Below are 45,374 nucleotides of genomic sequence, written 5' to 3' on the forward strand. Positions count from 1 at the left end.
GATCAGTACCAGGAACGCAAGGGCGAGCATCTTGACCGTCGGATGTCGATTCACGAAGGCGAAGATGTACTTCGAGCTGATCAGCATCACACCGAAGGAGAGCACTACGGCTCCGATGATGATCACCAGATTGTCGACCATGCCCACGGCCGTGATCACGGAGTCGAATGAGAACACAATATCCAACAGCAGGATCTGGACGATCACAGCCCGGAACGACACCGCCTTACCCGTTGCTGCAGCACTCTCGCTTTTGCCCTCGAGTTTGTCGTGAATCTCGCGGACAGCTTTGTAGACCAGGAAGAGTCCACCGAAGATCAAGATGAGGTCTCGACCGGAGAACCCCTTGCCGAAAACGCTGAACAGATCCGTGGTCAGGGTGATGATCCAGGACGCCCCAAATAGCAAGGCGATCCGGGCAAACATTGCCAGGGTGAGACCGAGTATCCGGGCCTTTCCCTGCTGCTCAGGGGGGAGCTTTCCCGCGAGGATCGAGATGAAGATGACGTTATCGACGCCGAGAACGATCTCGAGGACGAACAAGGTCAGGAACGCAATGATCAGATCCGGTGTGAAAGCGAACGAGAGTTCCACCTTGAAGTCTTATCTCCTGTCGGTTTAGGGCGACCGCTGGCGCGGCGGTAGGTGTGAGTAACCTAGCGGTTATGGTTCAGCTTTCCCTGTATAAAGCAGGGTCTGTATCATTGTCCCGTCGGCAGTAGGCCCTCACGCGTTCCCGGATGGCGCCGCGGACTGACACCTCACCCACCAGGACTAGACAGGAGACGGAATGCGACTGAACTCGCGCTCCGCTCCTCGACCCCCCGCGACGGCCACGACCAAGCTGCTTGTGGTGTTCCTTGCACTGCTCGCGGTGATCGCCGGACTGCTCTCGTTGCATGCTCTCGACACGACGATCAGTCATTCGGGGCAGCCGACAGCCGCAATCGCTGACGTGCTGCTGGACAGCACTGACCATGTCGACTCCATCACCACCTCCGCCTCGTCCGACGACATCGCATTGGCGGGCGGTCTCCTCGGCTGTGCTGCCGCGGGAATGCTCTGCGCGCTCGGCGTCATTGCTCTCATGAGGCGGGCGACTGGTACACGGCCGCCCTCCGGGACAACAGCCACAGCGCCGCGTGAGGTGGCTCCCCAAGCGGCCACTCGATCCATCCTCCGTGCTGCCCCCTCGCTATTTGCCCTCACAGTACTTCGCACCTAGACCGACGTCAGACGCACCCGTGCGTCCCCAACGTGACCGACTAGATCCGCAGCCAGTGGCTTCGTGATGAGGTCCCGCCACCTGTGACCCCAATAGGGCGCAGAGACCGCAGGCAACCTCGAATCATGGCCACAGGCGCAGCACGAAAGCGAAATCTGTGACCCAGAGACCCGATCAGGGCGCTGGTCTGCCCACCCGCCGAGCCCTCCGAGAGCAAGAGCGGGCGCACCAGCAAGCAGTACCTGTCCCCACGAGGCGTGGACGCCACGCACTCGACCCCGCAGCACTCCCGGTGCTCACCCGTCGGGAGATCCGTCAACTCGAGCGCGCACAACACGAAAGCACAGCTGATTCCAGCCGACTACAACCGCAGTCTGACATCGCCTCCCCGCATAAGGAGTCCGTCGTCGACGGTGACCAGTCAGAACCAGCGCCGATCCTGCTGAGCCCACCGACCGACGCTCCGCTTGTTCCGTCCTGGCAGGCCACTGTGATGCCCGCCGACGTCACTGGGTCACACTCGAGTACACCGCGACTTCGAGTCTCTCGGCCGCTGACCGCGTCAGCCCGGGCCACCGGGCCAGCCACCGGCCGGTCCGCCCGGCGCGCGCCGCGACTTCGCGCGGTCATCGCACTGTCCTTCTCCGCCCTCCTCGTCGCCGGAACCTCACTCTCTGCCACGAACCCCTCGCTGTCGTTCGCATCGACCCCGCCGGTGGCGGAACTCGAACCCCAAGAACTCCTCACGGCGGCCGCCACCCCGGGCCAGCCGATCAGTCGCGACGGGTACTCGGTCACTGCAGCGGAAGTCATCGCGGAGAAAAAGGCCGCGGCCGCCGGGTACAGGACCGCCAATACCTTCACCAACAACCCCACCAGCGCCATCCAGTGGCCCTTCCCGGTCGGCGTTCCCATCAGCGACGGATTCGGCCCTCGAGAATCTCCGGGCGGCATCGGAAGCACCAACCATAAAGGTGTCGACTTCACCCCCGGGCAGGGAACCCCCGTGAACGCTGTTGCCGCCGGCGTCGTCCGGTTGGTCCAAGAGACCGACCAGGGCGGGCTCGGCGTCTACGTCGTCATCGACCATGTCATCGACGGGGTGAACGTCAGCAGCTGGTACGGCCACATGCTGACCGGATCGCCCGTCGTCACCGAAGGCCAAGTAGTCGTGCCAGGCCAGCAGCTCGGCAACGTCGGCAACACCGGCGTCTCCACCGGCGCCCACACCCACCTTGAAATCCACGTCGAGAACACACCGGTCGATCCCTACGCCTGGATCTCTGCTCGAAACTGACCGAACGGACCTCCCCCATGTCGAACAAAAAGAACCCCTCCACGTCCAGCCCATCAGCACGAACGGCGGCCGCTCGCGCGACCGCCGAACGAATGTCTGCCGCTCGAAAACCCAAGAGCAAGTTGGTCATCGTCATCCTCGTCGCGGTGTTCGTCGTGATCGTTGCCGCGATCGCGATCATTGCCGTCAGCGTCACGCAGAGCATCGACCGCACCAGCTCGGCCGCAGAAGGCGCCTCCGTCGTGCGTGAGAACAGCCATGTTCTCGACGAAGCCCCTGACGGGAAAGTCACCCTCGTCGAGTTCCTGGACTTCGAATGCGAAGCCTGCGGAGCGTTCTACCCCAATGTCGAACAGTTCCGGGAAGACTACGCGGGGCAAATCACCTTCGTCACCCGCTACTTCCCGATCCCGTCGCACCAGAACTCCCGGACCGCCGCCGTCGCCGTGGAAGCAGCGTCACAACAGGACAAGTTCGAAGAGATGTACAAAATGATGTTCGAGACCCAAAGTGCGTGGGGAGAGAACCAGACCTCGCAAGCACCCCTGTTCCGCACCTACGCGGAACAGATCGGACTCGATCTGGAGGCCTACGACCAAGCGGTCGCAGACCCCGCAACCCTTGAGCGAGTGTTGCAGGACTACGACGAAGGCATCGCGCTCGGCGTCGACAGCACCCCGACGTTCTTCCTCAACGGGGAGAAGATGACCATCGACAGCCTCGAGGGATTCCGAGCCCAACTCGATGCCGCGCTGGCCGAATAGCCGGATGGCAGCGGCGGCGGGCGCCGCTGCCATCCTTCTCCTCACCCTCACTGGCTGCACCAGCGAGACAACAGACCTCAGCGATGCGGGTCTGGACACGGGATACGTTGCCGGCGACGGTTCGGTCCTTGAGATCGCAGAAAGCGAACGAGGGGCTCCGATCAGCTTCGCCGGCACCGGCGAAAACGGCGAACAGATCTCCTCGACGAGCTACGAGGGAAAAGTCTTGGTGGTGAACTTCTGGTACGCCGCGTGTGCGCCGTGCCGGCTGGAGGCACCTGATCTCGAATCGACCTATCAGACCTACCTGCCCGAAGAGGTGAGCTTTCTCGGCGTGAATGTGCGTGATCAGGCGGCGACCGCACAGGAATTCGCCACCACCTTCGGTGTCACCTACCCGTCGATCATCGACACGGACGCCGGCGTGCAGCTCAGCTTCGCTGGGCAGGTCGCCCCGAATGCCGTGCCGACCACCCTGGTCCTGGACCGGGAGGGCCGGGTCGCGGCCCGCATCCTGGGTCGCGTCACAGAGGTGTCGATTCTTGAATCGCTCATCGACCGCGTCCTTCAGGAGGCAGCGTGATCCCCGAGCTTGTCTTCAGCGGACAGCTCGCCGCCGCGATCCCTTTCGCAGCACTCGCCGGGCTCGTGTCATTCGCTTCTCCGTGCGTGCTGCCGCTGGTTCCCGGATACCTCGCCTACGTCGGCGGCTCGGCCGACTCAACCCGGTCCCGGGGGCGGGTCCTCCTCGGAGCATCCCTGTTTGTCCTTGGGTTCGCGATCGTGTTCATCGCCTACGGGGTGCTGTTCGGAGCGCTCGGTACCTGGCTGGTGCAGTGGCAGGACATCATCACGCGAATCCTCGGTCTTGCCGTGATCGTGATGGGCGTCGTTTTCCTCGGCTTCCTGCCTGGTCTCCAGCGCACGGCCCGACTCTCCCTCAAACCCGCGGTCGGACTCGGTGGGGCTCCCCTGCTCGGGATCGTCTTCGGTCTTGGCTGGACTCCGTGCTTCGGGCCGACACTCGTTGCTATCTCCGCGCTCAGCTTGGAAAGCGGCTCCGCGGCCCGAGGTGCACTCCTCGGCTTTGCCTACTGCGTCGGGCTGGGTGTCCCGTTCCTGCTGCTGGCCTGGGGGTTCAGCTTCGCGCTTCGCGCCACGGCCTGGCTGCGCCGCTTCATCCGCCCCCTCAACATCGCTGGAGGGGTGCTTCTGATCGTTCTGGGAAGCCTCATGGTCACCGGCCTCTGGACGGCCATCATCTATCAGTTGCAGGGCCTGATCGGCGGGTTCGTCACACCCATCTGAGCGAATCAGGTATGGACGGCGTCCTCGTGCTCGGAGTGACTCTTGGGCTCGAGCTGGAATGTCGAGTGTTCGATGGACACCGAGAAATGGCTTGCCACACAACTCTGCAGATCGTCGAGGATCTTCGGGGCGCTTCCATCGCGGAAGCACTCGTCCGCGATCACGACATGGGCGCTGATGACGGGAAGATCCGACGAGACCCGGCTGGCGTGCAGGTCGTGGACTTCGAGCACGTTGGGGAGTCCCAGCATGTGGGTGCGGACCTCGTCGAGATCCAGCCCCGCCGGTGTGGTCTCCAGCAGCACGCTGATCGTTTCTTTCAGCAGCTTCAACGTGCGCGGGATGATCAGCACACCGATCAGCATGGCCCCGATCGCGTCCGCCTGGTAGAAGCCGGTCAGTCCGATGATGATGGCGCTGACAATCACCGCGACCGAACCGAGGGCGTCGTTCACGACCTCCAAGAAGGCGGCACGCAGGTTGAAGTTCGCAGCGCGGTCTCCGGCCAAGATGATGATCGAAGCGACGTTTCCGAGGAGACCGATCACACCGAAGATGATGAGTTCGCCCGACGCGATCTCCGGGGGCGCGAACAACCGCTGAATGCCCTCGACGAACACAAACACGCCGACCGCCAGAAGCACGACCGCTTGACCCAGCGCCGCCAAAACCTCGGCTCGTGCAAACCCCCACGTGCGCTTCGCCGACGTCGGCCGGGCCATCAATCGGGCGGCCACCAGCGCGACGCTGAGTCCCACGACGTCGGTCAGCATGTGGGTGGCGTCGATCAGAAGCGCCAAGCTGCCGGTGAGAATGGACCCGAACACCTCGGCGACGAAGATTGTCGCCGTAATCGACAAAGCCAGGGCGAGGCGCTTGCTGTGGCTTCTCGCCGTCGAGGCAGGCGCGTGCGAATGATCGAGTCCCATACCGAGAATGGTACACATTTAGATGAACTGTCTGGAGGACTTTTATTTGTTGATAACGGATATCATTCCGGTATGGAGACTTTGACCGCCGTTGACGCACTTGCTCGCTTCGGTCACGCGCTCTCAGACCCGCTCCGGTCGCGCATCCTGGTGGAGCTGTCCTCCGGCCCGGCCTATCCGGCCGAACTGTCGGAGTTGCTTGATGTGACCCGTCAGAGGATGTCGAACCACCTTGCCTGCCTCCGCGGCTGCGGCCTGGTCGTGGTCGTGCCCGAGGGTCGCCGGGTGCGCTACGAACTGGCCGACAAGCGCCTTGCCCACGCACTGAGCGATCTGCTCGGTGTGGTTCTCGTCACCGACCCCGAACACGAGATGGGCGCCGAAACCGCCTGAGTTGGGTTGCGGCCGCGCCCGCAAGGACCAAAAGTGGGCCGAGACTAAGCACCATGGCCACCGCGCTTCCGTATCGCACAGCTGGCGTGACGGTGTCGAAGGTCTGCACGTTTTCGACCATTACCCCGGGGGCGAACGGCTCCAGCTGAGCGACCGTCGCGCCATCGGGTGTGATGATGGCGCTTGTCCCGACGGTGGAAATGTTGACGACGGTCCGTCCCAATTCGATTGCGCGAAGTCGCGCGATCGCCAACTGCTGCACGCTTTCGTCGGTTCGCCCGAAGTCGGCGTTGTTCGACTGGGCCAGGACGATCTCGGCGCCGTCGACAATCAGCGAACGCATCACCCGATCGTCGGTGATATCGAAGCAGATGGCCGATCCAGCGGCGATCGGCCCAAGAGGGAGAATCCCGTCTCGCTGTCCCGGGACGTACTCGCGCTGGATCAATCCGATCAGATCCGGTGCCAACGTCTCCCAGAAAGCGCGATCGGGGACGTACTCACCGAACGGGACGGGGTGTTTCTTGTCGTAGACATCTACGACCCCTCTGACGGGATCGACCGCCAGGGTCGAGTTGAAGAAGAGCCCCCCGCGCTGGGTGATGGTGCCCAGAGTGAGTGGAGCGCCGAACGAAGCGGCAATCGCGGTGAGTCGCGCCATCTCGGCCGGGGATTCAAGTGGGTCGAACTCACTCGCATTCTCGGGCCACACCACCGCATCAACTCGCTCCCCAGCCAGTAAAGCGCTCGCATCGATCTGAGCCGCGACGAGATCTCCCGGCGCGCGTTCGGAGAAATAGCCGGCCGGCCCATTGCCCTGAACCGCTCCGACGCGGAACGTTCCGATGGACTCCCCTGGATACACCGGAACGATCATCAGAACAGTCGCCGCCGTCACGACGGTAATGGACACCGGCTCAAGACGAACCCCCTCCTCGAGCACCGATACCGTCACGGCGACAAGAGTCACCAGCACGAAGGACAGCAGCGCCATCCCGCCCCAGGACACCACCTCCGCGAATGGCCCCATCGACTGCGACATCGCAACGCGCCCCCAGGAGAACCCACCATACGGCCACGCTCCCGAGAACTCTTCGCGGCCAACCCACAGACCCGCGAGCACGACCGGCAACACGAGAAGCCGACCCCATCGACCCGGCCACGCTTGCGGGATCAGCCGGTAACCGAGCGCCGCGAACGCTCCGAACCCCGCCCAGAAAAGCGACTCCGTGACCGTCAACGCCCACCACGGAACGGGCCCCAGATATTCACCGGCCCAGGAGATCTGGACCAGGTAGAACGACACTCCCGTAACGAAACCGAGCAGCAGACCGCGCGGGACGCTTTGCCGGCGAATCGCGACGAGAACCATGGCCACCCCGACCAAGGTCAACGGCCACCAATTCTGACTCGGAAAGCCGGCATCCATCATTGGCCCCGCCAGGACCGCGACAAGCAAAGCCACCCACAACGGCAACGGTCGGCGCGGTTCGGGAGTCACGAAATGTGACCATAAGGGCCCTTTCCGTGAAATCGCCGCGCCAAGCACCCCCGCAGCGGGTTGATACCCTGGGTGCACCGACACACCGATCCGGATCGAGAGCCGCACGCCCGTGAACAGCACCCGCACTGACCCGCGACGGGTCCGCTGGGCGACGATTGCTGGGCTCGCGGTTCTCGCCGCCGTCGCCGCGTTGCTGTTCGGACACCTGATGGACTCAACCGTCACCGACGGGCCGGCAGCGGTGTCCGCGGTCAACATCGACCAGGTCAACGTCGTTCCAGATGAGCCGGCCGGGTCCACCGACGGTGCTGTCGCTCTGCTGGTTGCTGGGTGTGCCGCGCTCTGCCTCACGTTGGGGGTCGGCTGTTTACTCGCCGTTCTCGCCCTTCTTCGGGTTGGGGTGATGCGGCTGCTCCCGGCACCAGGACCACCCCGGCTGGTAGCCGCCGTGCAGTGGAGCCTGCACCCTCACGCCCCGGCTCTGACCCAGTTGGGCGTCTCCCGCATCTGATCCGACCGGTGGCTCTCAGCGACGCTGTCGCACCCACCCGTCAATGACTTCCGCCTGCACGCTATGGGGGAGTCCGTCCGTATCAGGAGCGCCCTCATGGGCATGGACAATTTTTGGTTCAACGCCATCTACTCGCTCGCACCCACGGTGCTGGTCGGGGCGATCTTCTTCGTGATCATGCGCTCGATCATCAAGGCGGACTCGCACGAGCGCAAAGCGCGAGCAAAGGTCGAGGTCGAAGAACGGGCGCGGCTCGCCAAGCGTCTCGCGGCCGAGGACGGCAAGAAGAGTTCGTCATGACGGCCGTTGCAGAAAAGATCGCCAGTCGTGACTCGCGACGTGTGCTGACAATCATCGCCCCCGCGACCCTGCTGGCCAGCACTCTGGCGGTGGGAAGCGTGTTGGCCGTCATCGCCTGGCTACAACAACCGACATTGCTGATCGACGCCGGGCCGGTGGTCGATATCGGCCTTCCCGTCCTCAAAAGTACCGTCAACCTCAGCTCCGGGTTGGTGCTCGGAGCCCTCGTGCTGGCCACCTTTACCCTGCCGGTAGGCAAACCCGCCTACAACATGGCCATGGATATCGCCGCCGGGGGAGCCTGCGCCTGGGCGGTGCTGTCCTTCATCACGTCGATCCTGGCGTACTTCTCCCTCGCCGGGCCCGTCTCCTTGGAGATATTCCCCGCCAGCTTCGGTCAGTTCCTCACGGAAGTAAGCATCGGCCAGGCCTGGCTGACGACAACCCTCGCGGCCGCGGTCCTTGCCGTGCTGTGCTTCGCCGTCCGCGCACCCGCCCTGGTCGCGACCGCCCTGGTCATCGCATTCGCGACTCTCATCCCAATCGCCCTGCAGGGACACGCGGCCGGCGCCGGAAGCCACTCCGCCGCATCCTCGGCGCTCTGGCTGCACGCCGCGGCCGCCGCAACCTGGATTGGGGGCCTCGCCGTCACCGCCCTTCTGGTCGCGCGCAGCTCGCACAACGAGGCACAGGCGATGCTTCGCCGGTACTCGACCATCGCCCTGATCAGCTTCGTGATCGTCGCCGCCTCGGGTCTCGTCTCCGCGGTGATCCGATTCGATCAGCCCAGCCAGCTGTGGACCACCGGCTACGGGCAGATCCTGCTCATCAAGATCGGGGCGCTCCTCGCGCTCGGCGTCGCTGGGGCGATGCACCGCCGGTTCCTTATTCGCCGGTTCGCGGAATCCTCCCGAACGCGCCGGATTCTCGCCTGGTTGGTCGCGTCCGAGATGCTGCTGATGGGCCTCGCCTCTGGAGCGGCCGTCGTGCTTGCGCGAACCCCACCGCCAGTCGGAGAAGACCTCGCCGTCACCCCTGCGGAGATCTTGACAGGTGAACCCTTGCCCGCCGTGCTGTCTCCAGAACGCTACTTCGACAGCTGGACGATCGATCCGATCTGGGCGATCGGTGCCGGGTTCGGCATCGTTTTGTACCTCGCCGCGGTACGTCGGCTCAGCCGGCGCGGAGACGGCTGGCCGCTGCTTCGGACAGTGTCCTGGATCATCGGCCTGGCTCTGCTCGTCTATGTCACCAACGGAGCTCCCGCGGTTTACGGGACATACCTCTTCAGCCAACACATGCTCGAGCACATGACCCTCGGCATGATGGTCCCGATCTTCCTCGTCCTCGGCGCACCGGTCACTCTCGCGCTCCGCTCCATCCGGCCCCGCAAGGACGGAAGCCGCGGCCCCCGGGAATGGCTCATGGCCCTCAGCCACTCCCGGATCACGGCCGTCATCACTCACCCGCTGGTCGTCGCGATCCTCTTCGTCGCATCGACGTTGCTGTTCTACTATTCGCCGCTGTTCGGGTGGTCACTGTCCGACCCGCTCGGGCACCAATGGATGATCGCCCACTTCCTGATCGTGGGCTATCTCTTCGCACTGTCGATGATCGGAACAGACCCCCTCCCGTACCGATTCCCCTACCCGCTGCGGTTGGTGACCCTCCTCGTCGTGATGGCATTCCACGCCTTCTTCGGACTCAGCATCATCACCTCCACGGAACTTCTGCTCCCCGACTGGTACGGCGTCATCACAGAGGGATGGGCCATCGACCCTCTGTCCGACCAGCAAGCTGCCGGTGGCGTGGCCTGGAGCGTGGGCGAGATCCCGACACTGGTTCTGGCGATCACCATGGTGACCTTGTGGTCGCGCTCCGATGCTCGAGAGACTAAAAGAATCGATCGGAACGCCGAGCGCACCGGTGATCGTGACCTCAACGACTACAACGCCATGCTCCGCTCCCTCCACGACCGGAAGCCACCGCAATGACCGGCGATCCCCTCGGCCCGGTCTGGGTGCCAGCACAACCCCCGGACCTCACCCAATTCCTCGCCCCCAACCTGCAGCCGATCCCGCTGATCCCTGCCATCGGCGTGATCCTTTTCGTCGCCTACGCCGTGGGCGCAGTTCGGCTGTGGACGACCGGGCGCCGCTGGTCGGTGACTCGCACGATCTGCTTCCTCGTCGGATGCGTCATCCTCATCGTCACGATGGGCGCCGGCCTCGAAGGCTACGGGTATCGCATGTTTTCCGTGTTCATGTTCCAGCAGCTCACCCTCATGATGGCCGTTCCGCCCCTGCTCATCCTCGGGTCCCCAGGCACTCTGCTGCTGAAAGCCGTCCCTCACCGCGGCCTCGGCACGTACGTGCAGCGCGCCGCCCTGGCCGGGCTCCGGTCCCGTGCCGCACGCATCGCTCTCCACCCGGCCGTCATGATCCCGCTCTTCCTGTTCACGTTCTACGGCCTCTATCTCAGCGGCATCGCAAGCGCGCTGCTCGGAACCTGGACGGGGCACATTGGCCTTGAGCTGCTGTTCCTCGTCAGCGGGATTCTGTTCACCATCCCGCTGATCTCCGCCGATCCGCTCCCGGCCCGACAGACCCATCTCGGTCGCCTCCTCGACGTCTTCGCCGAGATGCCGCTGCACGCCTTCTTCGGCGTCATCATCATGCTCGCGTCACTGCCCTTGGTGACCTACTTCGCCACACCACCGCCCTCCTGGGGGATCGACCCGCTCCAGGACCAGCTCGTCGCCGGCGCCCTTGCCTGGTCGTACGGCGAACTTCCCACCCTGATCATCGTGCTCGTGCTGCTCTCCCGCTGGCACCGCGATGACACCACCCGAGCCAAAGCCGCCGATCGCCGCCACGACGTCCACGGAGACGCTGACCTCGACGCCTACAACGATTACCTCCAACGCCTTAGCAGCCACAACACCGACGCCCGCAACCCGAAAGAAGCACCATGACACGCCGTACCCGCCGCCGGATCTCCGCGGCCGCCACTGCCTTCCTTGCCGCAGCAGCAATCGTCTTCGGAGCAGCCCCGATGGCAACCGCGCACGACGCCCTCGCCGGCTCCACCCCTGGAGTCGACGAGACCGTCGTTACCCCGATCGCACAGGTGCAGCTCACTTTCAACGAAGCGCCTCTCGCCGGCTTCGACACCGGCATCGCGATCGCGGTCCTTGACCCGGCGGGCACGGACGTCTCCACCGGCGAAATCACCATCGACAACACCACCCTCACTAAAGCCGTGAGCCCCACAACGGCGGGTGCCTATCAGGTGCTCTGGCAAACCGTCTCCGCCGATGGGCACCCGATCTCCGGCCAATACGGCTTCACCTACGCAGTCGAACCGATGCCCACTGTCACCACCACGCCCACCGCCACCGAGACGCCAGAACCCACCACGGCCCCCGCGGAGACAAGCACCGACGCACCAGCGGAGACGCCGTCCGAAACGGCGGCTGCCGACACCGATGTGTACTCGACGTTGTTCCCGATCGCGCTCGTTGGCGGCATCGTCGTCGTGCTCGCCATCGTCGCAGTCGCGATCGTCGTCTCGATCCGCAGCAAACGACGCAACGCCGAGCAGGACCCCCGCTGATGGCCAAGCGGGAAAATCGAAGCCGGATCATCCGACCCGGCATGCTCCCCGCCGTGCTGGGAGCGATCGTGCTTCTGGCCAGCATCGGTCTGATCGGAACCGACTTCTACCTGTACGTCCGATACGGGGTCAGCATCCTGGCGTTGATCTTCGCCGTCATCGCCATCCAGTACCGGAAGTGGTGGTGGGGTCTGCCGATGCTGCCTCTCGCCGTGCTGTGGAACCCGGCCTGGCCGTTCGAGTTCACAAGCGAGGTCTGGCAGGTTCTGATCCTGCTCGGATCGGCATTCTTCATCGCCGTCGGGGTTCTTTTCCGCACCGTGGATACCAGCGGTCCGGTGCCGACCCGAAGCACCCGCTGAATGTCAGCGGTTCTGGTGGCGTTCCTTCAGACGCAGGCGTCTGGTCTGGAAACCGGACAGGCCACCCAACACGAGACAACTGACCGCGAGAGGGACGGCGATCTCCCACCAGGAGTTCCCGGTCAGCAGGTTCGCGAAGAGGATCAACAGGCACAACCCGTTCAGTCCCAACGCCAAATAAGCGAACTGGGCAGAGGTCCAGCGTCGCCGTCGGGGAGGAGTGGGGCCAGAAGAAGACACGACATTCCATTCGCGGTTGCGGGCAAATCCCTCCGAGAGTACAGGATCTCGTTTACAATCGCTGTGACAGGGATCCCCGCAAGCGGAAGGCAGTGACATCCATGCGTCTTATGCCGCGTGCGCTTCCTCGCCTTCTGCACACTGTGCTGCTCGCCCTACTGATCTGCGTCGCCGCGGCGACAGCGACGGTTCTTCACGCCGCCTCAACCAATCACGACGCCGACGTAGCCGCGTCCGTGATCGTCCTCGACGCCACCCCGGCAGCTCACGCTCCTGTCGGCGACAGCGGGGGAGTGGCGGACTGTCTCGGCGCGGTCATCATCTGTGTCGCGGCAATCGGTCTACTCGTCCTCGTCACGGCGCAGGCGCGCCGCTCCGCCCGCGCAGAACCCTTACCGGCCGCCGGAAGCGCACCACCGCGCCCGCGGCTGTTGTCGTTCCAGCCGGTCGCCACGCTACAAACCACGGGCCTGCTCCGCATCTAGATTTCGCGATCCCTTGCACGCGCTTTCGCGCGCCCTCGTTCTCTTGCATCGGAAAGCAGACACCTCATGGTTCCCTCGACCCCGAGGGCCAGTCGTCGCACGTCGCGGCGCCGGTCCCGAATCATCCTCTCGGTCGCACTCAGCTTTGCCATCACGGCAGGTCTTGCAGCCACGCCGTTTTCGGCCGCAGCCGAGGAATACCCGACCTGGTCGGAGGTGGAAGCCGCCCGCGCGGACGAGTCCACCAAACAAGCTCAGATCAGCGAGCTCACCGCACTTATCGGCCAGATCGAAGCGGATCTCGCCCAGGCGCAGCAGCTCGCCCTCGATCTCACCAACGAGTGGGATCTCGCGCAGGATGCACTTGACCGAGCCGGGGAGAAAGCTAGCGAGCTTGAAGCCCAAGCAGCCGTCGCCGAACAGGCCGCCGGCGCAGCGCGAGACACCGTCGGCCGCCTCGTCGGCTCGATGGCCAGAACCGGGGGCAGCGATCAGCTCAGCGCGCAGCTTCTTCTCGCCGGCGCTGATGCCGACAACTTCCTCGTTCGTCTCGCCACCACCTCGAGGCTGTCGGAGAACATCGACCAGCTGTACGTCAAGGCGGAGACTGCCAGCAACACCGCCCAAGCGCTCACCGATCAGGCCGACGTTGCCCAAGCCGAGCGAGCCCGTCTCGCCGGCGAAGCTCAAGTCGCCATGGACGCCGCCATCGTGGCATCTCAAGAGGTGGAGTATCAGCTCGGCCTGCAACTGCAGAACTCCGAGACCCTCAAAGCACAGCTCGCCGTTCTGACAGAGAACCGTCAGGCCACCGAAGCGGACTACGCTCGCGGCGAAGAGATCCGTCGCGCAGCTGCAGCTGCAGCGGCGGCTGCCGCGGCCGCTGCTGCAGCCGCCTCGAACGGTTCCCCGCAGCTGGATTCCGGGCAGCTTTCCGACCAGGGGTGGACACGCCCCGTCGGCGGCAGGATCTCCGACGGATTCGGGCCACGCGTCGCACCGACCGCCGGTGCGAGCTCCTATCACCGCGGTGTCGACCTCGGTGCCGGGTGCGGAACGCCTGTCTATGCGGCATCCGCCGGCACCGTGAATTACGCGGGTTGGTTCGGAGGCCTCGGCAACTGGGTACAGCTCAGCCACGGTGCGGGCGTGCAGACCAGCTACGCCCACAACAGCCAGCTCGTCGTCAGCCCCGGCGAATCCGTCGCCGCCGGACAACTCATCTCCCTGGCCGGCACCACGGGGGTCTCAACCGGATGTCACCTCCACTACGAAGTCACTGTGGACGGCACACGCATCGACCCCGAAGCCTTCATGGCCGCCCGCGGCGCGCCCCTCGGATGAGCGCGCCCACCCAGTCGGACGTCTCGGACACCGACCCCCGCCGTCCCGAAGACCATGTCGACTCCGAACTCCCGCGAACCTCAGCCGCGGCAGGATGGGGGCGATGGGCATGGCGGCAACTCACCAGCATGCGCACCGCGCTGTTCCTCCTTCTCCTGCTCGCCCTGGCATCGATCCCCGGATCATTGCTTCCCCAACGCAGCTCTGATCCCAACGGTGTCGTGCAATACCTCGACAACAACCCCGGAATCGCACCGCTTCTCGAAGCCGTTCAGGCCTTCGACGCCTACAGCTCCTTCTGGTACTCGAGCATCTACATTCTTCTGTTCGTCTCCCTGATCGGCTGCGTCATCCCGCGCGCCAAACACCATCTGGACGCGCTGCGCGCCAAACCGCCTCGCACCCCCGCCCGGTTGAGCCGGCTACCCGCCTACAGCCGGGACGAGTACGCCGCCGGCGTGACAACCGACGAGGCGCTCGAAAGCGCGAACGCCATCTTGCGAAAGGCGAGATACCGGGTCGCACGCTTCACAAGCGGGTCGACGACCTCACTCTCGGCCGAACGTGGATACCTGCGCGAGACCGGCAACCTCGTCTTCCACATCTCGCTCGTCGGACTGTTACTCGCGGTCGCTCTCGGAGGACTCTTCGGGTACGCCGGGCAACGAGTCGTCGTCGAAGGCGAAGGGTTCGCCAACGTGCAGAGCTCCTACGACACCTTCAATCCGGGACGACTGTTCACCCCTGGGGTTCTCAGCCCGTACCGGATCACCCTCGACGAGTTCACGGTCACCTACGAAGATGCCGACCGGGGGGCGCTCGGTCAGCCACTGGACTACACCGCCTCCGTCTCGATCACGGAGCCGGGAACCGACACCGTCCGGAACGACACCATCAAGGTCAACAAGCCGCTCGAACTCGCCGGCGCCGACATCTTCCTCCTCGGAAACGGGTACGCCCCCCACATCACCATTCGCAATCCCGACGGCGACACGGTGTACTCCGGGGCGATCCCGTTCCTCCCTCAGGACTCCAATCTCACCTCGCTCGGCGTCATCAAAGTGCCCGACGGACTCAGCGAGCAGATCGGAATGCTGTCCTTCCTCTACCCCACAGAGGAGACCAGCTCGTCCGGAGCGAAGTACTCGTCCTACCCGGACCTGATCTACCCCACGATGACGCTGAACGTCTTCGAGGGCGATCTCGGCCTCGATGGCGGCGTTCCCACCTCCGTGTACTCGCTAGACACCAGCACTCTCACCCAACTGACCGGCGGGGACACCGGGGTCGACTCAGTTCAACTACGGCCCGGCGAGACCGCGGAACTCCCGAACCAGTTGGGAACAATCACGCTGGATGAGATCAGCCGATTCGCCTCCTTCGACCTCAGCTACGACCCCGCCCAAGATGTCGTGCTGATTTTTGCCCTTCTCGCCACTGCAGGACTACTGACGTCCCTGTTCATCTCCAGACGACGCATGTGGGTGAAGATCACCACCGGTCCTGACGGAAGCTCGGTCATCGAGTACGCCGGCCTTGCCCGAGGCGACGACCCCCGCCTAGACGATGCGGTTCGAGCCTTCCAGGACCAGCACCGCAGCAGTCTCAGGACGCAACGCCCTGACGACGGGACCGAAGCATGACGACAACGATCCAGACGAGCACGCCACCGACCGCGAAGACATCGGCGAGGTTGAAGATCGCGAACCACGACACTGCGAGATAGTCCACGACCTCACCCGTCAGAGGTGCGTCAGCGGGTGCTCGGAAAACCCTGTCCACAACGTTCCCCAGACCACCGGCCAGAACCACCGAAAGGAGAAGCACATCAACAAGCTGCCGCCCGCGCCATACCTTGACCGCTATCCATCCCGTCAACCCGATCAGCACCCCGATGAGAACTACCGCCACGATCGGACCCAGGCCCGCGCCAAGTCCAAACGCCGCTCCCGGGTTAAAAACCAGCCGCAGGTCGAAGGTCGGAACGACCTCGATGATCCGCCCATTCGCGAGGTCTACCAAAGCCCATTGCTTCACGAGCTGGTCGAGGAATACGCCCACCGCCACCACGGAGACGACGATGAGTGCGCCGACGAGACGGCGCTGAGGGAGACCAGATCGAACGTCAGCCACCCGACGACTATACAGAAAATCCTGAACTATTGTGCATACCCTGCCCCTATGACGACTAAGTGGAACGCGCCGGCCCTGACCGCTCGCCTGCGTTTGATCCGCACTCTCACCACCGTTCCGAACAGCAGCCTCGCGGCATCGACCAAGCTCTGTCTGGTCAACATCGCGAACGACGTCGACCGCGGCGCCCTGTCACCCGAACAGGCCGAACGGCTCCTGGCTGATCTATCGAACCGTATAGAGGCACGAGAGGACCGCGAATGACGACGCTCTACCGCGAACGACTCCATCCAGCGACTTCCATGTACTTCTACGTCGCCCTCGTCATCCCTGCCAGCATCATCGTCTTCCTGCCGATCGCCCCACAGGGAGGCGTCTCCGGCCTGGCCATCGGAATCACCACGGGACTGGTGCTGTACACCGGTGTCATCGCCCTGTTCGTGGTCACGGCCCCTCTCATCGAAGTCACCGCCGACACCCTCCGAGTCGGACGGGCCAGAATCCCTCGCTCGCTCGTGGGCCAGGTGCAGGGATATGACGGCGAGGACGCCACCCAGCAACGCGGTCCGAGCCTCGACGCCCGTGCATTCCTGTGCATCCGCGGCTGGGTCAAGCCAGTGATCCGGATCGCCATCACCGACCCGAACGATCCAACCCCCTACTGGCTCGTCTCGACCCGGCGCCCCGACATCCTTGCGGAACTGCTCGATACACCTTCCACCCCCACGACCTCGCACCCGATCAACCAAGGAGAAACCCCATGAAGTGTCCGATCGACTCCTCGACCCTCGTCATGTCCAACAGAGAAGGAATCGAGATCGACTATTGCCCTGAATGCCGCGGCGTGTGGCTGGACCGCGGCGAACTCGACAAGATCGTCGAACGTTCCGCCCCGACACTGGCACCCCAGCCCGGGCCTGCCTACGGTTACGACGACCGCGGGGGGTTCGACCGGGACAAGCGCAGCGGTCACGGTGACGACCGCAGCTCACACGGCGGACAGAAGAAGCGCGGCCGCGAATCCTGGATCGGCGACCTCTTCGGGTAAGCCCGACGCTCGCAGAAGCCCAGAAGGGCGGCTGGCTCATTTGCGTAGTCCTCCTGCCTCTCGTCGGGTCTGTGGCCTGGATCATCATTCTGGTCACCCACTGACCACCGGGCCCGCCTAGCTTGCGAACAGGGGGCCGTTACCGTTCTGTTAGTAAATGTTTGGATGTACTCGACACGGTGCCGTCAGTCACGTACCGTCGAGGAATCCGTTTCGCACCCGAAGCGACCGGACCGGGCCAAGGCATTCCTCTCGCCTCTTGGCCGGCACGCGAACCAGCACGGGAAGGCGAGCGGCGCATCCGCCGAGCAGGAACCCAAGGACATTCGTGCCCAAAAAAGACGACGACCGCCGGCCCAACCCGCAGCCTCAAACACGACGGGAACTCCGAGAACTCGAATCTCGTCGAAAGACCGCCGTGGCGCCCAAGCAGCGGCCTTCGGCCGGCCCGCCGAAGAAGTCGTCGGGGTCGCCGCGGCGGAAGGCAGCGACCATCGTGGTGATGACCCTCACCGGGGGACTGATCGCGACGATGGCCCTGCCCGCCTACGCCTTCGGTGGCGGCGGCAACTTCGGAATCGAGCAGAGTGGTGCCGAATCAGGGGAGCAAACCTTGATTGTGCCTGACGCATCCGCAGCCCTCGCGGTGAGCCGGGACAATTACACCGCGCCCACGCTCGAAGAACTTGAGGCCTCTCGCCAAGCCGCTGCGGCCGCGGTTGCCGCCACCCAGGCAGCTGAGGCCGCTGCCGCAGCCAAGAAGAGCGCGCCCGCGGCGGCCCCCTTCGCCGTCAACCCACCCTCAGGCCCCTACAGCGGAGAGGCAATCGTCGCCTACGCGCAGCAGTTCGTGGGCGTCGTCCCTTACGGAACGGGCGCCACGCCGGACACGAGCTTCGGATGTGACGGACTCACTCAATACGTGTTTGCCGCATTCGGCATCTACTTGCCGAGAATGGTCTCAAACCAGGCCGCGATGGGAATCCCAATTGCCCCTGAGGACGCGCAAACCGGCGACCTCGTGGTCTGGCCAGGCACCCACATCGGCATATACGACGGAAACGGCCAGAGCATCGACTCTCCGGACTGGGGCCGCTTCGTAGAGCATCGCCCACTCTGGGGCAGCTACTACTTCGTGCGGATACTCGGCTGATTCCGTACCCTTGACGCGGCTGGCGGTGTGCCGGTCGGGTCAGGGAGGGCGGGGAGAACTGCTCGGCCACGCGCGGCACGGAGGCCGTTGGCGATGACGACGACTTCCGCGATCTCGTGCACCAGCACCACACCGGCAAGGCTGAGCACTCCGAACAGGGCGAGTGGGAACAGCGCGATGATGATCGCCAAGGCGAGCACGATGTTGCCTGTCATGATCCGCCGTCCACGGCGGGCGTGGGCCAGAGCCTGCGGGATCAGTCGTAGGTCGGTGCCGGTGAACGCGACGTCGGCGGATTCGATCGCCGCAGCCGACCCGGTGGCGCCCATCGCGATGCCGACATCGGCCGCGGCGAGGGCGGGAGCATCGTTGATTCCGTCACCGATCATCGCCGTGCGCCGTTCGGCCCGGTAGCTCTCGATCGCTGCGGCTTTGTCCGCGGGCATCTGCTCGGCCCGGTACTCGGTGATCCCGACCTGGCCGGCCAGCGCTTTCGCGGTGCGCTCGTTGTCGCCGGTGAGCATCACCGTGCTCACTCCCTGCTCCCGCAGCTGGGCAACCGCGGACGCCGCTTCGGGCTTCAGTTCGTCCCGGATGCCGAGAAGACCGGCGGGCTCGCCGTCGATCTCGACGACGATGACCGTCATGCCCTCCGCCTCCAACGCCTCGCATCGCGCCGCGAGCTCACCCGCGGCCACCCACCGAGGGCTCCCCGCGCGGACAGGGGAGGTCTCGATCCGGCCGGAGACGCCCTGGCCGGGGAACTCGGTCACGTCCGTCACGGTCGGCGGATGCGGCTGCTCGGCCAGGATCGCGGAGGCCAACGGGTGCGTGCTGTGCGCTTCGAGCGCGGCCGCCACGTCGACCACCTGGCGGCGATCGGCCGTGCGGGTAGTTTCGACGGCGACGACCGCGGGGCGGTTGCGGGTGAGGGTGCCGGTCTTGTCGAACGCGACGAGCTGCACTGCCCCCAGTTGCTCGAACGCCTCGCCGGACTTGATGACCACTCCAAACCGGCTCGCTGCCCCGATCGCGGAGATCACCGTCACTGGAACTGCGATCGCCAACGCGCACGGCGACGCCGCAACCAGCACCACCAGGGCGCGCTCCGTCCAGGTCGTCGGGTCGCCCACGAGGAGTCCGAACACGGCCACCAGTGCGGCGATGATCAGAACGATCGGAACGAGGGGGCGTGCGATCCTGTCGGCGAGCCGAGCGCGCTCGCCCTTGCGGGCCTGAGCCTGCTCGACCAGGCGCACGATCGTGGTGAGCGAGTTGTCGCGGCCGTTCGCGGTTGCTTCTACCTGAAGGCTTCCGGTGCCGTTGATCGCTCCCGCCGGCACCGGGTCACCGGGGCCGACCTCGACCGGGATGGACTCGCCCGTGATGGCCGACGCATCGATGCTGCTGCGCCCCGAGGTCACGACACCGTCGGTGGCGACGCGCTCGCCTGCCTTCACCAGGAGGATGTCGAGTTCCTGAATCTCTGACGCCGGCACGTCGACTGGGCCAGAGGGGCGCGAGACTGTGGCTGTTTCCGGGATCAGCGACAATAGTGCGCGGAGGCCGTTTCTGGCACGGTCCATTGCTCGATCCTCGAGAGCTTCCGCGATCGAGAATAGGAACGCCAGCGCAGCTGCTTCACCGATGTGACCGAGCAGCACGGCGCCGATGGCGGCGATCGTCATCAGCAGGCCTACACCGAGGCGGTGGCGGATCAGCCGGCGGATCGCGCCTGGCACGAATGTCGACGCCCCAGCGATCAGGCTCAGCGCGAGAACGATCATGCCGGCCAGGCCGAAGCCGGTCCATTCCAGGATGTAGCCGACGGCCAGGAACACGCCAGCGGCGATTGAGACCAGAAGGTGGCGGTCCTTCCACCACGCCGACAGCTCCTCACCATCGCCGTGATCGTGTTCATCATCCGAATGCTGTTCGTGCTCGTCGTGGCCGTGAGCTGTGTGATCGTGGTCGTCGGTGTCGTGAGCGCATTGAGTAGCCGGCGGTGCAGTACGCGGGGCGCCGAGGTTCAGCGCCGTGCGGCCGCCGATCGAGAGGGCGATCGGCTCGTCGGGTCCGCAGCACTCCTTGCTCATGCGATCGCTCCCGGTCCGCAGCACAGAGGTACATCACAGTTGTCGTCTACGCATCCGGTGCCGTCCTCGACGGCCAGCACGACGTCGAGCAGCCCGAGGAGCGCGCGGGTGAGGTGAGGGTCCGCGATCTCGTAACGCGTCTGGCGCCCTTCCGGGATCGCCGCGACGATGCCGCAGCCGCGGAGACATGTCAGATGATTCGACACGTTCGAGCGAGTGAGTTCCAGATCACGAGCCAGCTCGGCTGGATAGCCAGGCTCCTCGATCAGACTCAGCAGAATTCGCGAACGGGTCGGATCGGCCATCGCGCGACCGAGACGATTCATGACGTCGAGTTGAGAGGCAATAGTCAGCACCCACTGACCATACAGCGAAGGCTGAACTTATTCGACCGATAGGCCAGGGACCAAATGCGGGGACTTATTGCAAACCAGCGCGACGGTTCGCCAGAGTGGCCGTATGGCGCGCTTCGTTTCTCTCCCGGATCGGGAAGGGCCCGCAGGCGCTGCGCGCATGTGGATCAATCCCGAGCACATTGTCTCGCTCGTCCCGAAACTTGGCACGGACGGGGCTCGGCACATCCTGCGTGCTGAGATCAAACTTGTCGGCACGCCTGCATTCGACGCATGGCTCGGCGCATTCGAATCAGCAGCCGATGCCGACGAGCGCTGGAAAGGGTTTCTAGCCGGACTTGGTTGAAGAGCGGAGGGGGAAACCGCTCATCGAACGCTTCGTCGTTCGATGAGGATGGTGTCTCGCCATTGGTTGGCCCAGGGGCCGTAGGTCATCAAGGCGATGCGTTCGCGGGTGCCAATGCGGCGGAAGCCGGCCCGGTCGTGGAGGGCGAGGCTGGCGGTGTTCTCGGGGAAGATGCTCGATTGGATCGTCCAGATGCCTGCGTTCTCGGTGGCGGCGATGAAGGCGTCGACGAGCTGCCGCCCGACGCCGTGTCCTGCGGCCGCGGGGGAGACGTACACGGAGTGCTCGATGACTCCGCGGTAGACCTCGCGGGCGGAGACGGGGGAGGCGGCTACCCAGCCGATCACGGCCCCGGTGTCGTCGATGGCGACGAGGCGTCCGATGTCGAGCTTGCTGGCGTCGAACTGTTCCCAGCTCGGCGGGTTCGCTTCGAAGGTGGCGTTGCCGGTGTCGATACCGGCGCGGTAGATCGCCTCAACGGCGGGCCAGTCCGTGCCGGCCATCGGCCGGATGGTCACGGTGCCGGTCATGAACGGAGCGCTTGGGCCGCCCGGTCGAGGGCGTCATCGACGACGCGGTAGTAGGCCCAGCGGCCGCGCTGCTCCCGCACGGCAAGGCCGGCATCGACGAGCTGCTTCATGTGGTGCGACACGGTCGGCTGTGACAGCCCGACGGGCTCGGTGAGGTCGCAGATGCACGCCTCCCCGCCCTCACTTGCCGCGATCAGGGACAGCAGGCGCACCCGTGTCGGGTCACCGAGCGCCTTGAAGGTGTGTGCGATTCGCTCGGCTTCCTCCGCCGTGAGCACCCCGCCGGTGACGGGAGTGCAGCAGGCCGCCGCATCCGTGGCCAGCAGGGGAAGTGCGATCGTCATGGTTCGATCCTCTCACGTCGTATTGACATCTGTCGATGCATCGAGCAATCTCGATGTATAGAGGTGTGTCGATGTGTGAGGAGTTGAACGGTGCAGAACGAGCTACCTGTCGTCGTGATCGGTGCCGGCCCCCAGGGGTTGGCTGCAGCCGCGCACCTGGTCGAGCGGGATCAGCCGGTGCTGGTGCTCGAGGCCGGCGAGAGCGCCGCGGCCGCGGTGTCCCAGTGGGGTCACGTGCGGCTGTTCTCCGAGTGGAGTGAGCTGGTCGACCAGGCCGCGGCCCGGCTGCTCGGGTCTACCGGCTGGGAAGCGCCCACGACCGGTTACCCGACGGGTGCGCAGTGGATCAGCGGCTACCTCGCCCCGCTGGCCGCGGAGCTGGGTGACCGCATCCGCTACGGTTCGCGCGTCGTCGGCGTCTCCCGCCGAGGCCGCGACCGCCTGGTCGACGCGGGCCACGCAGAGCAGCCCTTCACCGTCCACGTCGAGGCTGCTGATGGCACCGAGTACCGGGTGGATGCGCGCGCGGTGATCGACGCATCCGGCACATGGTCGACTCCGAACCCCGCCGGCGCCGATGGCTTGCCCGCCCTGGGGGAGCGTGCGGCCGCGGAGCTGCTGGACTACCGCATCCCCGACTACCGTGCCCGAACGAAGTACGAGGGCGCGCACAGCTTCGTCGTCGGTTCCGGGCATTCGGCCGTGACGGCCGTGATCGCGCTCGGCCGGATCGCGCGCCGTGACCCGTCGACGAAGGTCACCTGGGTGCTGCGCCGCGGCACCGTGGGGAACACGTTCGGTGGGGGAGAGGCCGATGAGCTGCCCGCGCGCGGCCAGCTCGGCATCACCGCGAAAGAGTTCGTCGACGCCGGCCTGATCGACCTGGTGACCGGGTTCCGGGTCGAGAAGATCGCCCGTGACGGCGATCAGGTGCTTCTCACCAGCGAAGACGGTCGCACCCTCGCACCCGCCGATCACGTGGCGGTGCTGACCGGGTTCCGCCCCGATCTGTCGTTCCTGTCGGAGCTGCGACTGGAGCTGGACGCAACGCTGCAGGCGCCGGTGCGAATCGCGGCCGAGGTCGACCCCAACCTGCACTCCTGCGGGTCGGTCGCTGCGACCGGCGCCGCTGACCTTGCGCAGCCGGAGCCGAACTTCTATCTGGTCGGCGCCAAGTCCTACGGCCGAGCCCCGACGTTCCTGGCCATGACCGGCTACGAGCAGGTCCGCTCGGTCGTCGCGGAACTCGCCGGCGACCACGAAGCCGCAGCCCGCGTGGAGCTGGTTCTGCCCGACACGGGCGTGTGCGGGGGAGCGGGCCTGTTCGACTCCACCGGCACCGCGATCGGCGGGAGCTGCTGCGCTCTGCCGGAGCAGCCGCTGATCCAGATCGGTCGCGCGCCCGCCAGCGTGTAACCGCAGCGTCATTTCGATGAGGTGGTGGGCGGGGCTTGACCGGGTCGTGGTGCTGTTGTGCATCACGGAGGTCGTGAGCTGGGGCAGCCTGTACTACTCCCTGCCTGCCGCGGTCGGAGCCATCAGCGCCGACACAGGATGGGCGGTCGTGACGATCACCGGCTGTTTCTCGGCCGGCCTGATCGTCTCGGCCGCGGTCGGCATCCTCGCCGGCCGCTTCCTCGACCGGTGGGGACCGCGGGCCGTCATGGCTGCCGGGTCGGTCCTCGCGGTGCTCGGCCTGGTGCTGCTTGCCGGGGCGACGACGGTGCCGGTGTTCCTGGCCGCGTGGCTTCTGATCGGGGTCGCTCAGGCCGCGGTGCTGTATCAGCCCGCGTTCACGGTCATCGCCCGCCACTACGGCTCCGGCCGCGACAAACCGATGCTGATCCTCACCCTCGCCGGGGGGCTTGCGTCCACGATCTTCGTACCGATCACCCTCGGCCTCCTCGTCGTGCTCGACTGGCGCGCCACCTATCTCGTGCTCGCCGGCATCCTCGCCACCATCACCATCCCCCTGCATCTCCTCCTGCCCACGACCCGAGACACCGCCCCGGCCCCACGACCGGAGCGTGACGGGCGAGGGCTGGTGGTGCGGTCGCGGCGGTTCGTGCTCCTGGCCGCCGGCATCACCGCAGTCACGTTCAGCTCCTACGCCGTGACCTTGAACCTGCTGCCGCTGGTGACCGAGCGCGGCTACTCCGCCGGTATCGCAGCACTCGCGTTCGCTCTCGTCGGCGTCGGCCAGGTCGCCGGCCGGATCGGCCTCACCGTCCTCACCCGCACGGTGCCAGCGCACCATCGGCCGCTCGCCGTGGGCGCGTTCGTGGCGATCACCCTGGGGCTGTTCGCGATCGTGCCTGGTCCGGTGTGGCTGATCGCCGTCGTCTCGGTTCTGGCCGGCGCGGCCCGGGGTGCGCTCACGCTGGTGCAGGCAACCGCTGTCCCGGCCCGGTGGGGAACAGCCCGGCTCGGAGCCCTCAATGGCATGTTCTCCGCACCGATTACCGCCGCGACAGCAGTTGCGCCCGTTGCCGGTGTTGCCCTCGGGGTGGGCTTGGCGTCCTACCCGGCCGCCGCCGCGGTGTTTGCCGGCATTGCTCTGGCGGGCGCGGGCTGCGCGTTCCTCGCTGACCGGCACGCATCATGGCCGGCCGGCGATTCAGTCGCGGGTCAGCGCGTGAGGATTGTCGACTGAATCTGAGCGGCGACGGCCTCGCGCAGAGGCCGCACCGCGTCGGCGTCCCAGGCCTCCGGGTTCGGGAATGACCATTCCAGCACCTCGCCGCGAGGTGTCGACGGCAGAGCCAGTCCCGGCTTCATCAGCACCACAATGTCGGCCTCGTCGAGGTCCGTAGTTGTGACCGCGCGCGGCACGTTGCCCGAGATGTCCACGCCCAGCTCGGCGACCGTTGCGGCCACGGCCGGGTTCACTTCGTCGGCGGGCGAGAGCCCGGCCGAGGAAGCGGTGAACCGGTCACCGGCCAGGTGGTCGAGGAGCGCGGCCCCGAGCTGGGAGCGGCCGGCGTTGTGCTGGCAGATGAACAAGACGGTGGGTGCGGCGGTCATGGATCGCTTTCAGTAGGAGTGCGGGATCGTTCAGGCGTGCGAGCTGGTGAATCGAGAGGCGACGTGGAGCTCGTCGAGGAGGGCGAGGACGCGGCGCTCGATCTCGTCGCGAATCGGCCGAATATCGGTCGCGGCCAATCCCGCCGGGTCGTCGAGCACCCATTCCTCGTAGCGTTTCCCGGGGAAGATCGGGCAGGCGTCTCCGCAGCCCATCGTGATGACGACGTCCGCGGCGCGCACGACCTCATCCGTCCACGGCTTCGGGTACTCGTTCGAGATGTCGATGCCGCGCTCGGTCATCACGGCGATCGCCTCCCCGTTCACCTGGTCGCCCGGCTCGGAACCGCCCGACCAGGCGACCGCGTTATCGCCGGCGTAGTGCTCGAAGAAGCCGAGCGCCATCTGCGAGCGGCCAGCGTTGTGGACGCAGAGGAACAGCACGGTGGGTTTGCCGTCGAGGTGCTTTCCCTCGACCCGGGCGAGGCCGTTCAGTCGCTGGCGGGCGAACTTCTCGGCCAGCAGCGGCAAGAACGTGGTGACTTTTGCGCATCCCGCGAACTGGTCGTAGGAGGAATGCAGGAACCGTTCGATCGTCTCCACGTTGAAGGTGCCGGCGAAGTCGCGCTCGAGGCGAGTCGCCGCGGTCTTCAACGCGTACTGCTGATCGAGGGTGATGGCGGGATTCATGGGTGCTCCCTTTCAGGATGCGGCAAGCCGCGGAGCGAGGTCCGAGATGCGTCGTTGCAGCTCGGCGTAGGTGGTATCGAACGCGGCAGCAGTGCCGATCCGAACCGGGTCCGGGATCGACCAGTGAAGGTTCCCGGTCACGCCCAACTCTTCATGGGCGTTATCGCAGACAGTGACAACGAAATCGTTGTCCGTGAGCACCTCAGCCAGAACGCGTGGCTGCGCATCCGCGAGGGTGAGGTCGTGACGGCGAGCGGCGGCGATCGCGCCCGGGTCGATCCGCTCGGCCGGATGCGTGCCCCCGGACGTGGCCGGGATAGCCGACTGTTGCTCCCAGAGCGCGGCCGCGAGCTGCGATCGGGCTGAGTTCGCGGTGCAAACGAACACCACCCGATCGGCGCGCTCGAGCGCGCCAGGGGTGAGCCCGTCGAGCGCGGTGTCGGTGAGGTGCACATAGGAGCGGCGCTTGTCGGCTTCCGACCGGGACCGGGCAACCATCCCGGCCGCCTCGAGCGCATTCAAGTGGTGGGTGATGAGGTTCGACTTGATGCCGAGCGCCACCTGGATTTCCGTCGGGGAAAGATCTCCCAACGTGAGGAGGTCGACGATCCGGAGCCGTGCGGGTTCGCTGAGCGCGGCGTGCTTCGCTGCCCGCCACTCCACCTGGTCACTTCGCTCAATGTTCATTGTTTCAATCTTGACTGAACTATATGGTTCGAGTCAAGATGGGGCCGACATGCAAACCAAACCCCCTCACACCGTGCCGGCCCGGCCGCATCTGGCACGCCGGACGGCCGCCGAGTTCGTGGGCACCGGGCTGCTCGTGACGGTCGTAGTGGGTTCCGGGATCGCGGCGCAGCAGCTCTCGGCCGGCGACGTCGGCCTGCAACTGCTGGAGAACAGCATTGCCACCATGCTCGGGCTTGCGGTGCTGATCTTGATGCTCGGCCCGGTGTCGGGGGCGCACTTCAACCCGGTGGTGTCCATCGCGGACTGGCTCATCGGTCGCCGCGGCCACGGCCTCCCGGGGCGCGATCTCGCCCCGTATCTGCTGGCTCAGATCGGCGGCGGGATTGCCGGCACTCTCCTGGCTGGCGTCATGTTCGACACCGCCCCGACCCTCTCGACGACTGCCCGGGCCACGGGCGGGCACCTGGTCGGTGAGGTCGTCGCCACGGCCGGCCTGGTGCTGCTGATCTTCACTCTCGCTCGCACCAGCACGGGCGTGGTCACCGCGGCCGCGGTCGGCGCCTACATCGGGGCGGCGTATTGGTTCACCAGCTCGACGTCGTTCGCGAACCCGGCCGTGACCATCGCCCGCATGTTCACCGACACGTTCGCCGGCATCGCGCCCGCATCTGTCGCCCCGTTCATCCTCGCGCAGCTGCTCGGCGGGGCCATCGGCCTCGGCCTGCTGCTCGTGTTCTACCCGACCGCTGCCCGCACCGCGCGCGACGTCGTCATCCCTGTCGAAGCCCACTGAAAGGCACACCCTCATGCATCTTGTAGCGATCGGCGGAAGCGACGCCGGAATCTCCACCGCGCTCCGCGCCCGCGAACTCGACCCCACCGTCGACGTCACCGTCGTCGTCGCAGACGCCTATCCGAACTTCTCCATCTGCGGCATCCCGTACTACTTCTCCCGCGAGGTCAACCCGTGGCAGTCGCTCGCGCACCGCACTCACGCGGACCTTGAGGCGACTGGGATGCAGCTCCGTCTTGACACCCTCGCCACCAGCATCGACGTCGCTGGCCAGCAGCTCACCGTCTGTGACGCCAACGGGGTGGAGTCGACGATCGCCTATGACGAGCTGATGGTCGGCACCGGTGCATCCCCGTCGACTGTCGGCATCGCCGGGATTGGCCCCGATGGGCTTGGCCCGGACGACGGGGTGCACGTGCTGCACTCGATGGGCGACACCTTCGCGCTCGAGCGCTACCTCGACGAGCATCAGCCCGAAACCGCGATCATCGTCGGCGCTGGCTACGTGGGCCTCGAAATGGCCGAAGCCCTCACCGTCCGCGGCCTGAAAGTCGCCCAACTGCAGCGCGGCCCCGAAGTGCTCTCCACTCTCGACCCCGAACTCGGCTCTCTCGTTCACGACGAACTCACCCGCCACGGCGTCGACGTCGTCACGAACGCCCGCGTCGAAGGCATCACCCGTGACGGCGGCCGCCTCACCGTCACCGGGTTTGAGAACGGCTATGGCTTCGCCCGCGCCGCCGACCTCGTGCTCGTCGTCGTCGGCGTGCGACCCAACACCAGCCTCCTCACCGCGGCCGGCGCGAGCACCGGTGCCGGCGGAGCGGTCGTCGTCGACGAACAGATGCGCACCGGGCTGCCCCATGTTTGGGCTGCCGGCGACGGCATCGTCACCCACCATCGCCTCCTGGGCGTCACCTACCTGCCCCTCGGCACCACGTCCCACAAGCAGGGCCGTGTGGCCGGGGAGAACGCGATCGGCGGTGATGCCCGGTTCGCCGGCAGCCTCGGCACCCAGGTCGTGAAAATCTTCGACCTCGTCGCCGCCCGCACCGGACTCCGCGACCACGAAGCCGTCTCCGCCGGCTACACGCCCCTCAGCGGCACCGCGATCGCAGACGACCACAAGGCGTACTACCCGGGCGCGAAGCCGCTCAGCATCCGCATCACCGGCGACACCGACAACGGGCTCCTGCTTGGCGCGCAGCTCGTCGGCGCCCGGGGAGCTGAGGTCGCCAAGCGGGTCGATACCTACGCCGTCGCGCTGCACCACGGCATGACCGTTGACGCGATGAGCGACCTTGACCTCTCCTACACGCCTCCGCTCGGCTCCCCGTGGGACGCCGTGCAGGTCGCCACCCAAGCCTGGAGCCGGCAGCGACGAGCCGAACTGAGCACGGCAGCCCGGTGACCGCACTGCCGTGCGGTCAGTGCCTACGAGTGCGGATCGTGTCTTCCAGCGCTTCGACCGTCGGCATCCCCGCGAACCCGGTTGCGGTGCGGTAGACCCGGCAGGCCAGCTCGGTGGTTCGTGCCCCTTCCGGGAACGCGTCGGTGCCATCGATCAGAATCGTTGGTGACCCCGCGAAAGGGACGGCTGCGGCATCGTCGGGCGAGGCCAGCAGCCGGTAGGTCACGGCGGTGTCAGAAAGCCCTTGTCGATCGAGGGCCTCCTGCACGCGGCGGCCGGCCTCGATCCAGTTCGGGCACTCATCGATGTGCAGAATCTCAACGTTCATCCGACATCCTTCATCGTTCGTCATTTGCGCGTCGACCGAGGGGAGAGGGCGACCCAGAGCCCGCATCGGCGGCAGATGTAGGTGCCGTCGCCGTGGAGTTCATGAAGCCGCTGCAGGGGCAGATTCCGCCCGCAGCAAGAGCATTCAGCGGTGCGCTCGGTCGACGTCATGGCGCAATCTTGCCACGGTCAACCGCACGGCCACGGGTCAGGCTGGGCACCAGGCGAACAAAGATCACCATGCCCACCAGCTCCACGAGGGTCTGCGTGACGACCGCGAGCGGGGCGATACTCAGAGACGCCGGCAATGCCAATGCAAGCGGGAGCACGACCAGAGAGTTCCGGGTCGAGCCGCTGAACATCACCGCACGGGTCGCCGGCACATCGAGACGCGCAAACCGGCCTGCGGCGAGGCCAACGAACAGCAGCACCGCCAGGAACGCCACGTAGATCGGGACGACCCGGATCAGTGCGACGGCTTGGCCGCCGACGGCGGCGATCTGAGAGCCGATCACGACCGCGAGGGTGACCATCATCAGCGGCACCATCGCGGCCGCCATGACGTCCTCGATAGCGCGGCCAGCGCGGTGCCGGCGGGCGATCGCTTGCACGATCGCGGCCGCGACGAGCGGGGCGACGATCAGGATCAGGAACGCCTCCACGAACGGCTCGATCTCGATCAGCTCGACCGCATCACTGCCAGCGAACAGCAGCAGGTAGAGCGGCAGCAGAACGATCTGCAGCAGCATCAACAGGGGCGCTGCAGCAAGGAGACGGGCCTTCGCGCCGCCGGCGAGGCCGGTGAACACGATCACGTAGTCGATGCACGGGGTCAACAGCACGAGGAGCACGCCGAGGAGCAGGCCGCGGTCATCCGCCACGAACCGGGAGAGACCGAACACGACCAGGGGCACGACGACGAAGTTGACGATCAGGACAGTGCCGAGGAACCGGATGTCGCGGAACGAGCGGCCGACCTCGATCAGCGGCACCCCGAGGAACGTCGCGAACAGCAGCAGCGCCAACACCGGGTTGATCGCGACCGTCAGCGCCGGCGCGATGCCCGGGGCGAGCGAACCGATCAGACCGCCGAGAATAATCGCGGCAACGTAGAGGGGCACCTGCTGCCGATCCCACCACTCCACCATCGTCTTCACCCGGCTCAGCCTAGAGAAGAACCAACCGGCCTACCGGCGGCCCTGTCGAAGCGCTCAGCACGCCTGCAGATCCTAGTGCTGAAAGCGGCTAATTCAGCGCTCTTTACTGGGAGGCGCGACAGACCTGCCTCATCGCGCTGCAGGTCCACCTATGAGCTCTAACTATTACGGGGTGGGGGTATAGTGGGTGTACCCCAAGGGGGTATGCAATTCACCTACTGAAGGAGCACCATGCACAGCGTCACCAATGACCTCGGCCTCACCGATGCCCGCGGCGGCTGCAGCTGTTCGACCACCGGCCACTCAGCAGGCAATGTGGCGGCCAGCAGCGTTGTCTCCGAGGACTTCTTCGTTACTGGGATGACGTGCTCGCACTGCGTGGCGAGCGTCACCGAGGAAATCTCCGCTATCGAGGGCGTCGACGGTGTGCAGGTGGACCTCCGAGTTGGGGGCAACTCCCGAGTGACCGTCTCCAGTGCGGCGCCGATCGATGCGGCCGCTGTGCAGGCGGCCGTCGAGGAAGCGGGCTACTCCGTGGCGGCCACCTCCTGATGGCTGTCGCCGATGTGGAGCTGAGCATCGGCGGGATGACGTGCGCATCCTGCGCCAACCGGATCGAACGCAAGCTCAACAAAGTCCCCGGCGTGGAAGCGACCGTCAACTACGCCACAGAGAAGGCGCGAATTCGAGCAAGCTCGGAACTCACCGCCGACGAGCTGATCTCGGTAGTCGAAGCCGCGGGCTACAGCGCATCCCTTCCTTTGCCCGCCATCAGCGGCGAAGAAGCCCAAGCCTCAATTACAGATTCGGAGACAAATCAGCTCCGTCGACGTCTCCTGATCTCGACCGCGCTCTCCATCCCTGTCGCCGTACTGTCGATGATCCCGGTGCTGCAGTTCACGAACTGGCAGTGGCTGGCGTTGACCCTTGCTGCCCCCGTCGCAATCTGGGGAGCGTGGCCCTTCCACCGGGCGGCGTGGATCAACGCCCGTCATGGCGCCGCGACGATGGACACCCTGATCAGTGTGGGAGTGCTCGCCGCGTTCGGCTGGTCTCTCTACGCCCTGTTTCTCGGAACCGCAGGCGAGCCCGGGATGCGGATGACGTTCAACCTCTTCGGTTCGAGCCACGGCGAGGAGATCTACCTTGAGGTCGCTTCGGCGGTGACCGTGTTCATCCTCGCGGGCCGGTACTTCGAAGCCCGCGCGAAACGGGACTCCGGCGCAGCGCTTCGAGCGCTTCTGGAACTCGGAGCCAAAGAAGCGGTTCAGCTTCGGGACGGCCAGGAAGTGCGCGTGCCCGTCACTGCGCTCAAGCCCGGTGACCAGTTCATCGTCCGTCCGGGAGAGAAGATCGCCACCGACGGATTGATCATGGATGGCGCTTCGGCGGTCGATCTCAGCATGCTGACCGGTGAATCGGTGCCTGTTGAAGTTGGAACGGGTGACCGTGTCGTTGGCGCGAGCGTCAATGTCGGAGGTCGCCTCCAGGTCGAGGTCACTCGCACCGGAGCCGACACGGAACTCGCCCGTATGGGACGCCTCGTCGAGGACGCTCAGGCCGGCAAGGCAGACGTGCAGCGACTCGCCGATCGCGTTTCCGGAATCTTCGTTCCCGTCGTGATCGGACTGGCCGTCCTCACCTTCATCGGATGGGTGATCGCGTCCGGGTCCGTTGAAACGGCGTTCACCGCGTCGGTTGCGACACTGATCATCGCCTGCCCGTGCGCTCTCGGCCTGGCAACCCCGACCGCGCTGCTGGTTGGCACGGGCCGCGGATCGCAACTGGGCATTCTGATCAGGGGCCCCCAGGTGCTCGAACAAACCCGTCGCATCGACACGATCGTGCTCGACAAGACAGGAACCGTCACCACGGGCAACATGACTGTGCTCGGCGTGGTGCCGGCACCGGGCGAGAGCGCGGAGGAGATCAGGTGCATCGCAGCCGCTGCAGAAAGCGGATCGGAGCACCCCATCGCCCGGGCCATCGCGGCTGCAGTGCCGGTGATCGCGCCGATCGAATCGTTCACGTCGCACAGCGGTCACGGAGTGCAGGCGATCGTTGACGGGCACCTTGTCCTCGCTGGCCGCACGAGCTGGCTTGCCGAGCAATGGAACATCCTTCCGGACCCTCATCTGGTCGCAGCTAAGGCAGCTGCGGAGAAGGACGGGCGGACCGCCATAGCTGTGGCGTGGGACGGCGCCGTGCGCGGCATCGTCGTCGTCGGGGACACCCTCAAGCCCGGCAGCATCGCGGCGATAGCCGAGTTCCGGAAGCTGGGCCTCGAGCCCGTCCTGCTAACAGGAGATAACGCGGGCGCAGCACATCTGATCGGTCACGCCGCCGGTATCACAGATGTCCGCGCCGGTGTCACGCCACAGGGCAAGCTCGATGCCATCCGGGATCTCCAGGCGCAGGGTCATATCGTGGCGATGGTGGGCGACGGAGTGAATGACGCCGCCGCCCTGGCCGCCTCGGATCTCGGGATCGCGATGGGTGCCGGCTCCGATGCAGCGATCGCCGCCGCCGACATCACAGTCATGCGTGACGATCTTGGCGCGGCCGCGGACGCGTTGCGGCTGTCCCGTCGGACCTTTGGAATCATCAAGGGCAACCTGTTCTGGGCCTTCGCTTATAACGTGGCCGCGATTCCGATCGCAATGCTGGGGCTTCTGAACCCTCTGGTCGCAGGAGCTGCGATGGCGTTCTCGTCCGTTTTCGTGGTGTCGAACAGTCTCCGCTTACGCCGATTCACCCCCCGCACATCCACAGCGGGATCCCGGTAGCGGGGGATACGGTGACGGGCAGGAGGTGGTGAACGGATGAGGCTGATGACGCTCCGCGCCGCCATCCTGCGTCCCGCCGCCGTGCAACGAACCGTTGTGCTGCTCGGTGTGGTGCTCGCGATCGTGCTGGGTCTACTCGCGATGCACACCATCGCCTCCGGCATGGGCGGGCACAGCGAACCGGCAGCCACCGTGATGACGGTCGACGCGGATCACCAGATGTCAGGTACTCACCCTGACTCCGGCCCGTGCTCGGGTGATTGCGTGCCAGAGCCCAGTCATGACATGACCGCAATGGTGTGCGTCCTCGCCTTGATGGTCGGCGGGGCACTGCTACTGGTCGGTCTGTTTCGCAGTGCGCAGCAGCGTGATCCGAGGCCGCAGATCCGCGTCCTCGTTTCCGCATTCCGCTCCGTCCGATCAGCACCATTCCGAGATCCGCCCGACCTCCTCAAATTGTCCATCAGTCGAACCTGATTCATCACACAGCTGCCCTCACCGGCCGCTTCTCCGTGCCCAGAATCATCACCACCACATCGACTGAACGGACTCACCCATGTCACGAATTCGCACCACCCTTGTCCTCACCGGCGCTCTCGCTGCCGCACTGACCCTCGCCGGCTGTTCCTCGGACTCCGGTTCCATGTCCGGAATGGACCACGGCTCCAGCAGCACCGTGGCACCTTCCCCAGGCGTTGATGCGAGTAGCTTCAACGACCAGGACGTCATGTTCGCCCAAATGATGACCGCCCACCACCAGCAAGCCATCGAGATGTCAGACATGCTCCTGAGCAAGTCCGGTGTCAACGAAGACGTCGCTGCGTTCGCCGAGAAGATCAAAGCCGCGCAGCAGCCAGAGATCGAAACCATGACCGGCTGGCTGGAGTCGTGGGGGGAGTCCACCGACAGCATGTCGGGCATGGATCACAGTGGTGGCGGGATGATGAGTGACGACGATATGGCCGCGCTCGAGCAGGCCGACGGCCCTGCTGCAGGGAAGCTGTTCCTCGAGCAGATGATCCAGCACCACCAGGGAGCCATCGACATGGCTCAGACCGAAGCTGACTCCGGTGAGAACTCGGACGCCGTCGCCCTCGCCAAGAAGATCGTCACCGACCAGACGGCAGAGATTGCGGAAATGCAGTCCATGCTCGCCTCTCTCTAACACCCTCAGTGGGGCCACCGCGAGACAACGTTCGCGCCTTCGCGGTGGCCCCGCTACCCGCCCCTGACAGAATCACGGTTGGTTCTCTGTGATCAAACCGTTACCCTAGGGCGGTATGCCCGGCCCGGCCCAACGACGAATGAGGACACGATGACGGAGAACACGCCCCGCGTTTCTCCGCCTCGCCTGCCGTTCTGGGCCCGGGTCGCGGTCGTCGTTCTGGCCATCGCCGCCGCCTGCCTGGGTCTCGTCACTCTGCACTCCACGGACAGCCACCAGCTCGCCCACTCACACGACGGTGTCAGCGGCGTCCACAGCCACTCCGACATCCAGACAAGCGGAGCAACCACCCTCGCCGGTTCTGAAGAGACGGACGGGGCCTCTGGGTTCCTTGCAACGTGCGACGGCTGCGCACTGGGAACGGTAGCCGGGGCAACAGGTGCCGCGCTTCTGCTCCTGCTCCTGGCCGCGGCCTTCATTCTCATGCAGAACCCGGCTGTCTTCGCACGCCTCATCGACCGAGGTCGCGTGATCAGCGGAGCCATAGCGACACTGCCTCGACGTTTGACCCCACCACCTCTCGTCTTGGGTATCAGCAGAACGTAGAACCCGGCCACACCTCTGGCCCTCACCCTCGACCGACACGGCGAGGACGGACGCTCCGCGCGCGCTCTCCTGCCGCAGCGTCCGCTGGTTCTTTGCTCTCCTGACGAAATGTGCTCTTGACTAACCCAACTCCCGACGCCCCGGCCTACCCAAGCCGGCGCTCTCTCCGCACCCCACCCTCACAACCCGACAACACCCCCTACCCTCGCCGCCGCGACCTCCGCGAACCCTCCAGCAACCCCGAACCAGTACGACGTCGAGACCTCCGGACTCCGTCAACTCCGGACACCACCGGACTCGACGAGCTCGAAACCACCGCCGTCGCGGCCCCCCTGGTGGCCGCGCTGGCCCTGCCGCAGGTCAGCACCCCGGCCGTCGACCGGCCATCCAACAACCGCCCCGAACCCACAGCACAGCCGCTGCCGCTGCCGCTGCCGCTCCCACAAACGCGTCCCCTTCGCCGCGCCGCCACAGCAGTGCGCCGTGTCCATGCGAGCATCGCGATGACTTTCATCGGGCTACTCGCGGTCACGATCGCGATCCCTGCTGCGGCGGCCCCTGGCGCGAATGGGCCCCTGCCGACGTCGTCCGGGTGGGACACGCAGACGCTGGTCGCAAACGGCGCAGCCGTTGCCGTGCAGCGCGACGGGTACTCCGTGACAGAAGCACCCCCGCCCCCGCCGCCGCCTGTTGTGGTGCCCGCGGCGTCGAATGTGTTCGCACGAACGGCGGATACCTTCACCAACAACCCGCTGTCGCCCATCCAGTGGCCCTTCACCACCGGAGTGCCGATCAGCGACGGGTTCGGCCCCCGTGCGGCCCCTTGCGGCGGCTGCTCCAGCTACCACAAGGGCTTGGACATGAACCCGGGGCAAGGCACCCCGATACAAGTGGTCGCAGAAGGAGTTGTGACTGTTGCGCAGTCCACCGATAACGGAGGGCTGGGGGTCTATGCCGAGATCGAGCACGTCATCGATGGGCAGAGGATCACGAGCGTGTACGGGCACATGCTCGAAGGCTCCCTCCAGCTGACCGAAGGCCAGATCGTGACTGTCGGACAGCAGGTCGGGAACGTCGGCAACACGGGAACCAGTACGGGGGCTCACCTCCACTTTGAGATCCACGTCGACGGGTCACCAATCGATCCCTACGCGTGGATGAGCGCCCACGTGCTGCCATGACCTGGGCCCTGAACGCCCGCACTCGTCTCCTCGCGGTGGTCCTGACCGCGTCCGCGATTGTGGGCGGCGGCATGGCCGCGCCCACGGCCGCGGCGGAGTATCCGAGCTGGGAGGACGTCCTCGCGGCACAAGCGAACGAAACGACGAAACAAGCCGAGATCGGGAACCTCCAGAGCCTGATCTCCAATTTGAGTGCTGAAGTCGTCTCCGCCCAGGAACGCTCCGCCCAGCTCGGCGCCGACTACGAAATAGCCCAGGAACGCTTCGACACGGCACTATTCCGATCCGACGAGTTAAGAGCTCAAGCCGTCGCTGCGCAGGCGACCGCGGACGCGTCCGCGCAGCAGGCCGGCCGGTTCGCAGCCCTTCTCTCACGGTCCGGTGGCGGCGGGCTGTCGATGACGTTACTTTTGAGCGAATCCGGCGACGCCGACAGCCTGCTGTACCAGCTGGGCACGATGAGCAAGATCACCGAATCGTCCTCGCAGGTGTATCGACAAGCCGCCCAAGACACGAACACCGCCGCAGCCCTTACCGATCAAGCCGACGTTGCCGCGGGAGAGCTGGAATCACTCGCAAGAGAAGCCGCCCGAGTCAGAGACGAAGCAATAGCGGCTCAACAAGCCGTGGAAGACGCCCTCGAAGCTCAGCAAGCCAACCAAGCCGACCTCGAGGCACAGTTGGCGGTCCTGACGGAAAACAGGACCGCCACCGAGGCCGACTACAACGCCGGTGTCGCCGCTCGAGCGGCCGCGGAGGCCGCCGCGGCCGCGGAGGCCGCCGCGGCCGCGGCACGTGCCGCTGCCGCAGCCGCGGCCGCAGAAGCCGCAGCGGGGGCGGGCCAGCCGGTAGCGGGCACGTCGGGATGGTCCAGTCCCTTCCCGGGCGCGTTCTCCACTGACGAATACGGGATGCGTGTGAATCCCGTCGACGGCGGCTACCGTCTCCATGCCGGGCTGGATCTCGCCTACAACGGTGGGACCTGCGGGGCGCCGGTCTATGCCGCAGCTGCCGGTGAAGTGACCTTTGCCGGCCCCAATGGTGGCTTGGGTAACAACGTTCAGGTCGGGCACGGCGGCGGTGTGACCACCAGCTACGCCCACAACACCAGCCTCGTCGTCGGTCGAGGCGAATCTGTCGCAGCCGGCCAGATCCTCGCCTACGCCGGCACGACCGGGAACTCCACCGGATGCCATCTCCACTTCGAGACCCGTGTGGGCGGGAACCCGCAAGACCCTCGCGCATTCATGGCTGACCGAGGAGTGGGATTCGGATGAAACGCTGCATAAGACTGCTTCTCACGGCCGGCATCCTCGCTCTCGGAATCTTCCTTGTCACCCTCCCCGCTCAAATCGCACACGCGCACATCCCGACGCTGTCCACCTCTGCAGCGCAGTCCGTGCAGAAGCCCAGCAGCAACCGCACCCCGACCGTGCCGCCCCAGCCGGAACCAGCGATACCGGACAGCGTTGCCGATGACGTTGCCTGGCTGACAGGCGTCGTGATCTCCCTGCCGGTGCTCGCGGTGCTACTCGCCGTACTCGTCTCCACCACCCGGCAGCGCCGAGACCGTCGACCCGTCAAACGACCAGGACAAAGCTATTGAAATCCCGTATTCGCACCATCCTCGCCTTCACCACAGTCGTGCTAGCGGGCACCACACTGGTCGCCTGCAGCTCCGAAACCAGCCCCCGCGCAGAACCAGCCATCGAGTTCGAGCACACCCACGGTTTGGGCTACGACTCCAAAACCGGAATCGTCTTCGCCGCCACACACACCGGCGTGTGGAAACTGCCCACTGACCGGCTTCCTTCATCGTTCGGCTCAGGAAGCCTCGTCAGCACCCCGAACGACGCTCCGGTCCTCATCGAGGATCGTCAGCAAGACACGATGGGCTTCTTCGTGACCGACACGGGCACCCTCCTCGGCTCCGGACATCCCGACCCGGCCGATCCAACCGCTCCCGCCAACCTCGGCCTAATCACAAGCGACGACGCAGCCAAGACGTGGTCCGCCGTGTCCCTCTACGGCGAGGTCGACTTCCACGACATCGCCGCGACCACGGCCGCTTCGGGTGCTTTGCGCGTCTACGGGTACGACGCCACCCGGGCCACGATCCTCATTAGCGATGACAACGGAACCACCTGGTCGGACGGTGCCGCTTTGGAGCTGCGCGACATGACCACCGACCCAAGCAACCCCGACCGCATCTACGCCACAACAGCAGCTGGCCTTCAGGTCAGTGACGACGTTGCACGCTCTTTCACCCCGGTCGCCGATGCACCCGCGCTGGTCCTCATCGACGCCACCGACACCGGCTACGTCGGCATCGACACCGCAGGAGCCATCTGGATCAACGACGGGACCGGATGGGTGCAAGGCGCAACTATCACCGGCAGCGCGCAGGCCCTCGACTATGTCGGAGGCTCCGAACCGTGGCTGCTCATCAGTGACGATCGTGGAGTGGTCGCCACTGCCGATTTCGGAGCTACCACCGTTCCCCTCATGGAGGTGCCGTGACGGACTAACTAAGATTCGACGGCCGTCCATAAAGCCAACTGCTCGTCCGGCGTACGGTCAGAAAAGTAGCCTCAATCAGCCCAATCGGAGGAGATCTAATGTCTGTTATCGAAGAAATGCTGAACACCTACCCGCGCGATCTCGGCGCCATCGACAAAGAAAAACTCGCCGCCTGTATCGCTGCCTGTCTGGAGTGCTCCCAGTCGTGTACCGCCTGCGCCGACGCGTGCCTGAGTGAAGAGATGGTGAGCGAACTCACCTCCTGTATCCGCACCAATCTCGACTGCGCTGATGTCTGCGCGACCACCACCGCAGTCCTTTCCCGGAACACCGGCTCCAACGAAGCCACCATCCGAGCCGTTGTCGAAGCGTGCCGTGCTGCGTGCGAAAGCTGTGCGGGTGAGTGCGAGAAGCACGCCCACATGCATGAGCATTGCCGGATCTGCGCCGAAGCATGTCGGCGCTGTGAGCAGGCATGCACCGATCTCCTCGCGACCCTCTAAACAGCCCCACCACACCGACGTGGAGTGCGGCCGTCAGACAGCGTCACGCTGAACTGATCAGCGCGCTGGATCACGCTCCGCCCAGCAGCCGTCGCGACGCTGTCCACTGGTGCGCGTCCGACCTCGCTGCTGACCTAGATGAGGGGAGGATCGCTTCCGAACAAGCGGAAGCGATCCTCACTCAACTCATCAGAATCAGTCAGACGGTCACGAACGCACCAGTCGAGCGATCGCGTCCGAGGCCTCCTTGATTTTCGCTTCGCCTTCCGGTCCACCCAGCTGCACCGCGTCCACAACGCAGTGCTTCAGGTGGTCATTCAGCAGCCCCAGGGCCACGCTCTCCAACGCCGAGGTCAGAGCCGAAATCTGCGTCAGAATGTCGATGCAGTACTTCTCCTCATCGACCATGCGGGCGACACCTCGGGCTTGGCCCTCGATGCGCTTCAGCCGCGCGAGGTACTTCTCTTTATCGGTGATGTAGCCGTGATGCGCGGAGACGACGTCGGTCATCGTGTTCTTCTTCCTGATAGCCCGATCACCGGGACGCGGCGTCTGACATGCGGGCGGTGGGGGTGGAGCGGTCCAAAGCTGCGCGGATGCTCGTCTCGGGGTCCAGCTGCAGCCGGCGCAGGAGCTGAGCGTTCACTGCCACCACGATCGTAGACAACGACATCAAGATCGCACCCACCGACATCGGAAGGACGAACCCAATCGGAGCCAGAACCCCAGCCGCCAGTGGAACGGAGATCAGGTTGTAGCCTGCCGCCCACCACAGGTTCTGCTTCATCTTCCGGTAGCTGGCCCTCGATAGTTCGATGACGCTGAGCACCGAGCGGGGGTCGTCGCTGGCCAGGATCACCCCTGCGGAGGCGATCGCGACGTCGGTGCCGGCGCCGATCGCGATTCCGACATCTGCCTGTGCCAGTGCGGGAGCGTCATTGACGCCATCACCGACCATCGCGACCCGCCGGCCCTCTGCCTGCAGCTCCTTCACTTTGCTCGACTTGTCCTCCGGGCGCACCCCAGCGAAGTACCGGTCGATACCTAACTCCGCGGCGACTGAGTGAGCGACCGCCTCGGCATCACCGGTGATCATCACCACCTGGATGCCTTGCGCGCGAAGGGCGTCGATCGCCTGCCGGGACTCTTCCCGGACTTCGTCAGCGAGCTTGAGGGCACCAACGACCTGGCCGTCGACCAGGACGTGCAGGATGATCGCCCCGTCCTCTCGCCACGCATCCGCAACGCCGAGCTCCACCTGGTGCTCCTGCTCCAGCAGGTGCGGGCCACCCACCTGCACCCGGACCCCGGTGACGGTCGCGGTCACCCCAACAGCGGGTGAGGACGCGAAATCAGAGGCCGCCTCAACGGAAAGGTTTCGTGCTCGAGCAGCTGCGATGATGGCTCGAGCCAGCGGGTGCTCCGAATCCGCCTCGGCTGCCGCCGCCAGTGCCAGCACCTCCTCATCGGTTCGGCCCGGGGTCGCTTCGATCGCGGTGACGGTGGGTTCACCTTTGGTGAGTGTCCCGGTCTTGTCGAACAGCAAAGTGTTGACGGTGCGCATGCTCTCCAACGCCAGACGGTCCTTGATCAGCACCCCGCCTCGAGCGGCGCGCTCGGTAGCGATGGACACCACCAGAGGAATCGCCAGGCCGAGAGCGTGCGGGCAGGCGATGACGAGCACCGTGATGGTGCGGACAACTGCTTCGTCGGGAAGGCCGATCGCCGTCCACACCACCGCGGTGATGATGCCGGCGCCGAGTGCGAACCAGAACAACCAACCGGCTGCGATGTCCGCTATGCGCTGCGCGCGAGAGGAGGAGTTCTGAGCGTCTGTGACCAAACGCTGGATACCGGCCAGAGCGGTATCCGCGCCAACCGCAGTGATCTCGACCCGCAGCCCGGAATCCGTTGCGACAGTACCGGCGACAACCAGCTGCCCCTCACCCTTGCGGACCGGCCGGGATTCACCGGTGATCATCGACTCGTCCATGCTCGCGGACCCGGAAACAATGCGGCCATCTGCCGGCACCCGACCACCGGGTCGAACAACGACCACGTCACCAAGCACCAGGTCTGCCGGCGAGACCAAAACAATGTTGTCTCCGTCGACGCGTTCGGCCTCATCTGGCAGCAACGCGGCGAGTGAATCGAGAGCGGAGGTCGTCTGAGCCAGGGACCGCATCTCGATCCAGTGCCCGAGAAGCATGATCACGATCAGCAGGGCCAGTTCCCACCAGAAGTCCAGTTCGTGGTCGACCAGGCCCAGTGTCGCACCCCAGGACGCAAAGAACGCCACCGTGATCGCCAGTGCGATCAGCAGCATCATCCCGGGCTTGAGAGCACGCAGTTCGCTCACCGCGCCCGTGAGGAAGGGGCGGCCACCCCAGACGTACATCACCGTTCCAAGAACGGGCGAGATCCAACCAACCCACGCCGCGTCCGGAAGAGAGTAGCCAAGAATCATCGCGAACATCGGCGAGAACACCACCACCGGTATCGCGATGACCAGCATGATCCAGAACAACCGCCGGAACTGCCCTACGTGACCCGAATGACCCGAATGACCGGAACCGTCGCCATGGCCCGCGTGCTCATCCGCCATCCCGTGTCCGGCGTGAGGATCTGCTGTCACCGCGGGGGTCGGCTCGGCTGTGGTTGCTGGGTGCTGATGTCCTGTGTGGTTATCCATGAAGTCTCCTGCCCATCCCAATTATACCCCCTAGGGGTACACACTGTAAGTGTCTTTGCCTTGTTCGTATTCCCGGCTACGCCGTCGACGGCGGCCTTAAGAATCGCCGCTCGATCCGGACACGCAACCTCGCGGCCGGGCCACGTCAAGGCGGTCGATCTTCTTCAGGTAGGAGATGAGGATGCCGACGAGTGCGGCTTCAAGGCCCTTCGCGGAGGCCGATCAGGTAGTTGGCGAGCATCAGGGTTGCAGGGCTCCGGTCGAGAGGGCGATGAGCAGGGCGGTGCCGAGCACGATTCGGTAGACCACGAACGGCAGGAAGCTGTGTCGGGAGATGTAGCGCATGAAGAACGCCACGATCAGCAGCCCGACCAGGAATGCGACCACGGTGGCGATTGCCGTTTCGCCGAGTGTGAAGGCCTCGGGCGGGCAGGCGCCGGAGCAGTGCTGGGTGATGACTTTGAACAATTCGTAGAGTCCACTCCCGAGCACTGCGGGGATGGCTAGCAGAAATGAGTAGCGGGCGGCGGCCTTGCGTTCGTAGCCGAGGAACAGACCGGCTGTGATGGTGCCGCCTGATCGAGAGACACCGGGGATGAGGGCCAGGGCCTGGGCGAATCCGAACACGACGGCGTGCGGCACCGTCAGCTCGCGGAGGCGTCGCCACTTGACGCCGACCGTGTCGGCGATGCCGAGCAGGATGCCGAACACGATCAGCGTGATCGCGACGATCCAGAGCGACCGCAGGACCGATTCGATCGCGGACTGGAAGGCGATGCCAAGCACGATGATGGGGAGGGAGCCGAGGATGATGAACCAGCCGAGCCGGGCATTAGGGTCGGATCGGGGGAGTCGGCCGGTGAGCGACCCGGCCCAGTGGCTGATGATACGGGTCATGTCCCGCCAGAAGTAGACGATCACCGCCGCTTCGGTGCCGAGTTGCGTGATGGCCGTGAACGCAGCACCAGGGTCGGTTCCTGTGCCGAGGAGTTCGCCGACGATCCTGACGTGCGCGCTTGAGGAGATCGGCAGGAACTCAGTGAGCCCTTGCACCAGGCCCAGGACGATGGCGTTGATCACGGTCATGCAGAGGTTCCTCCGGAGGGCGCGGCGAAGCGCAATGGGGGTGGGTGACCGGATCACGTTATCTGCGGGGCTGCGCCGAACCGGCGAGCCTGTGAGGTCTCTCAGACGAGGGTTTGCGAGTTCTCGCGGATGGGGAGCGTCATGGTCACGATCAATCCGGTGGGGTTCGCGTTCGCCAGCGTGACTGTTCCGCCGGCTGCGGCCGCGGCCGCAGCGACGATGGCCAGGCCCAGGCCAGAGCCGTGGGTAGTGCCGCGGGATTCGTCCTGCTGGGAGAAGCGGTCGAAAGCGTGGGGCAGGAATTCGGGGGAGATGCCAGGGCCGTCGTCGGTGACGATGGTGATGACCTGGGACTGCCGCTCAGTGATGGTGACGTCGATGTGTCCGTGGCCGGCCACGGCTCGGAGAGAATTGGAGAGCAGATTGTCGAGCACCCGGCCGAAGAGCAATTCCGACATCGCGACCTCCGCGCCCGAGGTGTTTGCGGGGACGGTCAGTTCGATTTCGACGGGGTCGCTCATCGCGCGGAGGCGGGCTCGGTCGATTGCTTCGCCGGCCTCTTCGACCACGGCGTAGACGGTTGCCGGGGTCGTCGGACGGCCGGCATCCAATCGTGACAGTTCGAGGAGACTGCCGACGAGTTGCGTCAGACGTGCGGTAGCCCTCTGGGCGGCGTGGATGTCGGCGTCGAACGTCTCGCTGTCCCTGCCGCGAAAAAGTTCGAGCTGCGCTTGGAGCACTGCGAGAGGAGTGCGGAGCTCGTGGCTTGCATCCGAGACCATCTGGCGTTCGCGGGCCGCGGAGGCACGGAGGTCCCCGATGAGCTGGTTGAGCGTGGTCGCGAGATCGGTGATCTCGTCTTTCGCGGTTCCGACGGGCAACAGCTCGTCGGAACCGGACGCGACGATCGCGTCTGCGCTGCGGCGCAACTGGGTGACAGGTCGCAGCGCAGCGCCGGTGAGCAGCCACGAGACGCCGCCGAAGATGAGGGTGAGTGCGCTGAGCCCGATCACCAGCCCGGTGGTGAGGTCGGCGAGCACCAGTTCCGACGAGTCCTGGTTTCGGGCGGAGATGATGGTCCAGTCGCCCGTGCCGTTCTCCACGATCTCTACTGCAACGAGGTAGGTCGACCCGCCGGCCGTGATCTCCTGCGGCCCCGGGTTGGCCAGGTCGATCGACGCGAGCTGCGCTGTGACGGCGGCGGGAAGGGTCGACGTCTGGGTGGTGCCGGTCGGATCGATGACGGCCAGCAGCTGGCCCTCTCCGGGGTTGTCGACGGAGTCGTTCGGTTCTTGTTGGATAGCGGTCTCGAATGGAGCGGCATCGCTTTTGAGTACTTCGAAGAGGGCGTCGGAGAGGATGCCCTCCACCTGATGCCGCACGACGAGTCCGACGCCGCCGAAGAACAATCCGGCGAGCAGGAGGGTGCCGATCGTAATCCGTGCGCGTATCGAGAGGCGGCTGAGGGGTCGCATCAGTCGCGTGCCAGTTCGAAGCCAACTCCGCGGACGGTGAGGAGGCTGACACCGGTCTCGAATGGTTCGAGCTTGCGGCGGAGATAGCTGATGTACTGGTCGACGATGTTCGGGTCGGCGTGCAGCACCGTGCCCCAGATCTCGAGCAGGATCGCGTCACGGCGTACGGTCTCGTCGGCGTGCTGCGCGAGGAACCGGAGCAGCGCGAACTCCTTCGGACTGAGCGAGATGATCGTGCCCGCCGCGTGGACGAGGTGGTCGTGGCTGTCGATTACGAGCTGACCGATCTCGATGCGGGGGCTCGTGGCCAGGCTCTCGCGCCGGCGGAGCGCGCGAAGGCGGGCGGCTAGCTCGCTGAACGCGAAGGGTTTGATCAGGTAGTCGTCGGCGCCGGCGTCCAGGCCCCGCACCCGGTCATTCACGTCGTCGCGGGCCGTGAGCATCAGGATGATCAACCCCGGCTCGGCATCCCGAAGTCGGCGGCATAGCTCGAAACCCGACATTCCCGGCAGCATCACGTCGAGCACGGCGATCGAGAAGTCTTCTGATTGCGCCCGGATGAGACCGGCGGTGCCGTCTTCGACCCAGTCGGCCTGGTAGCCCTCGTCGGCCAGGCCGCGGGCGAGTAGCGGTCCGAGTTCCGTGTCGTCTTCGACGATCAGGACTCGGACCGGGCGATCGGAGGGTGCGGCCATGCGGCAATTCTCCTGGTACCGGGCGGTTGCGTCTGCCGTCTGAACGAATCTTCATGATCGAAGCCCCCATTTCTCAGAAGCTCGGCGACAGCTCTCAGTACCGTCTGAATCCGCACAGGCAACACGCGATCGACAACGAAGGAGGCCGAGGATGCGAATTCTGGCCGTCGAAGACGATCAGCGCATCGTCGACATCCTCCGACGGGCGCTGACCGAATCGGGCTACCCGGTCGACATTCGGATGACCGCTCCGGATGCGTTGTTCGCGTTCGAGACGGACGTGTACGACCTCGTGA

General features: G+C 65.6%; 51 protein-coding genes (1 of these 51 running past the window's edge). 33 read left to right on the top strand and 18 right to left on the bottom strand.

The genetic code is table 11. The annotated features are described in order from the left end of the window. Window positions 1–594, bottom strand: the 5' portion of a protein-coding gene (locus AC3WLB_RS22510) for a TerC family protein (protein ID WP_492509903.1). It extends 168 nt beyond the left edge of the window; the window shows 594 of its 762 coding nt (coding positions 1–594); its start codon is at window positions 592–594; its stop codon lies beyond the left edge, outside the window. Between the two features lie 196 nt (window positions 595–790). Between AC3WLB_RS22510 and AC3WLB_RS22515 the strand changes: the two genes are divergently transcribed. The 5 genes from AC3WLB_RS22515 (at window position 791) to AC3WLB_RS22535 (ending at window position 4,594) form a co-directional block, all read left to right on the top strand. After that, window positions 791–1,225: a DUF6153 family protein gene (locus tag AC3WLB_RS22515; protein ID WP_492509905.1), complete on the top strand. Its 435-nt coding sequence runs from the start codon at window positions 791–793 to the stop codon at window positions 1,223–1,225. A 715-nt stretch (window positions 1,226–1,940) separates the two neighbouring features. After that, entirely contained in the window at window positions 1,941–2,522 is a 582-nt protein-coding gene (locus AC3WLB_RS22520; RefSeq protein ID WP_492509907.1) for a M23 family metallopeptidase, read from the top strand. Between the two features lie 17 nt (window positions 2,523–2,539). Then, window positions 2,540–3,286, top strand: coding sequence for a DsbA family protein (locus AC3WLB_RS22525; protein WP_492509909.1), 747 nt, complete (start codon window positions 2,540–2,542; stop codon window positions 3,284–3,286). A 4-nt stretch (window positions 3,287–3,290) separates the two neighbouring features. Then, window positions 3,291–3,869, top strand: a complete 579-nt coding sequence (locus tag AC3WLB_RS22530; protein WP_492509911.1) for a TlpA family protein disulfide reductase — start codon at window positions 3,291–3,293, stop codon at window positions 3,867–3,869. Beyond that, window positions 3,866–4,594 carry a cytochrome c biogenesis CcdA family protein gene (locus AC3WLB_RS22535; RefSeq protein WP_492509913.1) on the top strand — a complete coding sequence of 243 codons (729 nt, stop codon included), beginning with the start codon at window positions 3,866–3,868 and terminating at the stop codon, window positions 4,592–4,594. The genes AC3WLB_RS22530 and AC3WLB_RS22535 overlap by 4 nt, the downstream gene beginning before the upstream one ends. Before the next feature lie 5 nt (window positions 4,595–4,599). On the opposite strand, the gene AC3WLB_RS22540 is transcribed toward AC3WLB_RS22535, so the two are convergent. After that, window positions 4,600–5,523 (bottom strand): cation diffusion facilitator family transporter, encoded by a 924-nt coding sequence (locus AC3WLB_RS22540; RefSeq protein ID WP_492509915.1) that lies wholly within the window; start codon window positions 5,521–5,523, stop codon window positions 4,600–4,602. Between the two features lie 72 nt (window positions 5,524–5,595). Between AC3WLB_RS22540 and AC3WLB_RS22545 the strand changes: the two genes are divergently transcribed. Beyond that, window positions 5,596–5,916 (top strand): ArsR/SmtB family transcription factor, encoded by a 321-nt coding sequence (locus tag AC3WLB_RS22545; RefSeq protein WP_492509917.1) that lies wholly within the window; start codon window positions 5,596–5,598, stop codon window positions 5,914–5,916. Here AC3WLB_RS22545 and lnt read toward each other — a convergent pair. Continuing rightward, window positions 5,876–7,417: an apolipoprotein N-acyltransferase gene (lnt, locus tag AC3WLB_RS22550; RefSeq protein WP_492509919.1), complete on the bottom strand. Its 1,542-nt coding sequence runs from the start codon at window positions 7,415–7,417 to the stop codon at window positions 5,876–5,878. The two genes, AC3WLB_RS22545 and lnt, sit on opposite strands and share 41 nt — an antisense overlap. A gap of 112 nt (window positions 7,418–7,529) precedes the next feature. Here lnt and AC3WLB_RS22555 point away from each other — a divergent pair, with 112 nt between their 5' ends. The 9 genes from AC3WLB_RS22555 to resB all read left to right on the top strand — a co-directional run bounded on the left by AC3WLB_RS22555 (window position 7,530) and on the right by resB (window position 15,920). After that, the gene (locus AC3WLB_RS22555) at window positions 7,530–7,931 is read left to right on the top strand and encodes a hypothetical protein (protein ID WP_492509921.1); all 402 of its coding nucleotides are present in this window, start codon (window positions 7,530–7,532) and stop codon (window positions 7,929–7,931) included. 96 nt (window positions 7,932–8,027) lie between these two features. Then, entirely contained in the window at window positions 8,028–8,231 is a 204-nt protein-coding gene (locus AC3WLB_RS22560) for a hypothetical protein (RefSeq protein ID WP_492509923.1), read from the top strand. Then, window positions 8,228–10,225, top strand: a complete 1,998-nt coding sequence (locus AC3WLB_RS22565) for a bifunctional copper resistance protein CopD/cytochrome c oxidase assembly protein (RefSeq protein WP_492509925.1) — start codon at window positions 8,228–8,230, stop codon at window positions 10,223–10,225. The genes AC3WLB_RS22560 and AC3WLB_RS22565 overlap by 4 nt, the downstream gene beginning before the upstream one ends. Continuing rightward, complete coding sequence (locus AC3WLB_RS22570; RefSeq protein WP_492509927.1) at window positions 10,222–11,205, top strand: cytochrome c oxidase assembly protein; 984 nt, start codon at window positions 10,222–10,224, stop codon at window positions 11,203–11,205. Before AC3WLB_RS22565 ends, AC3WLB_RS22570 begins: the two co-directional genes overlap by 4 nt. Window positions 11,206–11,285: 80 nt before the next feature. Then, window positions 11,286–11,846 (top strand): copper resistance CopC family protein, encoded by a 561-nt coding sequence (locus tag AC3WLB_RS22575; protein WP_492509929.1) that lies wholly within the window; start codon window positions 11,286–11,288, stop codon window positions 11,844–11,846. Next, window positions 11,846–12,208 carry a DUF6804 family protein gene (locus AC3WLB_RS22580; RefSeq protein WP_492509931.1) on the top strand — a complete coding sequence of 121 codons (363 nt, stop codon included), beginning with the start codon at window positions 11,846–11,848 and terminating at the stop codon, window positions 12,206–12,208. The genes AC3WLB_RS22575 and AC3WLB_RS22580 overlap by 1 nt, the downstream gene beginning before the upstream one ends. Window positions 12,209–12,684: 476 nt before the next feature. Next, window positions 12,685–12,933, top strand: coding sequence for a hypothetical protein (locus AC3WLB_RS22585; RefSeq protein WP_492509933.1), 249 nt, complete (start codon window positions 12,685–12,687; stop codon window positions 12,931–12,933). A gap of 66 nt (window positions 12,934–12,999) precedes the next feature. Further along, entirely contained in the window at window positions 13,000–14,277 is a 1,278-nt protein-coding gene (locus AC3WLB_RS22590; RefSeq protein ID WP_492509935.1) for a M23 family metallopeptidase, read from the top strand. Window positions 14,278–14,405: 128 nt separating this feature from the next. Continuing rightward, the gene (gene resB / locus AC3WLB_RS22595; protein ID WP_492509937.1) at window positions 14,406–15,920 is read left to right on the top strand and encodes a cytochrome c biogenesis protein ResB; all 1,515 of its coding nucleotides are present in this window, start codon (window positions 14,406–14,408) and stop codon (window positions 15,918–15,920) included. On the opposite strand, the gene AC3WLB_RS22600 is transcribed toward resB, so the two are convergent. Beyond that, complete coding sequence (locus AC3WLB_RS22600; protein ID WP_492509939.1) at window positions 15,883–16,410, bottom strand: signal peptidase II; 528 nt, start codon at window positions 16,408–16,410, stop codon at window positions 15,883–15,885. The genes resB and AC3WLB_RS22600 overlap by 38 nt on opposite strands. Before the next feature lie 48 nt (window positions 16,411–16,458). Here AC3WLB_RS22600 and AC3WLB_RS22605 point away from each other — a divergent pair, with 48 nt between their 5' ends. The 4 genes from AC3WLB_RS22605 (at window position 16,459) to AC3WLB_RS22620 (ending at window position 18,611) form a co-directional block, all read left to right on the top strand. Further along, window positions 16,459–16,674 (top strand): hypothetical protein, encoded by a 216-nt coding sequence (locus tag AC3WLB_RS22605; protein ID WP_492509941.1) that lies wholly within the window; start codon window positions 16,459–16,461, stop codon window positions 16,672–16,674. Beyond that, window positions 16,671–17,174 carry a DUF3093 domain-containing protein gene (locus AC3WLB_RS22610; protein ID WP_492509943.1) on the top strand — a complete coding sequence of 168 codons (504 nt, stop codon included), beginning with the start codon at window positions 16,671–16,673 and terminating at the stop codon, window positions 17,172–17,174. Before AC3WLB_RS22605 ends, AC3WLB_RS22610 begins: the two co-directional genes overlap by 4 nt. After that, a complete protein-coding gene (locus AC3WLB_RS22615; protein WP_492509945.1) occupies window positions 17,171–17,458 on the top strand; it encodes a TFIIB-type zinc ribbon-containing protein in 288 nt (95 codons plus the stop codon). Before AC3WLB_RS22610 ends, AC3WLB_RS22615 begins: the two co-directional genes overlap by 4 nt. A gap of 502 nt (window positions 17,459–17,960) precedes the next feature. Continuing rightward, complete coding sequence (locus AC3WLB_RS22620; RefSeq protein ID WP_492509947.1) at window positions 17,961–18,611, top strand: C40 family peptidase; 651 nt, start codon at window positions 17,961–17,963, stop codon at window positions 18,609–18,611. Here AC3WLB_RS22620 and AC3WLB_RS22625 read toward each other — a convergent pair. Together AC3WLB_RS22625 and cmtR are read right to left on the bottom strand one after the other, a co-directional pair. After that, window positions 18,587–20,707 carry a heavy metal translocating P-type ATPase gene (locus AC3WLB_RS22625; RefSeq protein ID WP_492509949.1) on the bottom strand — a complete coding sequence of 707 codons (2,121 nt, stop codon included), beginning with the start codon at window positions 20,705–20,707 and terminating at the stop codon, window positions 18,587–18,589. The two genes, AC3WLB_RS22620 and AC3WLB_RS22625, sit on opposite strands and share 25 nt — an antisense overlap. Further along, entirely contained in the window at window positions 20,704–21,063 is a 360-nt protein-coding gene (gene cmtR, locus AC3WLB_RS22630; RefSeq protein ID WP_492509951.1) for a Cd(II)/Pb(II)-sensing metalloregulatory transcriptional regulator CmtR, read from the bottom strand. The genes AC3WLB_RS22625 and cmtR overlap by 4 nt, the downstream gene beginning before the upstream one ends. A 103-nt stretch (window positions 21,064–21,166) precedes the next feature. Between cmtR and AC3WLB_RS22635 the strand changes: the two genes are divergently transcribed. Next, window positions 21,167–21,406 carry a hypothetical protein gene (locus tag AC3WLB_RS22635; protein WP_492509953.1) on the top strand — a complete coding sequence of 80 codons (240 nt, stop codon included), beginning with the start codon at window positions 21,167–21,169 and terminating at the stop codon, window positions 21,404–21,406. Window positions 21,407–21,426: 20 nt separating this feature from the next. Here the strand turns inward: AC3WLB_RS22635 and AC3WLB_RS22640 are convergent, their stop codons facing one another. Together AC3WLB_RS22640 and AC3WLB_RS22645 are read right to left on the bottom strand one after the other, a co-directional pair. Then, window positions 21,427–21,936, bottom strand: coding sequence for a GNAT family N-acetyltransferase (locus AC3WLB_RS22640; RefSeq protein ID WP_492509955.1), 510 nt, complete (start codon window positions 21,934–21,936; stop codon window positions 21,427–21,429). Continuing rightward, a complete protein-coding gene (locus AC3WLB_RS22645) occupies window positions 21,933–22,280 on the bottom strand; it encodes an ArsR/SmtB family transcription factor (RefSeq protein WP_492509957.1) in 348 nt (115 codons plus the stop codon). Before AC3WLB_RS22645 ends, AC3WLB_RS22640 begins: the two co-directional genes overlap by 4 nt. Before the next feature lie 90 nt (window positions 22,281–22,370). On the opposite strand from AC3WLB_RS22645, the gene AC3WLB_RS22650 reads away from it, so the two are divergent. Together AC3WLB_RS22650 and AC3WLB_RS22655 are read left to right on the top strand one after the other, a co-directional pair. Beyond that, on the top strand, window positions 22,371–23,696 hold the full coding sequence (locus AC3WLB_RS22650; RefSeq protein ID WP_492509959.1) for an NAD(P)-binding domain-containing protein: 1,326 nt from the start codon (window positions 22,371–22,373) through the stop codon (window positions 23,694–23,696). A gap of 16 nt (window positions 23,697–23,712) precedes the next feature. Further along, the gene (locus AC3WLB_RS22655) at window positions 23,713–24,933 is read left to right on the top strand and encodes an MFS transporter (RefSeq protein WP_492509961.1); all 1,221 of its coding nucleotides are present in this window, start codon (window positions 23,713–23,715) and stop codon (window positions 24,931–24,933) included. Here the strand turns inward: AC3WLB_RS22655 and AC3WLB_RS22660 are convergent. Genes AC3WLB_RS22660 through AC3WLB_RS22670 form a run of 3 tightly spaced genes read right to left on the bottom strand, consistent with a single transcriptional unit; the run spans window position 24,909 to window position 26,678 of the window. Beyond that, window positions 24,909–25,304 (bottom strand): arsenate-mycothiol transferase ArsC, encoded by a 396-nt coding sequence (locus AC3WLB_RS22660; protein ID WP_492509963.1) that lies wholly within the window; start codon window positions 25,302–25,304, stop codon window positions 24,909–24,911. The genes AC3WLB_RS22655 and AC3WLB_RS22660 overlap by 25 nt on opposite strands. A gap of 30 nt (window positions 25,305–25,334) precedes the next feature. Further along, the gene (locus AC3WLB_RS22665; protein ID WP_492509965.1) at window positions 25,335–25,991 is read right to left on the bottom strand and encodes an arsenate reductase ArsC; all 657 of its coding nucleotides are present in this window, start codon (window positions 25,989–25,991) and stop codon (window positions 25,335–25,337) included. A gap of 12 nt (window positions 25,992–26,003) precedes the next feature. Further along, complete coding sequence (locus AC3WLB_RS22670; protein WP_492509967.1) at window positions 26,004–26,678, bottom strand: arsenate reductase/protein-tyrosine-phosphatase family protein; 675 nt, start codon at window positions 26,676–26,678, stop codon at window positions 26,004–26,006. A gap of 49 nt (window positions 26,679–26,727) precedes the next feature. On the opposite strand from AC3WLB_RS22670, the gene AC3WLB_RS22675 reads away from it, so the two are divergent. Then, window positions 26,728–27,474 (top strand): aquaporin, encoded by a 747-nt coding sequence (locus AC3WLB_RS22675; RefSeq protein ID WP_492509969.1) that lies wholly within the window; start codon window positions 26,728–26,730, stop codon window positions 27,472–27,474. Window positions 27,475–27,487: 13 nt separating this feature from the next. Then, window positions 27,488–28,885, top strand: a complete 1,398-nt coding sequence (locus tag AC3WLB_RS22680; protein WP_492509971.1) for an FAD-dependent oxidoreductase — start codon at window positions 27,488–27,490, stop codon at window positions 28,883–28,885. A 16-nt stretch (window positions 28,886–28,901) separates the two neighbouring features. Here the strand turns inward: AC3WLB_RS22680 and AC3WLB_RS22685 are convergent, their stop codons facing one another. Together AC3WLB_RS22685 and AC3WLB_RS22690 are read right to left on the bottom strand one after the other, a co-directional pair. Continuing rightward, complete coding sequence (locus AC3WLB_RS22685) at window positions 28,902–29,237, bottom strand: thioredoxin family protein (protein WP_492509973.1); 336 nt, start codon at window positions 29,235–29,237, stop codon at window positions 28,902–28,904. A gap of 142 nt (window positions 29,238–29,379) precedes the next feature. Then, window positions 29,380–30,360: a bile acid:sodium symporter gene (locus AC3WLB_RS22690; protein WP_492510013.1), complete on the bottom strand. Its 981-nt coding sequence runs from the start codon at window positions 30,358–30,360 to the stop codon at window positions 29,380–29,382. A gap of 240 nt (window positions 30,361–30,600) precedes the next feature. Here AC3WLB_RS22690 and AC3WLB_RS22695 point away from each other — a divergent pair, with 240 nt between their 5' ends. From AC3WLB_RS22695 to AC3WLB_RS22735, 9 genes are all read left to right on the top strand, one after another. Further along, a complete protein-coding gene (locus tag AC3WLB_RS22695; protein WP_492509975.1) occupies window positions 30,601–30,921 on the top strand; it encodes a heavy-metal-associated domain-containing protein in 321 nt (106 codons plus the stop codon). After that, complete coding sequence (locus tag AC3WLB_RS22700; RefSeq protein ID WP_492509977.1) at window positions 30,921–33,155, top strand: heavy metal translocating P-type ATPase; 2,235 nt, start codon at window positions 30,921–30,923, stop codon at window positions 33,153–33,155. Before AC3WLB_RS22695 ends, AC3WLB_RS22700 begins: the two co-directional genes overlap by 1 nt. A 45-nt stretch (window positions 33,156–33,200) precedes the next feature. Then, window positions 33,201–33,632, top strand: coding sequence for a DUF6153 family protein (locus tag AC3WLB_RS22705; protein WP_492509979.1), 432 nt, complete (start codon window positions 33,201–33,203; stop codon window positions 33,630–33,632). Between the two features lie 79 nt (window positions 33,633–33,711). Then, window positions 33,712–34,320, top strand: coding sequence for a DUF305 domain-containing protein (locus AC3WLB_RS22710; protein WP_492509981.1), 609 nt, complete (start codon window positions 33,712–33,714; stop codon window positions 34,318–34,320). A 150-nt stretch (window positions 34,321–34,470) separates the two neighbouring features. Further along, window positions 34,471–34,926: a hypothetical protein gene (locus tag AC3WLB_RS22715; protein ID WP_492509983.1), complete on the top strand. Its 456-nt coding sequence runs from the start codon at window positions 34,471–34,473 to the stop codon at window positions 34,924–34,926. Window positions 34,927–35,261: 335 nt separating this feature from the next. After that, on the top strand, window positions 35,262–36,107 hold the full coding sequence (locus AC3WLB_RS22720) for a M23 family metallopeptidase (protein WP_492509985.1): 846 nt from the start codon (window positions 35,262–35,264) through the stop codon (window positions 36,105–36,107). Then, complete coding sequence (locus AC3WLB_RS22725; RefSeq protein ID WP_492509987.1) at window positions 36,104–37,384, top strand: peptidoglycan DD-metalloendopeptidase family protein; 1,281 nt, start codon at window positions 36,104–36,106, stop codon at window positions 37,382–37,384. Before AC3WLB_RS22720 ends, AC3WLB_RS22725 begins: the two co-directional genes overlap by 4 nt. A gap of 325 nt (window positions 37,385–37,709) precedes the next feature. Continuing rightward, window positions 37,710–38,627, top strand: a complete 918-nt coding sequence (locus tag AC3WLB_RS22730) for a WD40/YVTN/BNR-like repeat-containing protein (protein WP_492509989.1) — start codon at window positions 37,710–37,712, stop codon at window positions 38,625–38,627. Window positions 38,628–38,725: 98 nt separating this feature from the next. Next, a complete protein-coding gene (locus tag AC3WLB_RS22735; protein ID WP_492509991.1) occupies window positions 38,726–39,130 on the top strand; it encodes a four-helix bundle copper-binding protein in 405 nt (134 codons plus the stop codon). A gap of 207 nt (window positions 39,131–39,337) precedes the next feature. Here the strand turns inward: AC3WLB_RS22735 and AC3WLB_RS22740 are convergent, their stop codons facing one another. The 5 genes from AC3WLB_RS22740 to AC3WLB_RS22760 form a co-directional block, all read right to left on the bottom strand. Continuing rightward, entirely contained in the window at window positions 39,338–39,640 is a 303-nt protein-coding gene (locus AC3WLB_RS22740; RefSeq protein WP_492509993.1) for a metal-sensitive transcriptional regulator, read from the bottom strand. Window positions 39,641–39,665: 25 nt separating this feature from the next. Further along, the gene (locus tag AC3WLB_RS22745) at window positions 39,666–41,822 is read right to left on the bottom strand and encodes a heavy metal translocating P-type ATPase (protein WP_492509995.1); all 2,157 of its coding nucleotides are present in this window, start codon (window positions 41,820–41,822) and stop codon (window positions 39,666–39,668) included. A 240-nt stretch (window positions 41,823–42,062) separates the two neighbouring features. Continuing rightward, on the bottom strand, window positions 42,063–42,908 hold the full coding sequence (locus AC3WLB_RS22750) for an undecaprenyl-diphosphate phosphatase (protein WP_492509997.1): 846 nt from the start codon (window positions 42,906–42,908) through the stop codon (window positions 42,063–42,065). Window positions 42,909–43,009: 101 nt separating this feature from the next. Beyond that, on the bottom strand, window positions 43,010–44,383 hold the full coding sequence (locus AC3WLB_RS22755; RefSeq protein WP_492509999.1) for a sensor histidine kinase: 1,374 nt from the start codon (window positions 44,381–44,383) through the stop codon (window positions 43,010–43,012). Next, window positions 44,383–45,078 (bottom strand): response regulator transcription factor, encoded by a 696-nt coding sequence (locus tag AC3WLB_RS22760; RefSeq protein ID WP_492510001.1) that lies wholly within the window; start codon window positions 45,076–45,078, stop codon window positions 44,383–44,385. The genes AC3WLB_RS22755 and AC3WLB_RS22760 overlap by 1 nt, the downstream gene beginning before the upstream one ends. Window positions 45,079–45,374 lie beyond the last annotated feature (296 nt).

The organism is Herbiconiux sp. FW305-C-125 (assembly GCF_058783455.1).

What these genes read in the sequence shown, in the direction of transcription:
- AC3WLB_RS22515 (WP_492509905.1), top strand. Translation starts at nt 791, where the DNA reads ATGCGACTGAACTCGCGCTCCGCTCCTCGACCCCCCGCGACGGCCACG.
- AC3WLB_RS22525 (WP_492509909.1), top strand. Translation starts at nt 2,540, where the DNA reads ATGTCGAACAAAAAGAACCCCTCCACGTCCAGCCCATCAGCACGAACG.
- AC3WLB_RS22530 (WP_492509911.1), top strand. Translation starts at nt 3,291, where the DNA reads ATGGCAGCGGCGGCGGGCGCCGCTGCCATCCTTCTCCTCACCCTCACT.
- AC3WLB_RS22540 (WP_492509915.1), bottom strand. Translation starts at nt 5,523, where the DNA reads ATGGGACTCGATCATTCGCACGCGCCTGCCTCGACGGCGAGAAGCCAC.
- AC3WLB_RS22545 (WP_492509917.1), top strand. Translation starts at nt 5,596, where the DNA reads ATGGAGACTTTGACCGCCGTTGACGCACTTGCTCGCTTCGGTCACGCG.
- AC3WLB_RS22560 (WP_492509923.1), top strand. Translation starts at nt 8,028, where the DNA reads ATGGGCATGGACAATTTTTGGTTCAACGCCATCTACTCGCTCGCACCC.
- AC3WLB_RS22565 (WP_492509925.1), top strand. Translation starts at nt 8,228, where the DNA reads ATGACGGCCGTTGCAGAAAAGATCGCCAGTCGTGACTCGCGACGTGTG.
- AC3WLB_RS22570 (WP_492509927.1), top strand. Translation starts at nt 10,222, where the DNA reads ATGACCGGCGATCCCCTCGGCCCGGTCTGGGTGCCAGCACAACCCCCG.
- AC3WLB_RS22575 (WP_492509929.1), top strand. Translation starts at nt 11,286, where the DNA reads ATGGCAACCGCGCACGACGCCCTCGCCGGCTCCACCCCTGGAGTCGAC.
- AC3WLB_RS22580 (WP_492509931.1), top strand. Translation starts at nt 11,846, where the DNA reads ATGGCCAAGCGGGAAAATCGAAGCCGGATCATCCGACCCGGCATGCTC.
- AC3WLB_RS22590 (WP_492509935.1), top strand. Translation starts at nt 13,000, where the DNA reads ATGGTTCCCTCGACCCCGAGGGCCAGTCGTCGCACGTCGCGGCGCCGG.
- resB (WP_492509937.1), top strand. Translation starts at nt 14,406, where the DNA reads ATGCGCACCGCGCTGTTCCTCCTTCTCCTGCTCGCCCTGGCATCGATC.
- AC3WLB_RS22605 (WP_492509941.1), top strand. Translation starts at nt 16,459, where the DNA reads ATGACGACTAAGTGGAACGCGCCGGCCCTGACCGCTCGCCTGCGTTTG.
- AC3WLB_RS22610 (WP_492509943.1), top strand. Translation starts at nt 16,671, where the DNA reads ATGACGACGCTCTACCGCGAACGACTCCATCCAGCGACTTCCATGTAC.
- AC3WLB_RS22615 (WP_492509945.1), top strand. Translation starts at nt 17,171, where the DNA reads ATGAAGTGTCCGATCGACTCCTCGACCCTCGTCATGTCCAACAGAGAA.
- AC3WLB_RS22620 (WP_492509947.1), top strand. Translation starts at nt 17,961, where the DNA reads ATGACCCTCACCGGGGGACTGATCGCGACGATGGCCCTGCCCGCCTAC.
- AC3WLB_RS22625 (WP_492509949.1), bottom strand. Translation starts at nt 20,707, where the DNA reads ATGAGCAAGGAGTGCTGCGGACCCGACGAGCCGATCGCCCTCTCGATC.
- AC3WLB_RS22635 (WP_492509953.1), top strand. Translation starts at nt 21,167, where the DNA reads ATGGCGCGCTTCGTTTCTCTCCCGGATCGGGAAGGGCCCGCAGGCGCT.
- AC3WLB_RS22640 (WP_492509955.1), bottom strand. Translation starts at nt 21,936, where the DNA reads ATGACCGGCACCGTGACCATCCGGCCGATGGCCGGCACGGACTGGCCC.
- AC3WLB_RS22645 (WP_492509957.1), bottom strand. Translation starts at nt 22,280, where the DNA reads ATGACGATCGCACTTCCCCTGCTGGCCACGGATGCGGCGGCCTGCTGC.
- AC3WLB_RS22655 (WP_492509961.1), top strand. Translation starts at nt 23,713, where the DNA reads ATGAGGTGGTGGGCGGGGCTTGACCGGGTCGTGGTGCTGTTGTGCATC.
- AC3WLB_RS22660 (WP_492509963.1), bottom strand. Translation starts at nt 25,304, where the DNA reads ATGACCGCCGCACCCACCGTCTTGTTCATCTGCCAGCACAACGCCGGC.
- AC3WLB_RS22665 (WP_492509965.1), bottom strand. Translation starts at nt 25,991, where the DNA reads ATGAATCCCGCCATCACCCTCGATCAGCAGTACGCGTTGAAGACCGCG.
- AC3WLB_RS22670 (WP_492509967.1), bottom strand. Translation starts at nt 26,678, where the DNA reads ATGAACATTGAGCGAAGTGACCAGGTGGAGTGGCGGGCAGCGAAGCAC.
- AC3WLB_RS22675 (WP_492509969.1), top strand. Translation starts at nt 26,728, where the DNA reads ATGCAAACCAAACCCCCTCACACCGTGCCGGCCCGGCCGCATCTGGCA.
- AC3WLB_RS22680 (WP_492509971.1), top strand. Translation starts at nt 27,488, where the DNA reads ATGCATCTTGTAGCGATCGGCGGAAGCGACGCCGGAATCTCCACCGCG.
- AC3WLB_RS22685 (WP_492509973.1), bottom strand. Translation starts at nt 29,237, where the DNA reads ATGACGAACGATGAAGGATGTCGGATGAACGTTGAGATTCTGCACATC.
- AC3WLB_RS22690 (WP_492510013.1), bottom strand. Translation starts at nt 30,360, where the DNA reads ATGGTGGAGTGGTGGGATCGGCAGCAGGTGCCCCTCTACGTTGCCGCG.
- AC3WLB_RS22695 (WP_492509975.1), top strand. Translation starts at nt 30,601, where the DNA reads ATGCACAGCGTCACCAATGACCTCGGCCTCACCGATGCCCGCGGCGGC.
- AC3WLB_RS22700 (WP_492509977.1), top strand. Translation starts at nt 30,921, where the DNA reads ATGGCTGTCGCCGATGTGGAGCTGAGCATCGGCGGGATGACGTGCGCA.
- AC3WLB_RS22705 (WP_492509979.1), top strand. Translation starts at nt 33,201, where the DNA reads ATGACGCTCCGCGCCGCCATCCTGCGTCCCGCCGCCGTGCAACGAACC.
- AC3WLB_RS22710 (WP_492509981.1), top strand. Translation starts at nt 33,712, where the DNA reads ATGTCACGAATTCGCACCACCCTTGTCCTCACCGGCGCTCTCGCTGCC.
- AC3WLB_RS22715 (WP_492509983.1), top strand. Translation starts at nt 34,471, where the DNA reads ATGACGGAGAACACGCCCCGCGTTTCTCCGCCTCGCCTGCCGTTCTGG.
- AC3WLB_RS22725 (WP_492509987.1), top strand. Translation starts at nt 36,104, where the DNA reads ATGACCTGGGCCCTGAACGCCCGCACTCGTCTCCTCGCGGTGGTCCTG.
- AC3WLB_RS22735 (WP_492509991.1), top strand. Translation starts at nt 38,726, where the DNA reads ATGTCTGTTATCGAAGAAATGCTGAACACCTACCCGCGCGATCTCGGC.
- AC3WLB_RS22740 (WP_492509993.1), bottom strand. Translation starts at nt 39,640, where the DNA reads ATGACCGACGTCGTCTCCGCGCATCACGGCTACATCACCGATAAAGAG.
- AC3WLB_RS22745 (WP_492509995.1), bottom strand. Translation starts at nt 41,822, where the DNA reads ATGGATAACCACACAGGACATCAGCACCCAGCAACCACAGCCGAGCCG.
- AC3WLB_RS22750 (WP_492509997.1), bottom strand. Translation starts at nt 42,908, where the DNA reads ATGACCGTGATCAACGCCATCGTCCTGGGCCTGGTGCAAGGGCTCACT.
- AC3WLB_RS22755 (WP_492509999.1), bottom strand. Translation starts at nt 44,383, where the DNA reads ATGCGACCCCTCAGCCGCCTCTCGATACGCGCACGGATTACGATCGGC.
- AC3WLB_RS22760 (WP_492510001.1), bottom strand. Translation starts at nt 45,078, where the DNA reads ATGGCCGCACCCTCCGATCGCCCGGTCCGAGTCCTGATCGTCGAAGAC.